The organism is Flavobacterium endophyticum (assembly GCF_003634455.1).
GTDB lineage: Bacteria > Bacteroidota > Bacteroidia > Flavobacteriales > Flavobacteriaceae > Flavobacterium > Flavobacterium endophyticum.
Genome location: NZ_RBLC01000005.1, coordinates 115,343 through 173,013 on the forward strand (window position 1 = coordinate 115,343; position 57,671 = coordinate 173,013).

Genomic DNA, 57,671 nt, shown 5'->3' on the forward strand with positions numbered 1-57,671 from the left:
CCTTGCAGAAAATCACGAGCAAAAGGATGAAAGGCGAAAAGTTCCACCCTTGGCTAGAAAGAAGGCCGATACAGCTGACCATCTTGGCAACCATTGCCATCTTGATAGGCGGTGTCATACAGATCGTGCCGACCCTCATGGTCAAATCAAACATCCCGACCATTGCTGCGGTCAAGCCGTATACGCCTTTAGAATTGGAAGGCCGCGACCTCTACATACGCGAAGGTTGCGTGGGCTGCCACTCGCAGATGATCCGTCCGTTCCGTTCCGAAGTCGAGCGTTATGGCGAGTATTCTAAGTCGGGCGAATACGTCTATGACCATCCGTTCCTGTGGGGCTCTAAGAGAACGGGACCCGACCTGATGCGTATTGGAGGCAAATATTCCGACAACTGGCACTTCAACCACATGTGGGACCCAAGGAGCACTTCGGCCGGATCGATCATGCCGTCGTACAAATGGCTGTTCGACAACAAGCCGATGGACTATTCTGACATCCAGAAAAAGATGGAAGTGATGGTGCAATTGGGCGTTCCGTATACCAAAGAAGAAATTGCCAACGCGCAGGCCGCCATCAACAAGCAGGCACAGGCTATCGAAAAGAACTTGTATACCGATCCCGATTTTAGGAAAAGCTACGAGGAAAGCCGCAAGGCTGCTGCTGCCAAAGGCGATCCGTTTATCCCGATGTACCAGAGAGAAATCGTACCGATGATTGCCTACCTCCAGCGCATGGGAACCGATATCAAAGTCAAAGAAGCAACAACCAAAAACTAACGCCATGCTAAAGTTTATCAAGCACAATATGGAAACCATCTCGGGCATCGAGATCTATCCGATCATTTCGCTGCTCATCTTCTTCTTATTTTTTTTGGTTCTCTATGCCTGGACCTACACCTACAAGAAAGAAAAGATTGCAGAATTGAGCCATATTCCTTTCGAGAGCGAGAACGAAATCGATAACCTCAAAAACGACACGCCATGAAAAAAATACTTCCGGTATACCTGAGGGTGCCGATCATCTTCTTTGCCGTATTCTTGGCAATGGAATATTTTATTGACTCTGGCGACCGGCCTGCTTTCTTGAAATATCCGATGATTTCCGTATTTCTGGCCGTCTTCCTGTTCCTGCTGATTGCCATCGAAATGGTCGTGGCCGCGGTAGACAACGTGACCTACCACCTGCTCACCGAAGAACAGCGCAGGCAGCTCGAAGAGGCCAAAGAAGTAAAGATTACGGACAGCAAGCTGTATAAAAAAATAAAAAAATGGCTGGTAAAAGACAGGCCGATTGAAGAAGAGGGCGAGCTGCTGCTGAGCCATGATTATGACGGCATCAAGGAGCTTGACAACGACCTGCCGCCATGGTGGACCAAATTGTTCTATGCCTGTATCGTCTTTGCGTTTATCTATCTGGCCAAGTACCACATCTTCGGGCACGACGACCAGACCAAGGAATTCGAGACCGAAATGGCCGAAGCCAAGCTGGCCGTAGAAGAATATAAAAAGACCGCCAAAGACCTCATCGATGCCGAAACGGTAACGCTGCTGACGGATGCGGGCGATATTGCCGCAGGAAAGGCAGTATTCCAAACCAACTGCATAGCCTGCCATCGACCGGATGCCGGAGGCGCCATAGGCCCTAACCTGACAGACGACCATTGGATTCTGGGCGGCGGCATCAAGAACGTCTTCCATACGATTACCGAAGGAGGACGCGACGGCAAAGGAATGGTGGCTTGGAAAGGCACGCTAAAACCGTCTGAAATACAGCAGGTGGCAAGCTATGTATTGTCGTTGCAAGGCTCTAATCCCAAAGACCCTAAGCCTGCCGAGGGCGAGGTATGGGTAGACGAAAACGCACCTAAAGAAGCAGGCGCTAAAACGGAAGAAGCTAAAACGGTAGCCCAAAACTAGGGTGCAGAAAAAATAAAGAGTTATGCCAAAAATGCCGGATGAGTCCTTTCGCGATGCGATAGGAACCGTAGATGACAAAGGAAAGAGAATCTGGGTATTCCCAAAAATCCCTTCAGGAAAACTGTACGACAGGCGCAAGATCGTCAGCTATTTTCTATTGCTGTTCTTGTTTGCGGCTCCTTTCGTGAAGGTAAACGGCAACCAGTTCCTGCTGTTCAATGTGACAGAACGCAAGTTCAACATCTTCGGGTTTCCGTTCTGGCCGCAGGATTTCTACCTGTTCGTGATTTCGATGCTGGTGGGCGTCGTATTCGTGGCACTGTTTACGGTAGCTTTCGGAAGAATATTCTGTGGCTGGATCTGCCCGCAGACCATCTTTATGGAAATGGTCTTTCGCAGGATCGAGTTCTGGATTGACGGTGACCGCGGGGCGCAGCTGCGATTGGACAAGCAGCGCTGGGATAGCGAAAAAATCCGCAAGCGGGTTTTGAAATGGACGGTCTTTTTCGTCATTTCTTTCGGCATCGCCAACGTGTTCCTCGCCTACCTTATCGGCAGCGACGAACTGTTCAGGCTGGTAAAAGAGCCCTTGGCCAACCATCTCAGCACTTTTATTGCCTTATTGATTTTTACAGGCGTCTTTTATTTTGTCTATGCCTGGTTCCGCGAGCAGGTCTGCATTATCGCCTGTCCTTACGGGAGGCTGCAGGGCGTGCTGTTGGACAACAAGTCAATTATCGTGGCCTATGACCACGTGCGAGGCGAAAAGGAAAAAGGCAGGGCCAAGATGGATAAAAGAGAAGACCGAACGCTCAGCGGCAAAGGCGACTGTATCGATTGCAGGCAGTGCGTAAACGTCTGCCCTACGGGTATCGACATCCGCAACGGAACGCAGCTGGAATGCATCAACTGCACGGCCTGTATCGACGAATGCGATGCCATAATGGAAAAGGTTAGCCTTCCGAAAGGACTCATCCGCTATGCGTCGGAAGACGAGATTACCAAAAACAAAACGTTTGAGTTTACGGCACGCATGAAAGGCTATACGGCGGTACTGTTCATCTTAACAGGCATCTTTATCGGACTGCTGTTCTTGAGAAACGACGTCGAGGCCACCATATTACGGCTGCCCGGGCAATTGTTCGAGCATAAAGGCGAAAACATCAGCAATGTCTATACGTACAAGGTCGTGAACAAGACCGTAAACGATTTTGACGATATCCATTTTGAGCTGCTGCATCCGAAAGGAACCATCACCACCGTAGGCAAGCCGCGGTTTAGGATTGCCAAGGAAGGCATGGCTCAGGGAACGCTGTTTGTAGAAATCAATCCGGCTTTTCTGGAAGGCGACAAGACGCCTATCGAGATCGGCGTGTATAAAGGAAACCAGCTGATAGAGACCGAACGAACTAATTTTCTAGGCCCAAGAAGCTTTAATTAATACAACCGCTGCCGCCTGTCCTAAAGCAAGCGGACGCATAAAAATAGGAATCATGAAGAAACTAAACTGGGGAACCGGAATCTTTATCGCTTTTGCACTGTTTATGTCGTTCATACTGTTCTTTGTCTTTCTCGTACAGTCAGACCACAAATACGACAACGAGCTGGTCATCGAAGACTACTACAAATACGAAACCGGACTGCAGGCACAGCTCGACAAAGAAGACAATGCCGCAAGATTACAGCACAAGGTAGCCTTGGAAGCGGTAGAAAATGGCATTACCATACGTTTCCCTCAAGGCTTCGATTATAAGAATATTACAGGAAAAGTGTCCCTCTACAGGCCGTCCAGCCAGAAATTAGACTTTGCCATTCCGATCGCACTGTCTTCTTCTAATTTGCTCATACCTAAAAGTGATTTGGCTGGCGGCCGCTGGGACATTATCATCGACTGGAAGTATGAGGGCACCGGCTACCTCAACAAAGAACAGCTTACGCTAGACTAGACTCAAATGATATACTCTGCTTTTTTCTTCGGGCTTATTTCCAGCCTCCACTGCGTGGGAATGTGCGGTCCTATTGCCATGATGCTGCCGCTTGACCGCAGCAGCCAGGCAAAAAAGACGGCCCAGCTCCTGCTCTATCATTTGGGGAGGCTCACGGCCTACAGCAGCCTCGGGTTGGTTTTTGGGCTGCTGGGAAAAGGCTTTTACTTGGCTGGAATGCAGCAGCAGCTGTCGGTAATTGTTGGTGTTTTTATGATACTGATTGCTGTTATTCCAGAAAAGGTTTTTATGCAGTATAACTTTTCACGGCCCGTCTATAGTATCATTTCTAAAGTAAAATCGGGACTGGGAAGGCAGTTCAAGAAAAAAAGCAACAGCGCCTTGTTTTTGATCGGCCTGCTTAACGGGTTCCTGCCCTGCGGACTGGTCTATGCGGCCTTGTTCGGCGCACTGGCCATGCAGCATGCTCCTTTGGGCATTGCCTATATGGCTTTGTATGGCTTGGGAACCATTCCTATGCTGAGTGTGGCGGCGTATGCAGGCCGCTTTTTAAGCACCAGCTTCAGGACAAAACTACAGAAGGTCATTCCGATCGCCACAATCCTTATCGGAACATTGTTTATCCTCCGCGGTATGGGTTTGGATATTATGTATGTGTCTCCGGGAAATATGAGTTTGTTTGTGAAGGGGATGCCGGATTGTGGGTAGAGGTGCTGAGGTGCTAAGGTGTTAAGGTACTAAGGTTTTTAGGAAGGTACTGAGGTTCTAAGGTGCTGAGGTTTGTTTTGTTTTTGCAATAATGAGAGGCTACTATAAATAGTTTTGTTTGTTTCTTATTTTCACAATGCCAATCACCTATAACTATCAAAACTTCAGTACCTCAGCACCTTAGCCTCTTAGCGCCTTTCTCAAATAACCATCGAAAACAACTGCGTTTCCGGTACGCTGCGCTGCAATCGAACATCAAATGCCATACAGGCATTTCTTAGGAAAGGCTTGCCTGCTTCGGTAATGGTAAGTTTGTCTTCTTCAATCAGGAGCAGGCCATCGTCTTGCATTTCGGATAGTTTTTCAAGTACGGCTGGCAGTTCTGGAAAAGATTCTTCCCGTCGGCTCCACGTTGTTTCAAAACGGCACATCAGGTTGAGTATGTGTTGTCGGATAATCAAGTCTTCTTTGGTGAGGATATGCCCGCGGTTGACGGGTACTTGGTTCCATTCCAGCAACTGGTAGTAATCATCTAGGTCTTTTACGTTCTGGGCAAAGCCGTACCAGCTGTCGCTGATAGAGGATACGCCCAATCCGATCATAAGCTGCGTCTTGGAATGGCTGTAGCCCATAAAATTGCGGTGGAGCTTTCCTGCTGCTGAAGCTTTATACAGCGAATCGGTCGCAAGAGCAAAATGGTCCATGCCAATTTCGTGGTAGCCGTTGGAATGCAGTAGCGCCTTGCCGATTTCGTAGAGCTTGCGTTTTTCGTCGTCTTTCGGAATGTCTTCGTCTTTATAGCCGCGCTGTCCGTTGCCTTTGATCCAAGGCGTATGAGCATAGCTGTAAAAGGCCAATCGGTCGGGCTTGAGGGAACGGGTCTTTTCGATGGTATCGACCACATCTTCAATCGTCTGGAACGGCAGTCCGAAGACCAAGTCGTGTCCTACAGAGGTATAGCCTATTTCCTTCGCCCACAGCGTTACCTTGGCAACATTCTGGAATGGCTGGATGCGGTGGATGGCTTTCTGGACGGTTTCGGAATAATCCTGAACGCCAAAGCTTACCCTGCGGAATCCGAGGTCGTAGAGCTTCTGTAGGTGTTCTTTGGTGGTATTGTTGGGATGTCCTTCAAAGCTGAATTCGAAATCCTTCGCCTTTATGCCAGTCTTGAGTATGCCATTGATGAGGTCTTCCAGATGCTTTACGGCAAAAAAGGTAGGCGTGCCGCCGCCGAGGTGTATCTCTTTGATCACAGGCTTCTCCTCCATTTCATGGCAATAGAGCTGCCATTCTTTTAGGACGGCTTCGAGATAGGGCTGTTCGACAGTATGGTTCTTGGTGATGCGCTTAGTACAGCCGCAGAACGTGCAGAGGCTCTCGCAAAACGGCAAGTGGATATAGATGCTGATGCCTTCGGAAGCATTGCTTTCGCGGAAGGATTTCTTGAAGGATTGCATCCACGATTCATAACTGAAATTGCTGCTGTCCCAATACGGTACCGTCGGATAGCTTGTGTACCTAGGACCAGGGACATTGTATTTTTGGACAAGGGAATGGCTTGGCATGATCGGTAATTTTATGCCAAAGCTACTTCCCTTACCATTTTTAAAGAATGATAATTGTCATGTTCGTTAATTTTAACAGCATGGTTCTGAATTGGATATCTTAATTCAGAAAGTTCTTCCGGTATTCGTTCGGGCTTATGCCGACTTCTTTCTTGAAAAGCCTCGAAAAATACGGTGGGTTGTCAAAACCAAGCGCATAGGCCGTTTCAGAAACCGAGTTTTCAGAGCCTTGCAGCAGGTTCTTGGCTTCGGAAATCAGGAAGATATGAATCAGTTCCATGGCTGTCTTGCCGGTTTCTTGTTTCAGCAAATCGCTAAGATAGCGCGGCGAAAGGTTAAATAAGGCGGCGAGCGACTTTACGGTCGGCAGTCCTTTTTCGAGAAGCTTTCCGTTTTCCAGATACGAAGACAGGAAGTCATTAAACTTAGATACGGTCTTGCCAGACAGCTCTGTCCTGTTAATGAACTGTCTCTTGTAGAAGCGCTGCGAGTATTTTAAGATGGAATCGATATGCGCAATGATGATCTCGCGGCTGTATTCGTCTTGGTTGTTATAGTATTCTTGATCTATCTTGCTGTAAAGGTCCCAGATAATCTGCTCTTCGCGGGCCGAAAGATGCAACGCCTCGTTGGCTTCGTAATCAAAATAGCCGTATTTCTTTATTTCGGAATGAAGATGGAAACCGTTCAGGTAATCTTCGTGGATCCAGATGATAAAGCCTTTTTCTTCGAGTTCTACATTGTTGATTTCTATTACCTGTCGCGGCTTCACGAACATCATCGAGCCGTCGTCATGGTCGTATTTCGTCCTGCCATAGAGCACATAACCCGACTTGATCTTCTTGAAAGCGATCATGTAAAAATCGGTAGTAAATTCGCTCTGTCCTATAGAGCATTCCGCTAGTCTTTCGCACACGACCAAGCTCACCAGAGGATTTTCTGGAGGCGTATAGCCAACGGCGCGGTGCAGTTCGCTTATGGTTTTGTAATGTTTCATAAAAAAGGAGAAGAACCACGCTTTTGAAGGCGCAGTTCTTTTTAAAATTAGGTACGTAAATATACTAAAAAAGCAGTTTATTTTCCATGTGCTTTTGCAGACACATCTTTCCATTCTTCCCATTCTGAAAGGCGCTGCGCATACACTTCTTTTACCCAAGGCAAGGCTACCTTACCAAGGAACAAGCGCAATGGCGGATTGGCGGCATCGACCAGTTTTAGGATGGCTTCGGCAGTGGCTTCTGGATTACCGAAGGAATCCGTATCGGCCAATCCCGCATGGAAGGCAGCCCTCACATTGTCATAAGCCGCTATCGTTTCTGATTGGATAGCAGAAGGCCCAGCCCAGTCGGTAGAGAATCCGTTTGGCTCTACCAAAGTTACTTTAATGCCGAACTCCTTCACCTCTGTAGCAAGCGTCTCGCTTATCGCTTCAACTGCAAATTTGGAAGCATTGTAGATGCCTAAAGTCGGTAGGGTAGCAACGCCCAATACGCTAGACAGTTGGATGATATGCCCGTGGCCTTGTGCTCTCAAGATCGGAAGCGCCGCTTGGGTAATCCATAACAATCCGAATACGTTCGTTTCGATCTGGTCTCTGACTTCTTTTTCAGAGTTTTCTTCAATGGTTCCGAACAGCCCGTAACCCGCATTGTTGATAATGACATCCAGCTTTCCGAAATATTCTTTGGCTTGGTTGATTGCGGCAAAACTCTGCTCGCGGTTGGTTACGTCCAATTGTATCGGCAGGATCGCTTCGCCGTATTGTGCTTTTAAATCGTTGAGCGAGTCTATGTTTCTCGCTGTTGCAGCAACTTTGTCGCCGCGTTTTAGAAAGGCTTCTGCCCATATCTTCCCAAATCCGCGGGAAGCACCTGTAATAAATATGACTTTTGACATCAGTAAATGTATTAGATTAATAACAGGACAAAGTTAGGACAGTGATACTGGGAGGATTTATACAAAAAGCGGTAAAGCATATACATTTTGTCCTAGAGCTAACGGTGAGCCGTACAGCAAAGCGATATTGAGCCGTACAGCAAAACAGGGCGTATGGCTATAGCTGAACTTTGCCGTATCAATAATCAGATACATAATTTTAATACTATGAAAATAATTGACAGCATCTACATCAACGGCGAGTTTGTGAAACCGCAAGGGAACCAAGTCTTTGACCTTATTAGTCCGACAACCAATAAACAGATCGGACAGGTCGTTTTAGGAAACGAGCACGATGCCCGAACTGCCATTGCTGCAGCCAAGGAAGCTTTTAAGACTTTTTCTCAAACGGCAAAAGCAGAACGTATCGAATACTTGAAACGAATGCGCGAAGCGGTATCCAGACGAAAAGACGAACTTGTTGACGTGATGGTAGAAGAATATGGCGGGACTTTGCAGTTCTGCAGGATGAGCATGGAATTCACGCTCAGCGGATTTACTGCTGCTATAGCTACTTTAGAAAAATTCGACTTTACAAAGAAGATGGGCTTTTCGGAAGTGCAATTGACACCGCTAGGCGTCGTTGGCATCATCATTCCGTGGAATGCCAGCAATGGCTTTATTGCCGGAAAGCTGGCTACTGCTGTGGCAGCAGGCTGTACCGCTGTCATCAAGCCTAGCGAAATGAGCGCCTTGCAGACGCAGCTTATGGCCGAATGCCTGCACGAAGCTGGATTGCCTGCGGGCGTCTTTAATATCGTAAACGGACTGGGTGAAACCGTAGGTGCCGAAATCAGCACGCATCCTGACGTTGCCAAAATCTCGTTTACCGGATCGAGCACCGTAGGAAAGATTATTGCCCGCGAAGCTTCGGCTACCCTGAAACGCTATACTCTAGAGCTCGGAGGCAAGTCGCCAAACATTCTTCTAGGGGATGCTGATTTTTCTAAGGCGATTCCAACAGCCATCGCAGCGGCCTTTATGAACAGCGGACAGGCTTGTGTTGCCGCAACACGCCTTTTGGTTCCGGAAAGCCGACTCGAAGAGGCCAAAGAATTGATACAAACAATGCTTCCGTTGTTTCCTGTAGGCGATCCGAAAGAAGAAACAACAGCTATAGGGCCGATGGTTAGCCAAAAGCAGTACGAGAGAGTGCAGGGCTATATCAAATTAGGGATTGAAGAAGGTGCTTCTGTCCTTACTGGCGGGCTCGGACATCCGGAAGGTCTTGAAAACGGAAACTTTGTAAAGCCAACGGTTTTTTATAATGTAGATAACAAGATGCGCATTGCTCAGGAAGAAATCTTCGGTCCGGTGCTTTCTATCATTACCTACAAAGACGAAGCGGAAGCTGTCGAGATTGCTAATGACACCATCTACGGATTGCAGGCGTATGTGAGTTCTGCAAATACAGAAAGAGCACGACGCGTTGCCTCGCAAATCAATGCCGGACGTGTATTGGTCAACGGCTTGAACCATGATCCTGAAGCGCCCTTCGGAGGATTCAAGCAATCGGGTATCGGAAGGGAATTCGGCATCTACGGACTCGAAGCGTATCTGGAACCAAAAGCCTTGATCGGATAAACTGCACAACAACAGCTTCGGAAATACGGTTAAAAAACAGCAGTATTTCTGAAGCTATTTTTTTAACTTTACCATCATGACAGCATCAAAAGACGATAAAACTCCGCAGGTATTGTATTCCTGTTACTACCAGCGTACAAGAGAAGGAGAACATTTTATTCCCGAGCACGTTTTCAGCTACCAGATATCGGGAACGATGACAGCATGGGATGCGAAGAATACGTATCATTCCAAAGAAGGTGATTTCCGATTGAGCGTACGCAACCGATTGGCCAAATTCGCAAAACAGCCGCCAGAAAATGGAGAGTTTAAGGTTATTTCCTTGTTTCTGGATCAAGAGACGTTACAGGAAATCAGTCGAGAAATCAACTATACGGCAAAAAAGACGACCCTAGATATAACGGCAATTCCAATTGCTTCGAATCCGCTGTACGTAAGTTTTATGGAATCGCTCCTCGCCTACTTGCAATTGCCGCAGGAAAACAATCAGGAACTCTTAAGGCTGAAAATAAAAGAGGCGGTTTATCTGCTTATCAAGATCAATCCGGAATTAAAAGATATCTTGTTTGATTTCAGCGAGCCTGGAAAGATCGACTTAGAGGCTTTTATGAACAAGAACTTTCACTTTAACGTGCATCTCAAACGGTTTGCTTACCTCACGGGACGTAGCTTGGCCACATTCAAAAGGGATTTCCAGAAAATATTCCAAGATACGCCGAGCCACTGGCTGCAGCAACGACGGTTGCAGGAAGCGTATTACTTGATCAGCAATAAGGCCAAGACGCCGTCGGAAGTTTATATTGATGTCGGTTTTGAAGACTTGTCGCATTTTTCGTTTGCGTTTAAGAAGAAATATGGGGTATCTCCTTCGAAGGTGTAGTGAATCACTATTCTTTTTTTCTTGATAAATTGCCTATTTTTATCAGAAATAAGCATACCATGCTAGAAAAATTAAAAGAAGCTGTAGATTCCGTACTGCGGTTTACAGTTGAAGAATGGGAAGCCTATACGCATAGGATCGAGATAAAACATTTCAAAAAAGGCGACGTATTGTGCGACGTGGGACAGGTGGAGAATTATATCTATTTTCTTAACTCGGGCGCAACACGCAACTTTTTCATCAAGGACGGAAAAGAACTGACCGTCGATTTTAGGCTGGAAGGAACTTTTGTCGCCGCTTATTATTCCTTTCTTTCCCGAAAGCCTTCGCCTATTCGGATTGAGGCCATAACCGATATTGAAGCCTGCTGCATACCGCACAGTTCCTTATACTTATTCTACAAAAAGCACAAGAACGGAGAAAAGCTCGGCCGACTGATGGCTGAAATCCAATATATGAAACGGCTTGAAAGAGAAATCGAGATCCTGTCGATGACCGCCGAAGAGCGTTATGCTTTGCTTTTGAAACAAAATCCTGCGCTCGTAAGCGCCATATCGGTCAAGCACTTGTCGTCGTATCTGGGTATCCATCCTGAAAGCTTGAGCCGTATCCGGAAACAGGTAGCTGCGAAACTGACATAGGTCATTTTTTTTGGTTCTTGCGATGGCTAGATTTGTAATCGCTTGGTATAAAAAACATCAGGCTATAGAGTATGGAAAAAACAATTACAACAATAGCGGCACGATTGACCGCACTTCTGCAACAGCAGCACTTTGTGGAAGCTTATGAAGAATTATTTGACGAGAATGCCGTAAGCATCGACCCGATGTATCAGCCGGACCTGAAAGGGCTTTCTGGTTTGGTCGAAAGAGAAAAGTTATTTTTGTCAAGAGCCGAAATTAAAAAGGTGCGTCTGTCTGAACCTATACTTGCTGGAAATTATTTCAGCGTTTCCCTTTCGATGGATTTCAGCGTTGCGGGGCAAGACAAGACTATTTCAGAATTGTGCGTCTACAAAGTAGAAAACAGTAAAATCATAAGCCAGCAATTCTTTATTTCGGGATTATAAATCCTACAATCTCAACCCTTCAATTATATGGAAAAAATACTAGCCTCAAAGGCAAAAATACGCTTTCAGGACTGCGATCCGTTCAACCACCTGAACAATTCAAAATACCTTGACTATTTTATCAATGCTCGCGAAGACCAAGTCAAGGAAAACTATAACCTTGACATATTTGGGATGATCAAGACCGAAAAGATCGGCTGGGTCGTGGCGACCAACCAGATTGCGTATCTGCAGCCTGCTTTTACGATGGAAACGGTGACTATCAAATCGCAGCTGATCCAATTTTCGGAGAAATCGCTTTTGGTCGAAATGACGATGTGGGATGAATCTGCTGCCAAATTAAAAGCAGTGTCTTGGTCTAAGTTTATCCACGTAGATATCCGTACGCAGTCTTCGATGAAGCATTCTGAAAAGCTGATGGAATTGTTCCAATCGATTGTAGTGCCTTCAGGGCAGCATTATTTTGAAGAACGATGCAAAGAGCTGATGGCAACGCTAAAGTAGCAGTGTTTTCACAAAAATCATCAGCTATATGACTAAAAAACAAAAGATTAAAGATTTGCTAAAGTGATTGGATTGTCGTTTTTGTTGTGCTAAATTAGTAAGGACATAACCTTAAAACACACAACCATGAAAACGAAAATTGCTTTTGCCGCATTATTGCTAGGTTTGGCAGTATCGGCTAATGCCCAAAAGAAAATAGAAACGACAGAACTGCCAAAAGCAGCACAGGAATTCTTGCAAAAACATTTCAGCCATACATCGATTGAAGTCGCCAAGAAAGATGCAGAACACGGCGAAAAGGGCTATGAAGTCAAGTTGAAAGACGGTACAGAAGTAGAATTCTGGAAAGACGGTTCGTATCGTGAAGTCGATGGAGGAAAAAATCCGATTCCGACGGCATTTATTCCAGATTCGATAAAAGACTATGTAGCTAAAAATTATCCAAACGAAAAGATTACGCATATCGATTATGGGCATAAGGATTTGGATGTGGATCTGACGAATGGTATTGACTTGGAATTTACTAAAGAAGGAAAATTTTTGAAAGCGGATTAACTTAGATCCTGATACTTAAAAGCAAAAAAGCCTCTAAATAGATAGAGGCTTTTTTTTATAAAAACTAGATATTATTACCAATCAGCCGTATAAGCTGAGGCCATTGGAGATAGTTTTCTTTTTGCATAGACTCTGACCGAATTAGGATCTTTCATCGATTTTTCAAACAGACTATCGCCTTTTATTTCAATAATACGAGTAATGATGTCGTAATTTGGTTTTAGTCCATAGCTTTTGATCGCAAACAAGTCTACTTTACGCGTACCTTCTTTTTGATACAAAACTCCCCTACTCCCATCGTATTCTGGATTGATATTTCTTTCCTGCTGAGCAGCATTGAAATCTTTTTCCAGTATAAAAAAATTCACGCAACCATTTTCATAAAATCTATAGTAGCCTACTTGCATCTGAGTATTGTAGTTTTTCTGCTTTCCTAAAGGAATGAAATTGTCTTTCTGAGACAGATAACCATAGATTTCTTCATAAACAACATCGGTATCGATTCCTTTTAATACGTCGGAATTAAAAAGAACTCGGTTGCCGAAGACTTGATTGTCTGTCGGCACCCTTGTCTTATTATTATCCAGGTATCTTGTTTTCACATTACAGGAAAACAATCCTAACATTAAAAAAATGGATACTGTTATTTTTACCACGATGTAAAAGGATTTGTCGTCTGATACTGCAGATAAGGCTGAATTGAATTGCTTAATGTTTCAAATCCTGGCTGTTGTGTGCTAAATATCTTGATTCCAAAAATTTTAATCAGTGTATTGTGTGCAAAATGATCTTGAATTGGATGCCTCACATGCCTGTCAGAGTTGATTCCGATTCTGTAATTTCCGTATCGTAAAGACAATCCTCCAAATCTATATCTTGGATAATTTGTATCTTCAATAACATAACTGTTAGGCATTCTTTCATCGAATTTTCCTGGATTTCCTTTTCCTGTTCCAACCTTGGCTTCATCTCCTGTATAATCAGTTCTTCTTCCAGTAAACAGATTGAATCCAGCAGAAAACTCACCAATGGCTACTGATGCTGCGGCAGTCCTGTAACTGTCGTTCCCATCGCCTGCGAAGCCCGAAAATGGCAATCCGTCATTTTCATAAGAGAATTTAAAATCACCGCTCCTTATTCCGAGTACACCGGTCTGCTGCTTGAATTCGGCCATGTCATCATAACCGCCCCAGAAATTGGTACCCAGGCTGAATCCTGTGCTTCCATTATCATAAGCTGCTAGAAAAGATACGCGGGTTTCCATTCCACTTCTTCCCAGTCCTTGATAATTGCTATTCGACATGATGCCGACACCTGCAGAGAAACTAAACTCTCCATTAGTATAGGTTACCGAAAGGTTCATTCCTATTGCCATCGTATTTCCAAAGGCAATACTAGGTGAAATACTAAACCCAAAATTATTGGTAAGCTGCACGCCCATTGGCGGTATCGCGAAGTTGATAGCAGCGCTGACGGCGGAGGTGGCTATATAATTCCACATTCCGGTATTTCCTGCGACGCAACTATCCGTAAAGGTCGACGCCCCCATAGTATTGTAGCCGATCCAGCCCATAGCTGCGGATATCAATCCCGCTTGTACTGATTTCCAGCCCCATTCTCCGGTTGTCAATCCGCTAGATACATAGCCGATAATAAAACTTGCCCCGGCTACGATCAGATCGTCCAACCCAAACCATTCTCCCGAAGGGTCAGTATATTTAAAAGGATTATTGGCGACATAACCATATCGGTTATAACTCTGGGTGCTAAATGGCGACTGTATAAAATTATCGGGCTGTAAGAAACGGTGCAGTTTGGCATCATAAAGCCTGCCGTTCATATTAATTAGTCCAACACTCTGTAGATGTTCATGCCCTGTATAACCTCTGTCTAAAACCACCATTTGGTTGAGGACATTTCCTTGTCCGTCGACTACTTTTATGAGATTACCCCAAGCATCAAAGAGGCGCTTTTCCAGTATAGTTCCTCCCGAAGTAGAAACACCTAGTATAGTTCCTTGATAGTCTCTATGCAGATTAAGGAAGGCTTCCGTCTGTGTGCCACTTGCATCAACCTGACTCCTGAATACTACTGGAGCAGTATATCCGTCGCCGCCAACATAGGTAATAAACTCTACTTCTCCTGTCTGGATATTGTGTTTTATTTCCATACTGCCATCGGCTGAATAGGATTTACGAAGCGGACGCTGGTTTTTATCAACCTGTACGCCTCCATAGTACATCGTCGAGCGACTGTTGTTCATGTTGTATTCAAAACTGATCCTGTCGCTTCCCATTTCAATAATTTCAACAGGACTCTTGAAAGCGTTATAGGTAATATCTAATTTTCTCTGGGTATCTGATGTGATAACCGGGTTGCTTGTTTTTCTGATTTTCACATCATCAAACCAAACGATGCCTTGCCCATTATTATCTAGTCGGATATTGAGCCTTTTGATATTTGCCGGTACCGAAAAAGTCTTTTGAACGAAAACCCATTGTCCTGTTACGTTTGTTACTACTTGATCAACAGCCGTAAAGTACTCGGTTTCTCCATCTTCTTTCATAAAGAGGAAGAGTTCTGCCTGAGGACCATTGCTATACACCCATGCGGAATAGGTATACTGCGTAGCCGTGGCATTATTTATCGGTACCCAAACATCAGAATGTACCACTTTTTCTGTAGTGTCAGGATTGTTTATTTTTAGGGAAACTGTTCCTGCACTATTTGTCGCAAAGGTATCATCATAGGTAATTATCGACGGTTCGTAGATAGTCCATCCTTTTTTGCTTTCCATCGTATCAAAGAAGATACCTTCTCTCAATTTATAGTAGGCCTCTCCTTCTGGCGTTAACTCTACCGACGTATTTTGGTATGCTTTTGCCGTGTTGGTATAATTATACTGCCCTAGATTATTTTGAGTAATTCTTCCTCTGTCGTCATAGACTTGGGTTTCTTGCTGTCCTCTTGCATTTGTATATTCTTTCAAACGGTCAAGACTGTCGTATTGGAAAGTCTCGTTCCAGTTGAAGGTACTGTTGGTACGATTCTCGAGATTGCCTGTCTGCGGATTAAAAGTATACCCTACCGTCATATAATCTGTTGGCGGAGGAACGGGTTCACCGATAATGACCAATTCGCTTTTAGTATGCTTGATACTGCTAATAAATCCGTACTCGTCATAGGTTTTGTTGACGCTTACGGCATTCCTAAGGTTTCCAAATCGAGCGCCAGTAACCTGTCCTCTAGCGTTAGTCGTATTGATCTGCCACAGTACTTTATTTGTGCCATCGTCAATTACTTGGTATGGAAATCCGTTTTTATACGTGTTTCTTATCCACTTGTCAGAACGCTTGTTTGTTGCCGTATTGACAGCGGTATAGAGTTCTTTTTCGGGTCTTCCGAAAGCATCATAGAATGTCGCTCTTTGGAAATAAGCTTTGAAACCGCTTTCATCATAGAAAGACAATCTCTTGAAATCATCGTATTGGTAATTGTACAGCGTATAGTATCCTGCCGTAAAATCATCGAACCTTGTATTGGTCAATAATTTTGTCGTCGGATCATAGGTAAATGTTGTTTTTGAATTGGTCGCATCACCATTTAGTCCAGTGATTGTCTTATAATTAACCACACCATAGTCGCCAATATTAAATAGAGTCTCGCTTTTTGGGGTTGTTTCTTTCGTCATTTCCCCAAAATGATTGTATTCATAGAGGTAGGTTCCTGCCGAAGGATCGACCAGCTTTGTCTTTCTTCCCCAGCCATCTTGCTCCATGCTAATAACTACTCCGCCATAATTTGTCTGCTTTACATTTCCATTGGCATAATACTGGTAATTAATCGTCCCGCCTGGCGAATCTGTCAGCGTAATGACATTTCCGATTGCATTCTTGACAGAAGTTTTCGTTTTTACGCCATCATTTACGGTCGTAGTAAGGCCATTGTAACCCGTGTTAATGGTCTTGCCCGTAAAAGATAGTTTCTGACTTATCCTTCCATAGTTATCATATTTGGTCTGGCTCCATTGTAGCGGACTGGTTCCAAAATACGGTTCGCTTGTTTTTATATTTCGGTCATAGATATCGTATTCATACGAAGTGTATGACCAATTCCCTGTAAGATCTTTGATCCCGGTTCTTATTTTTCGTCCTAGGTCATCAAATAATTCATCGTTGCTACTTCCGTCGTCTCCAGTTACAAGAACCTGAGTGTTTCCTGAAACGGGAGTATAAGCGTAAGTAACATTTTTTCCTAAATAGTCTGTAACCTTGATTTTTTTACCCCACGCATCGTAAGCATTGGTAGTGACCAAACCAAAAGGATTCGTTTCTTTAATCAGCAATCCTGTGAAATCGTCATACGCAAACTGGGTAGACAATCCTTGGCTGGTAATTTTTTTCAGGAATCTTTTTGAATCATCGTACTCAAATTCCTGAATTCTTGGCGAAAGCCCGGGAGCTGAGATTGTTTTTTTAGTTATGTTTCCGTACGTATCATAAATGTTATCTTCAGTAATATACACTGTTCCATTGCCTTTCTTCTTGATTTGAGAGACTAAATTGTTATTATAAACAAACAATTCTTCGGTAGTGGTAACATCTTGATTCGGCTGTCCTGGATAAATCGTTATAGTTTGGGTCTTGCTCTGCGGCCTTCCTATAATATAAGGCGTTGCCGTAGGCTGGTTTTGATATGTCATTACGTTGACAGATCGTTGCTCTATAGCGGTACCATTTTTCAACACAGTAGTGGATTGAGTCGGATTGTTATAAGTATCATACTGAATGGTCGTCTCTGTACTCGTCCCTTCTAATCCATTAAAATTCTGGTTTATCGTATTTTTAAGCTTAAAGACTTTATTCGACTGCACTATAGGCTCAAATGTCACATTATCGTAAGTATTATACGTATTAAGGCTCCTGCTGATGAATGGTCCTGAAGCAGGTACCGTATAGCTAGGATAACTCAATCCCAATACATTAAAACTTTCTACACTTACGCCTCTCTTGCTGACATCATTCTTTGTGATGGTCGAAATGACTTGAGTGGTATCATCATGCCAGTTGGTCTTTAATGTAGCCCGGAATCCTAAAAACCCTAAGCCCTCCATATTGCTGACTGCACCATAATACGAAAACAGCTGTCTTTTATAAACCGATGCGCTCTGCTTTTCGATTTTAGAAACTACTTGGAAAGTAGGCGCTATCTCGATATCCAGATTTGGGTAATTTTCGGTATAGCTGGAAGGCGTATAAGCTGAATTGCAATTATAAGGGCAGCTTTCTCTTTCGAGCGTCTTATACGTTATGGTCTCTTTGACACCGTTTCCTGTAGTTATCGACCTTACGAGCCTATCTTTATTAAAATCTTTCTGCGACTGGAAATAATGGATCTTGTTGCCGTTGATAAAAGCCATTTCCATCTTCCTGTTAGGCTGACTCGAAGTATAAAAAATCGGGAGAGCATATTTGGTAATATCAGCCTGATTTCCTGAAGTAGCATAGTAATAATTTCCTGATGTTTGCGCAAATGTTCCGTTTTTATTGACGACACAAGTAACTGATACAAATCCCCAAGTATTATCTTGGTTTCGGTTACAGCCCACGCGGATAATATCCGTCTTGCCATCATTATTAAAATCGGTTGGTATCCAGTGCGAAATCGTCAGTCCTAAACTTCCATCAGAATAATTGAAGCCATTATAAGTCTGCATCTGCTTTACGAATCCAGTTCCTGTAGAAGTATATTTATACCAATCAAAATATCCGGATCCTTTCGGGATGATAAAATCAGTCTTGCCGTCACCATTATAGTCACCGAGCAAAAGTGTTTTTGTTTCATCAACGATAATATTTGGATCTGTATAAGTCCATAACAAAACCAACTGATTGGAATTATTCAAAGTATATACATGGACTTTTCCGTTGGTAAACTGTAAGATATCGGTCTTTCCATCGCCATTAACATCTGCTGTCTCTGTCTTGGATCGGATCGTGTTATCAAAATCATTACCCAGAGCAATCGGATCGACCAAATCTCCGGCATAATTCATAAAACCTTCTGTCTTTCTCCTATCAAGATCAACGAAATAGGTCTTTTTCGAAAGATTAGTAGCACCAACACTGTTCCATTCCAATGCCATGATGTCAGTTAATCCATCGCCATTGAAGTCTCCGCTAAGGTATTTCTTCAATCCGTTAGTAGGAAACAGTACATTTTTTTGATATTGAAGAAAAACGCCGTAGGAAGTCTGGCTCAAGACTTTAAAATTGACGTCTGAGTTATTCGTATTCAAATAGGGATTAGGATTATTAAGCACATGCTGGACTACGGTGACTCCTTGCATCGGCATTAACTTGTCATTGTGATTGAGCCACGTAGTCGGTAAAAGTTCTTCAAAAAAGCCTATAGGCACTTCCCAACCGAAGTTAAGGGATTGGCCTTGGATATCGTTGAACAACCAAAATTTTCTTTTATAGTCTGGCCCATACGTAGGATACAGTAAAAAATCCAGCTTGCTGTCGCCATCAAAATCTCCCGACACGGTCGCCGCATTTTGCACGGAAATATTGCCAACACTTAAGCTCGCCGTTGTAGGGGAATAGGAAATTGTTTCGGCCGTTGTATCATAGCTAAAAACTGTAGGATTATAGCTTTTTGTACCGTCACCTGTTTTTTCGGTTATGCTTGTCAATCTTTCATAACCTAAGGTAGAAATGCTATGTGCGAGTTCATATCTTCTAAAGCCAGTACCGAATCCATGAACATAGATTGTGCTTAATATTTTGTCATCAATAATATTTACGCCGCCTATGTAGCCTTGTTCTGGTCTTTGTCTGTTTTTATAAGCAAAGCTTATCCAATTGGTGGGAAATTGATTAGGACTGCCTACGCCTACATAATTTATTTCGCTAATTCTCAAATAATTGTTCGTATTGGTATAGACATAATTGATTCTAACGCCTTGAGGATTCTGCCAATAAGAAATAGCCCAAGTAGAGATGGAACGTGAATTGTTATCATTTCCATAAACTGCAATAGAGCCATCGGGATACTCAATCTTGAAAGTAGCCGTACTAACCGGACTGGCAGTCTGATTGTAGGCCGTTATCTTGAGGTTCGAGAAATTTTCCGTTTCATAAACTGTTGTATGCCCTCCATACGTCTGGTTGGCACTAGTGGTCTTTACGACAAGTCTTTGCCCGTCGAGTGCAAATCGATCGTAAACATCAAGATCGACACCGTCGATAATATTGTCATGGTATTTTGTAGAAGGAATTCTTGTAATTGCCGAGATCCCCGAAACATTCCATCCATAACCTGCCAATCCGTTACCAGACTGACTATTATAAGCAAGACTCAATTGCGGAATCACGCCATTGATTCCCGGCGGTACGGCAATAGGAACATTATATATTGCTGCTCCCGTTAATGAAACCGAAAGTTGTCCTTCGGTAATACCGACTTCTGTCGATGCGCCTGTTGCCGAGGTCATAGTTCTTACCAAAGCATCGTCTTCAACTCTCCTATTAGTTTCAGAAGCAGTGCTTGAGCTGGTCCTTTTGATAGGGACTACCCCAGGAATCGGGGTACCCATTTGTTCTTGAGCAAAAGAGAATAGGCAACAAAAAATAAGCGCTAGGGTATAAATTACTTTTCTCATGCTTATTTTTTGATTATTGTTATCGATTTGCGATCGCCATTGTTATAGAATAAATTTACGGAATAAACACCTGTAGGGCAGTTTTGGAATGGTACCGCATAGGTTTGCTCCTTTTCCATATTTTTATAGGATTTGATCAACTGTCCACTCATAGAATACACTTCTATAGAAGAGACTTTGACTTCATCGACCAATTCCCATTTTAGGTACAATTCTTCTCGTACCGGATTCGGATAATACGAAATCACGTCTTCGGGAAAAAACTTTTGGTAGTCTTCTTCTTTTAAATCAGAAATTTCTTTTGGAGGCTGGCTGCTCGTCCTTGAAGCACAAAAGGGACATAATTCCCTGACGATTTGGTTGCCGGCTACATCATATTCAAAATGAATTTTAGGAACCTGGCCATTTGCTGCCAAACACATCAGGAAAAAAATAAGTGGTATTACTTTTCTCATAGTTTAGGGGATTGTGGGTTAATTTTGATTGTAAAAATGCCATGGACGCCATAAAAAAACATACAGAGCAGATTTCGGTACAATACTACTATTGAATTCGGGAATAGCCTTACGGAAATCCGTAATCTCATAAAATAACTTTGCTTTTTTTAAGACATTTCATACAAATATGTATCTTATGTCATTGTTCCTCTTGAAAAGGCAGGGCTTAAGCTTTCAAATGCATTTATAAAACTTAAACATTAAATAAACTTCATAACTTTTAGGTTATGCTTTCTTAAAACAGTGCCGATAAAAGTAAAAGTTCTTTAACGAAATGGTAATCTAAACCTCAAGAGGCTTGGGGGTCAAACCTATAACTTTGAACCTCAAACTTTTAACTTTTATTAATGAAAACAATCTTACGAACAAATTACGCCAACGTACTAGGACTAGTAGTATTTGGGTTATTTTTCAGTACTGCTTGGGGGCAGGCTACATTGCCAGTAAACAGAACATCATGGGGAACTGAACCGACAGGTTGGACCAATTCAGGATGTTCGCAACGAACTACAAGTTCCGCCTGTACGAATAACAGCGCGACAAGTTTTGACACCAACGGCGACAGCAGGCTACTTGTTTTTAATGCCGCACCTGGAACTTTGTCGATGACTTTAAAGAACCAATCCATGAGCGGGCAATCGTATCTATTGGTAGAACAGTCTGCAAACGGAACTGACTATACGGAAATTGGAAAGTATGGAACAGCGACAGGCGCAACAGCAATTACCAATGCACAATGTGTCGATTTTGATATACCATTACTTTCTGCGACACGTTATATCCGATGGACCTATACAAAAGCTAGCGGAAATTGCGACATGGACGATGTTATTGTTACGGCAGCACCGGCAGCAGCTGAGTTCACTGTTAACCCTACTTCTATTTCAGGATTCGGGAACACCAGTGTAGGTGCTTTTTCAACCAGTACTTCTGTGACCATTGCAGGTACAAATCTTTCTGGAAATATCACAGCAACCGCGCCATCAAATAATTTTCAGGTAAGCACGAACAACTCTTCTTGGTCCAATTCAGTAAGCTTTGCACAATCAGGAGGTACCGTAACCAGCCGATCGCTATACATCCGCTTTTCGCCACAGACAGCCGGACTTAAGACAGGGAATGTTGCTATCGCTACTTCAGGAGCTACCACACAAAATATTGCAGTTTCAGGAACGGGAGTCATTACTTCTACTACATGGAATGGTTCTGCTTGGAACAATGGAAATCCGACAGCAACGCTAGATGCTATCATCAGCGGAAATTATGATACAAATGCGGCCGCACCACAAGGACCTATAACAGCCAAAAGTGTATCGGTTACTTCAGGAACCGTAATCATTGGTATAGGCGGATTAGACGTAAAACAGACACTTGCAAAAAGTGGCGGAACTGTTGATGCTTCTGCTGGCGATGTTACTTTTTCAGGAACTATCGCACAGGCAATCCCTGCTAATTTCTTCACAAACAATACAATCTCAAAGCTGACTTTGAACAATACGGCTGGACTTACCTTAAACGGTATTACGAATGTAACAGGAGTCCTTGACGTAACAGCCGGGACTTTAACAACAAACGGAAACCTAGTATTAAAATCAACTGCAACAGGTTCTGCTAGAATTGCTGCTGTTACGGGTTCTATTTCCGGAGAGGCAACTGTTGAGCGCTACATTCCGCAAGGAAAACGTGCTTTCCGTTTCCTAACTCCTGCCGTTACGACTACAAATTTCATAAGCAACAACTGGCAAGCTGGAACACATATTACAGGTTCTACAGCAGGCGAAAATGGATTCGACACAACATTAACAGGAAATCCATCGATGTATGTATACAACAACAGCATCGCTTCGGGTTCAGGATGGAGCGCTATTGCAAATACCGATGCTACTACCCTAACAGCCGGAAACGGATATAGAATCTTGGTCAGAGGAGACAGAAACATTGACTTAAACCAGTCTTCTGCAGCCGATATGAATGCAGCAGTAACCTTGACCGCAAAAGGAACACTAAAAACAGGGCAAGTTGTTTTTGACGCTTCAAGTACTCCTGCGATCAATGCAACAGAAAATGCTTCAACAAACGGATTCAGCCTAATTGGAAATCCATACGTAAGCCCAGTAGATTGGCATTCGGTAACCAAAGCTGGAATCGAAGATGTATATTATGCATGGGATCCAAATATGGGTACAGAAGCGCAAAGAGGCCGTTATGTAGCCTATAGCCAGACTATCGGAAGCAATAACCTAGCGGGTTCAGAAGTAAGCCAATACATTCAGCCAGGGCAGGCATTCTTCGTAAAAAACACGGTCTTGGGTACAGCTGGAACTCTAACTTTTGAGGAAAGCAACAAAGCATCACAGTTTACAGATGTTTTCAGAAACAATACTGCAGAAAAAGCAGTGTTCAATATCTCAGTATACGATGCCAACCAAGCAGCAGCTGGCTATCCAATTGACGGAACTCTTGCTGTTTTTGGAACTGCTTTCGACAATGCAATCGGACTTGGCGATGTAGAAAAACTTTACGGTTCAAGCGAGCATTTAGGCTTAGGAAGAAGCAATAAAATCTTAGCTATCGAAGCATTGGCCCCTGTTACAACAGAAGATGAATTGCATGTAAAAACACTTCAGTTTTCAGCAGGCAAATCGTATGCTTTCAAAATCAATACGGCTAATTTTCCTGAAAATATAGAAGCGTATCTTCTTGATCATTATTTGACTACAGAAACTGCAATCAGCTTATCAGGAACTGGTTTGGTCAATTTCGCAACTACTTCTGATGCTGCTTCGTATGGAACCGACCGTTTCAGCATTGTTTTCCGTGCCGCGGCTTTAGGAAATGAAGAATGGAATACTAATTCTGTAAAGATTTATCCAAATCCGATCCATAACAACCAATTCAACATTGCTTTGCCAAGCAGCACAAGCGGGAAAGTGGATATCAGACTGTACAACCTTGTAGGACAAGAAATCTACAAAACCAGCAGCGAAAGCTCAAGTATCATAACCGTAAACCCATCATTGCAATTAAGCAAAGGAATCTACATCGTAGAAATATCGAATGGCAAAACGTCGGTAAAACAAAAAATTGCAGTAAAATAAATCCTATCAAGATGAAAATAAAAATCAAGACACTATTCTTAATCCTTATGCTGACAGCCGGCTTTCAAAATGCCAGCGCGCAAGAAGATTTCGACGATGATACGCAAGATGTCCCATCAGCACCGATCAATGATTATATCATTCCGATGCTTTTGGCTGGAGTATTCTTAGGCTATAAATTGATGAGAAGCAAGACTAAAGAAGCCTAAACCGCTTTATTTGCTATAGAGAACGGCTGTACGATGTACAGCCGTTTTTTTGTTTATTTAATGTACGTAACACAATCATAATTTTGATTTTACAGTAATAAAATATCTACATAAACTACAAGGAAAATATATTCCTAATCTTTGTATGTATCTGTAAATGAACGAATAAAATTCAGATACGCTCAAAAATTACAGACTTATGGATTCAACTTTACACAAAAAACTTTTCGGTTCATTTTTTCTTTTTGCACTTATTTTACTTTCCCCTACAGCTAATTTTGCCCAAATTATTGGCTGGAATGCTAATAGCACCGGTGGCGGATTCGGTACCAGTCCGTGGACACCTTCAACGTTAAACACTAACCTACAGACCTCTGGACTTATAAGAGGATCAAGCATTGCCACAAGCGGAACTCCGGCAGGAAATTGCTGGGGAGGTTCTGGAGGATGGTCAACTGGTCAATCCGATGCCAACAGCTTCTATTTTACTTTTCAAGCAACAGCAGGATACAAAGTAAGCTTAAGCTCTATTTCGACAGCAACTCGAAGATCAAATTCTGGTCCGACAGGCTGTATTGTTTATTATTCTGTAGGAGGCGCTCCTTTTGCCAGCGTTGCCAGCTGGACTACCTCTTCGACAAGCGGAACCACCGGTACTGCTAACTCTGTATCCTTAGCAGGAATCAGCGCTTTGCAGAATATCGGTCCTGGAGTTGTCGTGAAATTCAGAATCATCCCGCAAGGCTCGACAGGTAACTACTACCTAACTGGCGGTACAAATTCATTAAAAATTGACGGAAGCGTTGTTGCAGCTGTCAATCCATTGATCACTCCTTCTACGACTTCCTTGGCTTCTTTTGGAGATGTTATGGTAGGCAGCAGTTCGGCATCGACTAGTTTTACTTTTGACGCCGTTGGCATGACAGAAGATGTAAGCATCGCTGCTCCAGCAGGATTTGAAATCAGTACAGACAATAGCAACTGGTATCCTGGAACGGACATCACTCCGAATGCAGGAACACTAAACGATGAACAAATCTGGGTACGTTTTAGCCCTACCGCGGTCGGAAATGCTTCTGGAGATATCATTTTGTCCTCTGCAGGAGCGACAAATAAATTCGTTTCGGTTACCGGAAATGGTATTCCTGCAGTAAGTTATATTGTCGTAGACGACGAACCTTATGGACCTTATTGCAACGGAATTGCCAATACTTTTGATTTAGACTTTACGCCAGCGGGAAGCTTCAACAGTACTAATTTTTATGCACAGCTTTCTAATCCTGATGGAACTTTCCCAACGACACCAACCAATATAGTCGGTGTATCGGCGATTAGCCCTATCAGCGTGACCATTCCTGCTGATATTGCGCCTAGCTCTCTTTATAGAGTCCGAGTTTATAATGACGATCCTCTGACTTTCAGTAATAATGATAACGGACATAATATTGTAGTTACCGAAGCGGCAACGCTTACAGGAATTACACAATCAGCCGTAGTTTGCGATGGGGGAACAGCTATAATTAATCTGACAGGCTTGATCCCAAGCTCAACTTCAGCAATCAGCTTTGCTATTAATGGCGGTACTGCTCAAAACAGCACCGGAATTATAGCAGACTCTAGCGGTAATGCTAGTTTCAATATCACCTTGACTTCCAGCACCGATGGCCAGTCTTTGGTTATTGGCACCATCGAAAGAACAGACATTCCTTCCTGCCCTAACACATTGACAGCGGCTAATTCTGTTGTCTTGACAGTACATCCTACGCCAACAGTTACTGCCATAAGCGCTACTTCTGTATGCGGAGAAAGCGGAAGCACTACAATTACCCTGACCGGCTTGATACCGAGCAGTACTTCTGATCTTATTTATGCTATAGCTGGCGGAACAGCCGGAACACTAACAGGTATTACTGCAGATGCTTCGGGAGAAGCCCGTTTTGACTTGCCATTGACAGCTTCAAATAACGGACAGACATTAGAAATTACTTCTATTACTCGCACTGATGTTCTTCCAAATTGCAACAGTACGCTTACAGGCATCAGTACATCGTTGGTGATTAATCCAAGACCGACTGCGGTATTGAGCGGCGACCAATCAATCTGTTTAGGTTCGGTTTCTTCCGACTTGAGCATTGCGTTGACAGGAACAGCACCTTGGTCGATAACCTATACGGATGGAACTACGACTTTTCCAGTAACCAATATTACAGCATCGCCTTATCTTTTTACCGTTACGATTCCAGAAACGAAAACCTATACGATAACTGCCGTAGAAGATGCAAACTGTACGGCTCAAGCTTCTGACCTAAGCGGAAGCGCTACTGTTACTGTCGTTGCCATGAGCAATGGAGGAAACCTAACTGGAAGCGCTACAGTATGTTCAGGTGCAAATAACGGAACGCTTACATTAGAAAATCATGTAGGAAGTATTATCAAATGGCAGTCTTCGACTACTGCTGACTTTAGCGGTACGGTTTCAGATATTGCCAATACTTCTGCAACCCTAGAATATACAAATCTTTTAGAAACGACTTATTATCGCGCCGTAGTATCCAACATGCCTTGCCCAGAAGTAAATTCAGCTATTGCAACAATTACGGTCACACAAACCCCAGCACCTACAACAGCCACACAGACGTTCTGCAGCCTAGCAGAAGCAACCGTGGCTGACTTATTGCCAAATACGGCTGGTATAAAATGGTATGCTGATGCAGAGGCGACAACACCATTATTGCCGACGGAAGCTTTGGCAACAGGAAATTATTATGCGACTATAACGGTAGACGGGTGCGAAAGTACAAGAACCCTGACTTCTGTTATCTTAACTACAGTTACGGCTCCTACCACAACAGCACAGACGTTCTGCAGCTTAGCCGAAGCAACCGTAGCCGACTTATTACCGAATACGGCTGGCATCAAATGGTATGCTGATGCAGATGCGACAACACCACTATTGCCGACAGAAGCTTTAGCAACAGGAAACTATTATGCGACTATAACGGTAGACGGATGCGAAAGCACAAGAACGCTGACTTCTGTTACCCTGACTACCATCACGGCTCCTACCACAACAGCACAGACGTTCTGCAGCCTAGCTGAAGCAACCGTAGCCGACTTATTACCGAATACGGCTGGCATCAAATGGTATGCTGATGCAGATGCGACAACACCGCTATTGCCGACGGAAGCTTTGGCAACAGGAAATTATTATGCGACTATGACAGTAGACGGGTGCGAAAGTACAAGAACCCTGACTTCTGTTACCTTAACTACAGTGACGGCTCCTACTACAACAGCACAGACGTTCTGCAGCCTAGCTGAAGCAACCGTAGCCGACTTATTGCCAAATACGGCTGGTATCAAATGGTATGCTGATGCAGATGCGACAACACCGCTATTGCCGTCGGAAGCTTTGGCAACAGGAAACTATTATGCGACTATAACAGTAAACGGGTGCGAAAGTACAAGAACCGTGACTTCTGTCACTATAAGCACTACCGCCGTTCCAAGTGGCGCAACAAGCCAAGAATTTACAGAAGGCGAAACTCTGGCCGCTTTAGAAGTAACAGGAACTAATTTAGAATGGTTTTCTTCTGCCGAAGCTGCCGAAGCAGGAACATCACCTTTAAGCCTAACCGAATTGCTTGTAGATGGCACGACTTATTATGCGGTGCAGACCCTTAACGAATGCAGCAGCAGCCCGTTAGCAGTTACCGTTTCAGAGGTCTTAGGTACTCCAAGTTTTGATATGGAAAATCTAAAAGCCTATCCTAATCCTACTACTGACGTGCTGAACATTTCTTATTCTAAGACTATCGAATCTGTTACTGTTTTCAACTTGCTAGGACAGAAAGTAATCGACAAGAAAGCAAACGACAGCAACATCAAAATTGACATGTCAAGCCTTGAAGCCGGAGCTTATCTCGTAAAATTATCTTCTGGACAAATATCAAAAACCATTAGAGTCCTCAAGAAATAAGACCTCATAATTCCGTCAAAAGCCTGCTAAAATACCTAGCAGGCTTTTGGTGCGGAATAACAGAAAAGTAACAAAATCCTAACATTGGCCGGCAACAGCACGACGTAAGATAACATTTTGATAAATCTAACAAAGGCTCTAATTAATCTAACGAGCCTACATTGCGCCGGTTTTAAATTGACTACAATGAAATTAAAAAAGTTCAAACGCTTTCTTGCCATAGCTACATTGGCCCTTTTATCTTATCAAGATGCCTTTTCCCAATGTTTTCAAATCGAGAGTATCTTGGTAGATGCTTGCGGCGTGCAGGAAGGACTGAATGAAATGGTACGATTTAAAGTAGGCAACGCCGACATAAATACTAGCAACCTAACCGTGTCTTGGCCAAACAATCCCTGGCAAGGTCTTATTAGAAATGCAACGACAGCTTCAAAAGTAGCAACCCTTAATGCCGATATTCTAGATGCTGGAGGTTGCGGCCAATTAATCGAACCGACTGGAGGCGTATTGCCTGCTAATGCGAACGTCATTTTGGTCACAAGCCATACTTTCGATACCGAACTCAACTCTTTCGGGGCTTTGACCGACAACATTTATATCATCTTTCAGAACAATCCCTCGACAGCCTCTGGGCATTTTGCCAATTCAGGAACCGGGATACGAACCTTGACCATCTCGTTCGGATCTTGTTCTGATACCGTTTCTTACGACCGTGCCCTGCTTATCGATACCAATGGAGCCACTGTTGCAGCAGACGGAGCTATCGTGCAATACAATCCGGCAGGAACGCCTACATACATCAACAATGGGTGTTCTGCTCCTGTCCAGCCCTTTACTGTCAATGCCGGACCCGCTACCCTAACTGCTTGTGCCGGGACTACTATCTCCTTAAATGGAATTGCACAAGGACACCAATCTGTAAGATGGTCTGCACCAAGCGGTACTTTTTCGACACCGAACAATCTGGCCACAACATATACTTCAAGCGCTTCACAAGCCGGAAGCGTTGTCACAATTACCCTGACAGCCATAAACAGTTGCGGATTGGAAATAACCGATACCATCAACTTAACATTGACGAATAGTGTCACGCCGAACTTTCCTACCACGCTTTCTCTTTGCAGAGGAAATACGGCTCCTGTCTTGAATACTACTTCTCCGAATGGAATCACGGGAACATGGAATCCGGCCGTAATCAACAATACAGCCAACGGAAGCTATGTCTTTACGCCAAACACCGGACAGTGCGCAGCTGGTGTAACATTAAACGTGACAGTAACCAACAGCATCACGCCGAACTTCCCTACAACGCTTTCTTTATGTACGGGAAATACAGCACCGACTTTAAATACGACTTCCCCGAATGGAATTACAGGAACATGGAATCCAGCCGTTATCAGCAATACAGCCAACGGAAGCTATGTCTTTACGCCAAATCCTGGGCAATGTGCTACCAACGTAACATTAAATGTCACGGTATCTAACAGCATCACGCCCAACTTTCCGACAACGCTTTCTTTATGTTCAGGAAGTACGGCTCCATTATTAAACACGACGTCTCCCAACGGAATTACAGGAACATGGAATCCGGCCGTAATCAGCAATACCGCTAACGGAAGCTATGTCTTTACGCCAAATGCAGGACAGTGCGCTACAAGCATAACATTAAACGTGACGGTAAGCAACAGCATCACGCCCAACTTTCCGACTACCCTATCTTTATGTAACGGAAGCACGGCACCTTTATTAAACACGACTTCCCCGAACGGAATCACAGGAACCTGGAGTCCAGCCGTGATAAGTAATACGACAAACGGAAGCTATGTCTTTACGCCAAACACCGGACAGTGTGCTACAAGCGTAACGCTAAACGTGACGGTAAGCAACAGCATTACTCCGAACTTTCCGACTACGCTTTCACTATGCTCAGGAGGAACTGTTCCGACATTAAATACGACTTCTCCAAACGGAATTACAGGAACATGGAGTCCGGCCGTAATCAGCAATACGGCTAACGGAAATTATGTCTTTACGCCAAATGCAGGACAATGTGCCACAAGCGTGACGCTGAACGTGACGGTAAGCAACAGCATTACGCCAAACTTTCCGACGACACTTTCTTTATGTACGGGAAATACAGCACCGACTTTAAATACGACTTCTCCGAACGGAATTACAGGAACTTGGAATCCGGCCGTAATTAACAATACGACCAGCGGAAGCTATGTATTTACGCCGAATGCAGGGCAGTGCGCCGCAAGCGTAACATTAATCGTAACCGTAGCCAGCAGCATTACGCCAAATTTCCCAACAAGCTTGACGGTTTGTACGGGAAGTACCGCTCCGATATTGAATACTACTTCTCCAAACGGAATCACAGGAACCTGGAATCCAGCCGTAGTAAGCAATACCACAAGCAGAAGCTATGTCTTTACGCCAAATGCAGGACAATGCGCAACAAGCTTGACACTCAATGTAACAGTTACCAATAGTATTACTCCAAATTTTGCAACGACACTTTCTTTGTGCTCAGGCAGTACTGCGCCAATATTAAATACAACTTCTCCAAACGGAATCACAGGAACATGGAATCCAGCCGTAATAAACACTACTGCAGGCGGAAGCTACGTATTTACGCCGAATGCTGGACAATGCGCAACAAGCATGACATTGAATGTAACAATTACAAATAGCATCACTCCTGATTTTGTAACCACATTGGCTTTGTGCAATGGAGATGCGGCACCGACCCTGAATACAACTTCTCCAAATGGAGTTACAGGTACTTGGAATCCAGCCACAATCAGCAATACAACGAGCGGAAGCTATGTCTTTACACCGAACGCAGGGCAATGTGCTCCGAGCATCACTTTAAACGTGACGGTTGGCAATGTAAATTTTGAAATCAATAACGAATGCCAAAATGGAGATTATGTCATCACGGTAGTTCCTGTCGCAGGTTCTTTTGATAGCAACGAAGCAGATTACCATTGGACGAATAGCCAAGGCGGTATAGTAGGAACCGATTCCTATTTAAATATTACCGATCTGTTGAATACTAATCCAGTTGAAGAAGAATTTCCGATAACCTACTACGTACGTGTCACTACACCGCAAGGCTGCACCTTAACGAAAGAAAGAATCGTGTATGGCACTTTCTGTTCGATTCCAAAAGGCATATCCCCTAATAATGATTCTAGAAATGACGAATTCGACCTTAGCGGATTGGGAGTAAAAGAACTTACCATTTTTAACCGATACGGCGTAAAAGTATACGGCTATAAGAATTATACCAACCAATGGAAAGGACAATCTGACCAAGGAAACGAATTGCCAGATGCTACGTATTACTATGTAATCAGCAAGAGCGACGGACAAACCTTAACCGGATGGGTTTACATCAATAGATAAAAACATAAGCAACTGTTTATTAAACATTTAATAAAGAAAACCTAATCCCTTCAAAGTAGAATAAACATTACTTTTCGTAGGTTTTGAAATAATGCTAATCTCCCACAACTATGTCAAAAAACCTTAGTACTTCTGTCAAAAAAAATACATTTTTGTTCCTTACTCTATTTTTTTTGATGGCCGGATCGAAAGCCTCGGCTCAAATCTATTACCATAATTTTGGCACGACTGCTATCACGGCACATCCTTATACGGTAGCTCCAACGACTTTAAATACGCGTTTATCGGGTTCTTCGTGGAGCAACAGCTTAAATACATGGACAAGTACAACTGGAGCTACAGGAGAAGCAATCCGCCTTACTACCGCTACTGCCGCAACAATTACGCTTACGTTTAATGTGGCCGCCAACTTTCAGGCAGAAATCACTTCTTTTGATTTTTGGAGGGTGAGAAGTAATTTTGGTCCGCAAAACTGGTCGATGACCATCAATGGAATTAATGCCGGAAGCGGTACCATCGGGACTACAGGCGCTGCACTCGGAACTACCAATGTTGCCAATACAATTTCGGGACTCACAGGGACCGTGACCGTAGTTATTTCGCTTAGCGGCGCTACAGGAAACGGTACATTCCGTTTGGATGATTTTACCTTAAACGGAAGCGTGACTTCCAACTGTGCGGCTCCTACGATAACCTCTTTTTCGCCTACATCAGGTCCGCAGAATACCATAGTTACCATAAACGGAAACGGATTTTTAGCAGGTACAGGAACTTCCGCAGTAAAATTTAACGGCATCGACGCAACTAGTTTTACTGTTGTTTCCAATACGGTCATCAAGGCCTATGTTCCTGCAGGAAACGCCACAGGCAACATCAGCATTACGACCAACGGATGCGAAGGATTTTCATCGACCGGTTTTACTAAGCTGGAAACGAGCAGTGTCGGGAATTATTCAAGCGATATCTATATTTCCGAACTGCATGATGCACAAGCTGGAGATGGCGGTGTCATAGAAATATATAATGGAACCGCATCCACAGTCAATCTAACTGGGTATACCATACGAAGGTATGGCGATATTGGCGGTGCGACTTTTTATACAATTGTACTTAGTGGTTCTATTCCTCCAGGAGGGATTTTCTTAATCGGAATTGGAACAGGCGTAATTCCGTGTAGCATTACTTCCAACCAGACTTATCCAACAGGATTTAATGCAAATGATGAATTCGAATTGATTAAAAACGGTGTGGTTATCGACAACGTACATGCTCCAAATAATGTGGGCTATTCCGTTATTAGAAACCCAAATGCTGTCGCTCCTAAAGTTGTTTTTAATGGTAGCGATTGGAATACTCAAACTTCTGAAAGCTGCGCCAATATCGGAATCCACAATGTAAGCAACCCTACGCCTCCAACATTGACAAATCCAACAAGCAGGGTTATTTGCGAGAACAATTCGGTTACTTATACCGCTACTCTTGCCAACAGTACAGGCTTTACTTTTCAATGGAAAAGGCTTGATGCATCAGGAAACTGGGTCAATATTACCAATGGAGCGCCTTATTCGGGAGCTACTACGAATACGCTTACCATCAATCCGACACCTTTAACTTTTGATGACAATCAATATTATTGTCAAGTTACCTCTACGCAACATACCTTGATCAGTCATGCGGCACAATTAGAAGTAAATCCATCCACAGTTCCTGACTTTGCTACAGCACTTTCTTTCTGTAATGGAGGAACCGTTCCTGCCTTAAGTACTACCTCTCCTAATGGCATTACAGGAACCTGGAGTCCTGCTACGATAAGCAATACTGCAAGCGGAAGCTACGTCTTTACGCCAACTGCAGGATTATGTTCCCCAAGCGTCACATTAAACGTAACAATAAGCAACAGCATCGTGCCCGATTTCGCGACAACGCTGACCTTCTGTAATGGAGAAACAGTGCCTGCACTCCAAGCCACTTCTCCAAACGGAATCACTGGAACATGGAGTCCAGCCACGATCAGTAACACGGCTAGCGGAAGCTACGTATTCACGCCAAATGCAGGACAGTGCGCCACACCTATGACGCTGAATGTAACGATAAACAACAATATCCTACCTGATTTTCCAACTACACTAGCGTTATGCAACGGAGGTACGGTTCCTACATTAAACACGACTTCCCCTAATGGAATCACAGGAACATGGGCACCAGCAGCTATAAATAACACCGCTAGCGGAAGCTATGTCTTTACGCCAAACGCTGGACAATGTGCTACAAATATGACGCTGAATGTAACGGTTAATAGCCCTATTACGCCCGATTTCCCTACAATATTGGCTTTCTGCAACGGAGCAACCGTGCCGACACTCCAAGCTACTTCTCCAAACGGAATCACGGGAACTTGGAGTCCTGCCGCGATCAGCAACACGGCTAGCGGAAGCTACGTATTTACTCCGAATACCGGACAATGCGCCACGCCAATGACATTGAACGTCACGATTACCAATAACATCACGCCAGACTTCCCTACAGCATTATCCTTCTGCAACGGAGCAACAGTACCGACACTCCAAGCCACTTCTCCAAACGGAATTACCGGAATTTGGAGCCCTGCCACGATCAGCAACACGGCTAGCGGAAGCTACATCTTTACGCCGAATACGGGACAGTGTGCTACAGCCATGACGCTGAACGTGACCATAAACAACAATATCACGCCAGATTTCCCTATAACACTGGCTTTCTGCAACGGAGCAACCGTACCGACACTACAGGCTACCTCTCCAAACGGAATCACGGGAACTTGGAGTCCTGCCACGATCAGCAACACGGCTAGCGGAAGCTATGTTTTTACTCCTAATACGGGACAGTGTGCTACAGCCATGACACTGAACGTAACCATAAACAACAATATCACGCCAGATTTCCCTACAGCATTGGCTTTCTGTAACGGAGCAACAGTACCGACGCTTCAGGCTACTTCTCCAAACGGAATTACAGGAACTTGGAGTCCAGCCACGATAAGCAACACAGCCAGCGGAAGCTACGTATTTACGCCGAATGCGGGACAGTGTGCTACAGCCATGACGCTGAACGTGACCATAAGCAATAACATCACGCCGGACTTCCCTACAACACTGGCTTTTTGTAACGGAGCAACAGTACCAGCACTCCAAGCGACTTCTCCAAACGGAATTACGGGAACTTGGAGTCCAGCCATGATAAGCAACACCGCAAGCGGAAGCTACGTATTTACGCCGAATACGGGACAATGTGCTACAGCCATGACGCTGAACGTCACGATTAACAATAATATCACGCCGGACTTCCCTACAACGCTGGCTTTTTGTAACGGAGCAACAGTACCAGCACTCCAAGCGACTTCTCCAAACGGAATTACGGGAACTTGGAGTCCTGCCACGATCAGCAACACGGCTAGCGGAAGCTACCTATTTACGCCGAATACGGGACAATGTGCTACAGCCATGACGCTGAACGTCACGATTAACAATAATATAACGCCGGACTTCCCTACTGTATTAGCTTTCTGTAACGGAGCAACGGTACCGACACTTCAAGCTACTTCTCCAAATGGAATTACGGGAACTTGGAGCCCTGCCACGATCAGCAACGCAGCCAGCGGAAGCTACGTATTTACGCCAAATGCAGGACAGTGTGCTACAGCCATGACGCTGAACGTGACGATAAACAATAATATCACGCCGGATTTCTCTACGGTATTGGCTTTCTGTAATGGGGAAACAGTTCCAGCGCTTCAAGCCACTTCTCCAAACGGAATTACGGGAACTTGGAGCCCTGCCACGATCAGCAACACAGCTAACGGGAGCTACGTATTTACGCCGAATGCAGGACAATGTGCTACAGCTATGACGCTAAATGTGACCATAAATAACAACATAGTACCCGATTTTGCTACAGCAATGACTTTTTGCAGCGGAGACGGAATTCCGATATTAAATACGACTTCTCCGAACGGAATCACGGGTTCGTGGAATCCTGCCACAATCAGCAATACGGCTAGCGGAAGTTATGTCTTTACGCCAAGTGCCGGACAATGTGCTACAGCTATTACGCTGAATGTAACTATAAACAACCAAACTGTACCTGACTTTGCAACAACAATGACGCTTTGCAACGGAAGTACGGCACCTGCTTTGATTGCAACTTCTCCAAACGGAATTACAGGAACTTGGAGTCCTGCCACGATCAGCAACACTGCAAGCGGAAGCTATGTGTTTACGCCAAATGCGGGACAGTGCGCTACAGGTGCGACCTTAAACGTAACTGTAACGAACAGCATCACGCCGAATTTTGCAACGGCCTTGAACTTATGTTCTGGAGCAACGGCACCTGCATTGAGCACAACTTCTCCAAACGGAATCACGGGAACTTGGAGTCCTGCTACAATCAGCAACACCGTAAGCGGAAGTTATGTCTTTACGCCAAATGCAGGACAGTGTGCTGTAAATGTTACTTTGAATGTCACCATTAACGGAAACACGGTGCCTGACTTCCCTACTTCTCTTGCTTTCTGTAATGGCGAAACGGTGCCAGCACTTTTGGCAACTTCGCCAAACGGAATTACGGGAACTTGGAGTCCTGCTACGATAAGCAATACGGCAAGCGGCAATTATGTCTTTACGCCAAATGCGGGACAGTGTGCTACAAGCATTACTTTAAGGGTAACTATTAATAGTAGAGTTGTTCCTAATTTTGCGACGGTAATGACTTTTTGCAACGGAGGTACAGTACCTGCCTTAAATACGACTTCGCCTAACGGAATCACAGGAACTTGGACTCCTGTCACGATAAGCAATACAGCTAACGGAACGTATGTCTTTACGCCAAATACAGGCCAGTGTGCTACAAACGCAACATTGAATGTGACTATCAATCCTACTATCGTTCCTGATTTTGCAACGTCATTGGCTTTTTGCAGTGGTGAAACGGTACCGGCACTTCAGGCGACTTCCCCTAACGGAATAAGCGGTACTTGGAGTCCTGCCGCAATCAGCAATACGGCTAGCGGAAGTTATGTCTTTACACCAAACGCTGGACAGTGTGCCACACCTACAACCCTGAATGTTACGATTAACAATAGCGCAGTATTACCAGCTATAAATGGTCCTATTTCGGTATGTATTACGAATACGATACAGCTGACACATACGACTCCGGGCGGCACTTGGTCAAGCAACAATACGAATGCGGCTACGGTAGATGCTGCCGGAAATGTTACGGGAGTGAATGCCGGAACAGCGGTAATAACCTATTCTGTAGGCAACGGCAATTGTACTTCTATCGTCAGAAAAACGATTATCGTGTATCTGCCACCGAGTCCAGTACTTAAGGATGATTTTATTTGTTTGGATAACCAAACGGGGGCTGTCCTTTCAACGGTAACGTTGTACAGCCACATTCCTAATGCTAATCATACGTTTGTGTGGACACGAAATAATGTGGTATTGCCAACGACAACCAATACGCATATTGCTACCGAGCCTGGAAACTATCAGGTGGTTGTTACTAATTTAAATACGGGCTGTACGGCTTCGGCTTCGGCTACCGTGGGTACTTCTTCTCTTGCGATAGCTACTGCTACCGTAGGCAGGGATTTTGACAAAAACCAAATCATTACGGTAAATGTTACAGGAGGCTCTGGCCAGTATGAATTCCAGTTGAATGGAGGCACTCCGCAGCAAAGCAATCAGTTTACGAATATCTATGAGGGGGAATATGAAATTACGGTAAAAGATACGCAGGGATGTGGTGAAATCACATTAACGGTCTATGCTTTGAATTATCCGTATTATTTTACGCCTAATGCAGATGGTTATAATGATACTTGGAATGTTGATGGTCTCGCCAACCAGCCAGAGGCTATGATTTATATTTTTGACCGCTACGGAAAGCTCATCAAGCAGATTTTCCCTTCATCGGCGGGATGGGACGGAACGTATAACGGCCATGCGCTACCTGCTACGGATTATTGGTTTAAGCTATTGTACAAAAGCAGAGATGGCGTGGCTAAGGAGTTCAAGGCGCATTTTGCCTTAAAGCGATAGTGTTTGCTTATTATTTCAACAAAATACCACAATCATGAATTTCATCAAACCTAAAAGGTACGAGGATGTAGTTTACAATTTAGACCACGTGTATAAAATCGAGAAGCTTATTGACGAGTATGAGTTTCATTTTAATAACGGAAGGGTTGTGAGCGTGAAGTCGTCGTTAGTGAGCAATAAAATCAAAAAATTATTCAATACGAAATATAAAAAGAAAAATCTTACAGAATCTAAAAAAACTTCTGAAAGTTCGAAGTAAGTTTCCTCAACTTGTACAAAATCGTCTAAATACTGCTATTTTGTAACGATTTTTAGCTCGGTAATTTGAAAAAGAGCAAATTTTAAAGTAAGTTTGTATAGCCCTAATCTATTACTTAAAATTACAAAAAATCCCTTCTACCACGAGGGTGAACGTTATGGAATACAATAAAACAAATACCCTGAGCGATGAAGTCTCGGTGGTAAAGAAAATCATGCGTAAATTTAAGGTTTATGCAGAGCGCTATTATAAATACCCCTTTCCTGAAGAACCTTTTTTTAAAGAAATTGCGGAAAAGTGCATCAGCGATGCTTTTGGCGCGAACCATAACGAATCATTTACGAAAGCAAAGATCAAAGAGCTTTGGGGATTCGTGAAAAAACAGGCTTTAAATTATATCCTTAATGTGGAAGCGGAATTGGAAAAAGAGTTTCCTAATCAGGGACAGATTAGTTTTTATGCTTTTAAGCTGAACTGCAATCCTGATGTCATCAGGGATAGGGTCACGGCTTTTAAGTCGCAGTTTACGGACATGGAGGATTTTATTTCTCGATAGTTGTATGTATTATTTCTTATTATAAAAAAAGCTCCTAAAGGGAGCTTTTTTGTTTTTATTGCGGTGTATTATTGTTTTATAAATTTTGCCGAAGTGTTTTCTTTCTCTCCTTTCAGCCTTAGAATGTAGGTTCCTTTTGCGAGCTGGGATACGTCGATTTCTCCAGTGGTGGTGTTTTTCTTTTCGTAGACTTTTTTTCCTTGTTCGTCTAGAATGATAATGTGGCTCCAGAACTTGGCTTCTTTTAGGTGGAGCGTATCTTTTACGGGATTGGGAAAAGGGGCGTCTTCTTTTGCGGCTGTCTTGCTGGACAGGGCGGTACTGAGTTCTTGAATGGAAAAATCGGCAAAGAGGACTTCTTCATCTCTTAATTGTTCGGGACTGAGAAGGCTTCGGTAGATGCCCCATTTGGGACGGATGCCGTTGGCATTGTCTCTCCACATCCTGATGTTGTTGTTGGAATAGTTGAGCAATACGGAGTTATCGCTTATTTTTTTTAGCGTGATGGCGTATTTGCCGTTTTCGGCATAGGTAATGGTTTCTGTGGCTTCTACCCACACTCCTTTGAACAGCGAGAGATTGGCAGACGCCATCTGTACGGAGGTAATGCTGTCGGAATGCATGACTTGGAGCTTTGGGGAGCTTCCGCCGCGGGTAATGAGTGAAACGACAGGAATGTCTTCGTGTGGACCGCCATAGGCTTTTATCTGGTGAATGTGCGTGAATTTATTGGAGGCTTGAAAGGCGGCATCGAGCTTGAATTTCCATTTGTAAACGACTGTCTCGCCCAAAGTACCGATAAGGTTGTCTGGCGATTGGTTGTAGGTCTTGATTTCGTTGCGCTGCCTGTCGAACTTAATGCAGCGGTCGTTGTCGTGCGAGACATGGATGTGGAACTTAAAGACGTATTTGTTGAGCTGGGCGTCCCAAACTTCTTCTATGTGCCGGCCAAAGCTGGAATGGGCACAGTCTGGTGCTTCTACTACATCATAGCCGGGTGCCAATACGCTATTGATGAGCTCATAGGTGTTGCCGGGACCGTCTGCAGACAGCGTGACTTGTGCCAAGGAAACCTGACTTAGCAGCAGCAGTGTGTATTTTATTAGTTTCATACTGGATGCAAATTACGTATTCGGTTTTTTGTTTTTTGTTTTTTAGGGAAAATATGTTTTATTACTTATTTCATCTCTAAAGGTGTAAAATCAGTTTCTAAAACTGTAAAAGCTTCTTCTGAAAGTATAAAATGAATTTCTAAAGCTATAAAAAGAACTTCTTAAACTGTAAAAATAGTTTCTAAAGGCATGAAATGAATTTCTAAAGACGTGAAACTAGTTTCTAAAGGCGTGAAAAGAGTTTATAAAGGTGTGAAAAGAATTTCTAAAGGCGCGAAAATAGTTTCTAAAGACCTGAAAAGAGCTTCTAAAGGCATGAAAATAGTTTCTAAACCTATGAAAAGAACTTCTAAAGGCTGTTAGCCTCTTTTTTATTTTTTATGGTTCTTAAAGGTTTCTACGGATAGCTGTGCGGCTTTTTGGATGGCATCGTAATCGAAGCTGCCGTCGTTGTTTTTTACGAAGAGCTGCGAGCCGAGTCCGACGCAATGGGCTCCGGCATCCAACCATTGCTTGAGGTTTTCTGCTGTGGGCTGTACGCCTCCTGTGGGCATGATGCTTGACCATGGGCAGGGTGCTTTTACGGCTTTTATGAATTCGGGACCTCCTACTTGCTGTGCTGGAAAAATCTTTACGATATCGGCGCCGAGGGTTTCGGAATAGCTGATTTCGGTGAGCGACCCGCATCCGGGCATCCATGGTATTTTTCTGCGGTTGCAGGTGGCTGCCATTTCTGCATTGACGATTGGCGATACTACGAAATTGGCACCGAGCTGGATGTATAGCGAGGTGGTGCCGGCGTCGACTACGGAGCCGATGCCGAGGATCATTTCGGGCAGGCTAGCTTGGGCATAGGCGAGCAATTCTTCGAAGACTTTGTGGGCTGCGTCGCCTCGGTTGGTGAATTCGAAAATGCGGACGCCGCCGTCGTATACGGCTTTTAGGATTTTTTTGCAGGTGGCGGCGTCTTGGTGGTAAAAGACGGGCACGATGCCGTTTTGGCTGATGGTGTTGAGCACTTGCAGTTTTGAAAATCTTGCCATGGTTTATCGTATTAGTCTTCCTGAGGTGTTGCCTCGGGCAATTTGGTTAATCTCATTGAAGTCGGCCAAGTTGGCATCGCCTTCGATGGTGTGTTTTATGGCGCAGGCGGCATTGGCAAAGGCAAGGGTTTCTTTTTCGGAATAGTTGTTCAGTTCTCCAAAAATGACTCCTGCTGCAAAGGCATCGCCTGTCCCGATGCGGTCTACGATGTGGGTAATTTCGATGGGCTCGCAGGAGAACAGGTTTTTTCCGTTCCACATACGGGCTTCGATTTGGTGCCAAGAGGCGTTTTTTCCGGTTCGGGTCTTGTCGTAAATGGTCTTTATTTTTGGGAATTCTGCTTTGAGGGCAATGCTTCCTTTTTTGAAATCTTCGTCGGAAAGGGAGAAATCGGTTCCTAAGAGCTCGTTGAATTGTTCGGCTCCTCCGATAAAAACGTCGGAAAGGGCTACGAGTCCTTTGAGGGCGTCTTCTGCTTTTCTTCCGTATTTCCAGAGTCCGGTTCTATAGGCTGGGTCGCAGGAAACGGTAACCTTCATTTCTTTGGCAATCATCAGGGCTTCTTTTAGGGCCAGGAAATTGTTTTCGGAGTGTGCTGGCGTGATTCCTGTCCAGTGAAACCAGTCGGCATTTTTGAAAATAGCGGCCCATGGAATGGAATTGGGTTCTAGGGCGCGAAAGGCGGAATGGTTTCGGTTGTAGGAGATGACTCCTGAGCGCACGACTGCTCCGGGTTCTACAAAATAGAGCCCGAGGGGTTCTTCTCCTTTTTGTACATAGGAGGTGTCGACACCGTTGCTTTTTAGGTTGGAAAGGGCGGCGTTTCCGAGGAAATCGTCGGAGACACGGCTAACGTGCATCGTCTGGCAGCCTAGTATGGAGAGGGAGACCGAAACGTTGGTTTCGGTTCCTCCATAGTAGATTTCCAGCTGATTGGTTTGTGCCATTTTCTTGAATCCTGGCGGCGTTAGCCTTGCGAGTATTTCACCAAATGTGACTACTTTTTTCATTGTCGTGTATTAGCTGAATGCGAGGCCTCCGTTAATATCAATATTGTTTCCTGTCAGGAATGAGGATTCGTCTGATGCGAGGTAGGCTACTAAATCGGCTACTTCTGAGGCTTTTCCTTCTCTTCTCAACGGGGTTCCGTTGGCTACGTTAACGCGTACTTCTGGTTTTGTAAAGGTGTCGTGGAAGGCCGTGGCAATCATTCCTGGGCAGAGTGCATTAACGCGGATGCCTTGTGGTCCGAATTCTTTTGCGAGTCCTCTGGTATAGGTCATCACGGCTCCTTTTGCTGAGGCGTAAAGGGAAGCTCCTGGCCCTCCTCCATCGCGTCCGGCTTGAGAGGCGAAGTTAATGATGGATGCTCCTGCTTTCATCAAAGGCTTGAAGGCTTTTGTAACTAGGAAAACTGATTTGAAATTTACGTTGATCATGGTGTCAAAGAAATCGACATCCATTTCTTCAATGGTCTTGCGGGCAATAAGTCCTCCGGCTACGTTCACCAATACGTGAACTTCTTCTCCGAATGCTTTTTTTGTCTCGCTTACGAGCAGATCGATATCGGCTTGCTGGGTCATATCGCCTTGAACGATGATGGCCTTGCCTCCTACTTCTTCAATCAGCTTTAAGGTGGTATCGCCGTCTTCTTGGCTCATATAATAGTTGACCACTACATTGGCTCCTTCTTTTGCCAACTTAATAGCTACTTCTCTTCCAATGTCTCTTGCTCCTCCTGTTACTACGGCTGTTTTTCCTTTTAATTTCATTGTAATTCTATTTAATATTTGGTTTTAATTCTATGTGTTTACTGGTCTTATTTTTTTTATCAGTGCGAATATCGAGAGTACGCCCAGCGGCACGAAGGCGGCTATGATGATAAAGGCTGGCGTATAGGATGTTTTGGTGATGACGGGGATGAGGAAGTTCATGGTGATGACCGAGATGACTCCGATAGAGCCTCCTAATCCTGCGAGCGTGCCTACTGATTTTTTGTCCATAAGGTCGCTCGGCAGCGTCTGGATGTTGCCGATGGCGAACTGGAAACCGAACAGGACAAAGGAGACGATGATGACGAACTTGGTCGGGGTGTCTCCGAAGAAGATGGTGGCCATGAGCCCTAGGAACATGATGATTCCTGCAATGACGATGGCTTGTTTTCTTCCTTTGTCTACGGATTTGGTCTTGGCGATAATCATTCCGGAGTACCAGCCTCCGGCAAGGCTTCCGAGTGCGGCTCCTACATAGGGAACCCAGGCGAAGAGCCCGATTTGCTTGACGTCAAAGCCGTAGGTTTTTTGCAGGTACAGGGGCATCCAGCCTACGAAAAGCCACCAGATGGGTTCCATGAAGAAACGGCAGATGATGACGCCCCAGCTTTCTTTGTGGGAAAGGATCTGGGTAATAGACATTCCTTTTTTGGCTTCTTCTTCTGGCGTGGCTTCGGCTTTTCCGTCGAGTATATGTCTTTTTTCTTCTTCGGTAATCCAGGGGTGGTCTTTTGGGAGTTTTTTAAAGACGATAAGCCACGGAATAATCCAAAGAAGTCCCATTGCTCCTATGATGATGAAGGTGGTCTTCCATCCGTAGGCTACGAACATGGCGGATATGAAAAGGGGGGCAATTATGGAACCGATGGAGGCTCCGGCGTTGAAGATTCCTTGCGCGATGGCTCTTTCTTGTAGAGGGAACCATTCGGAATTGCTTTTTACGGCTCCGGGCCAGTTTCCTGCTTCGGAGATTCCGAGCGTGATCCTGACGAAGGCTAGCGACAGGAGCCCTTTTACGGCAAAATGAAATAGTGAGGATAGCGACCAGACGAATATGGCAATGACAAAGCCGAGCCGGGTTCCTATTTTGTCAAATAGTTTTCCGGAAACGGACTGTCCGATGGCATAGGAAATCATAAAGAGGTTGAGTATCAATGCGTAATCGGCATCACTCATTCCTAAGTCTTTTCCCATGGCCGGCCACATCAGCGATAAGGCGGAGCGGTCGATGTAATTGATGATGGTTGCAAAACCGATCAGGGTAATGATCCACCATCGTAATCCTTTAATTTTCATAATTTACTTTAAGGGGCTCGTGCAAGCCGGTTATTATTTGACTATCTTGATAGTCTTTGTGTTCTTGTCTGATTGTACATTTACGATATAGGTACCTGTTGCTAGGGCCGACATGTCTATGGCCGCTTCTGTGGCATTGATTTCTTGGTTTAGCAGTTTTTGTCCGAACAGGTTAAAGATGCTTACGGAGTTGATGTTTTCTGCTGCTGTAATGGTAAGCTTGTCTTTTACTGGGTTTGGATAGGCTGCTATTTTATTGATATTGAATTCTTCTGTCCCAAGGGCTGCTTCATAGGTCATTTCTATGTCGTCGATGGCTCCCCAGCCTATGGTTGCAGGGTCGTTCAGGTTGGTTGATCTGAATGTTACTACTAGGTATTGGGTTGTTCCTGCTACAATTGCTGATTCTGGCACTGGTGCTGTTATCTGCGTGTAGGTTGGATAGGCGGCAGCGGTCGATGGAAATTTGTCTGAAAATCGTATTGCTGCTGTTCCGTTTGTCGGCGCTTCGGTCATTAGTGACAGGTATACGTAGTCGTTTGGTCCGGTTGCTGGGTCAATTACGACTACTTCTTGTTTGTATTTGAATTTTACTTGAACGTTTGTTGCTCCTGCGGGAATGGTCACGGGACGGTAGATGTGTACGGTCCTGCTTCCTGCCGTGGTTCCTACGGTTGTCGCGCTGCTTCCTATGAAGGCTCCTCTTGTTCCTGAGAATCCTGCTTGCCCAGTGCCTATCTGCCATTTTCTTGAGCCGTAGGTGTGGTTTAGGAGCGTCCAGCCGTTTCCTTCGAAGGTGTCTGCTGTTTCAAAGCCTCCGTCTCCTGTCGGGCTTACGAGGGTCATTGTTGTCTGCGCATTTCCTTGGAATGCGAATGCTACTAAAAATGCAGCGAATAGGGTAATTTTTTTCATAAATAATAAGTTTAAGAATTAAGTGTCTTGTCGATTAAGTATTGATTTATGACCTACTCCAACGTCTTGCAGCAGGCGGGGGTTATTTTAAAAAGTCTTCTCTGATTGGGCTAAACACGTCGATGAGCATTCCGGCTTCGAGGCAGATGGCTCCGTGCAGGATGTTGGGTTCGATATAGAAGGCGTCTCCGGCTTGGAGGATTTTCTTTTCGTTATTGATGGTTACTTCAAATTTTCCGGATACGACGTACGAGGTCTGCGAGTGGTAGTGTTGGTGGATCGGTCCTATTCCTCCGGTCTCGAAGGCGACCTTGACCATCATGATGCTGACGTCATAGCCTGTGATTTGTCTTTTTACGCCTTCGGAAACGGTTTCCCAAGGGTTTTCGTTTTCTACGTAGAATGCTTCTGTCTTGATATTCATGGTTCTTAGTTTGTGATTAGTGTATAGCTGCCTTTCCACTCTGTGTTTTTTCCGTTGATGGTCATCTTGTGTTTCGTGGCCGGCGTTGTTTCTTTGTTTGCGAATAGTAGCGTGTAGGATTTTTTATTCTTGAACGTGACGAGGACTGCGGTGTAGTTGTCGTCTTGTTTTAGGATTTGGATGGCTTCTACTTTGGAATGGGGGTCTTGTACGGATTCTAGTTTTGGGTCAAAGCTTCCGTGCGGCTCGATGATGCTTACGAAGGTGTAATTTTTCTTGTCGCTGGCTCTTACCATATAGCCGGATTCGTTTCTTAGGTTGAAATTTGGGTCGTTGGCTCCGAGGCGGGTCATCACGATCTTATTGGTGTCGTCTGTGAGCGTTGAGATGGTATAGAACCTGCTGTCGTTAAGCCATGTGAATTTTGAGAGGCTTGGGTTTGCTTTTGCTTCGGCTAGTTTCCATAGGTGCTGGTAGCCGTTTGCTTTTCCTAATGGGGAAAGGGCGGTTACTGCTGGTTCGTATTTGAAATCGGTTTCCATAATCTGCCCGCTGTACATAAAGTTCAGGTCGTATTGGTGGCTTTCTTTTGATTTTAGGGAAAGGATGTCTAGCATGAACGGGGTCTCTGCTTCGATAAGGGCGACCGTGCGCTGCATTTCGACTCCGGCATAGGCATTGCTTTCTACCGCGCTGGCAATTTGGATGGCGGGATTGGAGATATCCGAAAAGATGGTGTGAGGAGCCTGCTTTTCGGCTTCTTTCCAATCGCCATCGTAATGTGATCTTTCATCAACGATTACGGTATTGTGTGCGACAGAGGCTTGGGCCCATGTCTTGTTTTCTTCTAGGTAGCGTCCGCCGCTTTTTGATTCGACATTGAGGAAACGTGCGGCACCGTAGTCTTGCAGGATTTCTTTGTCGTTGTTGTAGAGCAGGATGCCCAGGCGGTCAAAGTGTCCGTGTCCCATGCCTTGTGAGGCGAATTTGAATACGGCGGTGAGCTGTTCGTCTTTTTTCTTTGTGTGCATGCGGAACAGCGCGAGTCCTCCGGATTTGCCTTCGGGTCCGTCGGCAATGATCATCGGATTCTTGACGAATTCTTGTTTTTTCATGTTCTGGATGGCTTCGGCTGATTTGAGTCCGGCTCCAGAGATGGAGATTTCGCCTTGCTGCTGGATTACTGGCAGGATGGCGGTCTCGTTATAGTTTTCGTAGACGATGTTGGTGGCAAAGACGAGTTCTTCTGTCATGAAGTTTTTTTCTTTGAGGGCATCGTTTATCGGAAAGAAGTAGCCGTTGGCGTCTGTGAGCTGCAGTACGGTATTGGTTGCTTTTCTTAGGATCTGGTTTCTGTAGTCGAAAATCTTGAGCTCTGGCTGGTTTCTGTTGATGGCTTCTGCAAAGACCATGAAGGGCTGCAGGGCATATCTTTGGTAATAGGGTCCTTCGGAATAGTAGCCGTCTGGCGAAAAGAGCAGGTCGATTTGTTTGATAAAGCCTGTTTTTTTGTCTTTGGCGGAACCGTATAGGGCTCTTTCGACCATGTCTTTGTCGTTTAGGACATAGCCTGTCATTCCGACTGCGGCTACGGCCCAAGTACCGTGGTTGTGGATTTTGTTGAAGGTGTCTTTGCCGCTTTCGCTTTCGCTCAGGAATGCTGCCATGCTTTTGAAGACGTCTCTTTCGATGGTTTCTCTGTTTTGGGCGCTGATGTTTTCTTTTACGAGGTCATAGGCTTGGATTCCGTGTACGAGCCATACGCAGTCGTTGAGTCCTTGCCAGAAGAGCTTGCCGGAGTTTTGCTCGGCTTTTCTTTTGGGATGCAACGGCAGGCCTGGGTATATTTTGGCGTATTCGAGCAGCATGTCTTCTACGAATTTTGCGTATTTTTTGTCGCCAGTGACTTGGAAGGCGAGTCCGGCATAGTACATTTCTCTGTAGTTTTTCTTGTGCTTTTCGTGTGAATAGCCGCCTCCGTTATCGACAGGGATTGGTACTTCGATTGGTTTTTCTAGGGCTTTGTCGGCACCTTTTTTTACTTTGGAAAAGGATTTTTCTAGGGCTTTGTAATCGCCTAAATGCTGGCTGATATTCTTTGCTTCGGCTTTTGAAAGAAGCAAAAGGGGCGCGTAGTCTTGGGCAAAAGCATTGCCCGACAGTACTGTAAAGAGTACTGTCAGACTGATTGCTTTTATGGTTTTGTATTTCATTCTTGTGTTGTATTAATTAAATGTGCTGGTCAAATCGACTGCTCCTACTCCTGTCAGGACTTCGTCGGTAATGATAAACCAGTCTGCGTTTACTTCTAATGGCACGTTGGCTTGGTTGTCTGTGAGGTAGTTCATTCTTAGGTAGTTTCCGCTTACAAAGTCGGAAGCTGTAACGGTCGGGAACAGGTCTCTCAGGCGGACAGCGACTAGCTTCCACTCGCCTCCTGTGTTGTAATGGACTAGTTTTTTGCTGATGGCGGAGGTGGCGTATAGTCTTAGCGTCGGCGTTGTATTGTTGGTATTGAGCCAGAAATGCAGCACGGGATTGTTGTTGAAGGCTCCGGCATCGAAAGCGGTTTTCCAGGTGGCATTGGTGGCGAATGAGAATCTCATGTAGGCGATACTGCTTCCGTTATCTGTTGGGGAAAGCATTTTTAGGTGGTGGTAGTTGGTGCTGCTTGGAAATGGCGGCTGCGCTACGGTTCCGTTTAATTGGTTTGCGGTAATCTGTGCGGCTTGTCCGGCGGTGATTACTTCCATGCCTTGTGCTTCGAAATTGAAATAGGTTTCTACGTTTCGGTTGATATAGGCAATCGGGTCGCTGGTTACTTCCATCCCGTCGCCGTATACTAGCTTGATGGCGTAGAAGCCTGTCGGCAGTTCGGCTGGGGCGTTAAAAGTGATGCTTGTCGGCGTTACTTCAAAGGTGGTGATCGGCGTGGTTCCGAAAATAATGCCTGTTACTAGGTTCATGTCTGTTCCGCCAATCTGCACGGGATTGTTTTTGATGATGGCTTTTGGGAAACCGGTTACGGCAGGCGTCGGCACGTCGATGGTATAGTTTTCGACTAGGGGTACGGCTACTTCTCCGGAAACGGTATTGTAGCTATAGGTCAGTGCTAACGGGCTTGGTCCTGTGTTTGGGGTCTTGACGATAATGGTCCTGTCGTCTTGGAATTCGATTGTTCCGTTAACGGTACCGAAGGTAACTTTTGTGACTACTTGGAGGTTGTTTCCGCTGATGGTAATGTTTTCGTTTACGACAGACATTGTTGGAAGTTCTGAGGTAATTGTTGGAACGGGATAAGTAATCGTCAGGCTTTCTGCTGAGGAGGCTACTTTATCGGAATCGGTCGTCAGGCGGATGATTCCGTCTACGGCTGAAGCGGGCACTTTGATGATCAGTATTCTTGAGTTTTCACGGGAATAGATCTGGGCTTCGACATCGCCGATGTAGGCTTTTGTGACGAAGTTCAGGTTGGTTCCGGTAATGGTCACCAGGCTTTGGATGGGTGCCGAGGCTGGGGAAAATGATTCGACTGTTGGCTGTGCAGCAAGGATTTCTTCGAATGTCTTGTCTACTTCGGTGTCTGCATCGCAGGATAGGATCACGACTGCAAGCATCATGCAGGCGAATCTGTATATTTTTTCTTGTAGTATGCTTTTCATGTGTTTCTTTTTAAGTTAGTTGACTACTAGAATTCCTATGTCTTTTTTGTCTGTTCCGGCTGCTTTTAGGGGCGATTTGTCTTTTGGCAGGAATTGCTTCATGTCTTGATAGCCTGGATTTTTGCTGATTATGTTTTCTGATACTGCATTTCCGGAGAGCTTGATTTCTCCTGAATTGTAGATTAGGGAGTTCTTGATGGTGTTGTTTTTTCCGTTAAGGCGCAGCGGGTTGGTTATTTTTGAATTGTCGTAGAACACGCTGTTTTGGATTTTTACGTTTACGATTCCTTTGTTTTGGACTACTAGGTCTTTTTCTGTGGTACCGATTCTTGAGAATACGCAATGGTCGATGACTAGGTTGCCTCCAATCGTGGATTCGTCGTTGCCGCCTCTGTAGTAGTGCAATGTCCATTGGGAGAAGTCGGAGAAGACTGTGTTTTCAAGGATTACGTTTTCGGCGTTGTATTTTCCGGTATCGTCTTTTTCTGAGGAAAGGTTGATGCCTCGGAAATTGTTTCTGAGTATCGAGTTGCTGATTTTGATTGTATCGGCAAAGGTTCCTTTTGAGGCTTTGAAAACGGAACCGCCTTCGGCATTGGTGAAATCTGATATCACAGATTTATTGATGAAAACGCTGTACGAACCCGGCGTGTCGTCTTTTGGCGAAACGATGGCGTATTTTACGGCTTGAGTTTCTTTAGCGGTAAGGGTTGCTTTTTCGATGGATAATCTGGCGCCTGATTCTACCCTGAACAGGTAATTGGACATTTTTTCGGCATTGGGGTTAAAGCTGATGGTGGTCTTGGCAGCGTCTTCGCCCTGGATGGTGATATTGTCTGTGATGATGATCGAACGGTCTAAGAGGTAGGTTCCGGTGGCCAAGATGAATTTGGTTTTTCCTTTGGCTTTTTTTACTGCTTTTTCGAGCGTGCCTGTTCCTGGCTCTACGTTGATGGTTTCTTCTTGTATGGCTACTTTAGGTGCTTTCGGATTCCAAGAGGTTCCGGTCTTGTTGGCGATTACTTTTTGGAAAATGGAGCAATCGATATTGTTTTTTTCGCTTGGTACGAAAATGGCTCCTTCTTTTTTCCACGATAGTTTTTTTGGCGTGAAGCCTTCTAGCTTTTTGGTGTTTTTGGTGTCGAGCGTATTGTTTTTAAAGGTGATGCCTTTCATATCGTCAAAGAAAGCAACGGTTTCTGCGTCGGTGTCGTTGTAGATGATGTTGTCTGAAATCACGGAGGTTATGGGTGCTAGGGAACGTTCTTCGTCTTTACCTGCTCCTAGCTGGAACGGACTGCAGTTGTAAAAGATGTTGTTGGTAACAGTGGCATTTTTTACTTGGTTGTAGCGGTTGAGCGGACTGTTCGGCACGCCGTTCATGATGACTAGCGAGCCTCTGAAATCTTGTCCTGTCAATCCGTAGAAATAGTTGTTTTTTACGGTATGTCCTTCATTGATGACACGAACACCGCCTGTATAGGGCTGGTTGTTGCCTAAAAAGACATTGTTTTCTACGAGGCAGTTGTTTCCGTGACGGAAGACCATCGAGCCTTGGGATTCTAAAAACAGGTTGTTTCTAAAGGTATTGTTGCAGGATTTGTTGGAAATGATTTCTACTTCGCCATTGCATTTTTCAAACTTGTTCCATTCAACGATTGTGTTGGATTGGAACATGGAGTTGTGGCTGGTTCCGATTCGGATGGTTTCTCCTCCGTTGGCTCCTAATGGCGGGCGTTCTCCAAAATAGTTGTGGTCGATCCTGTGGTGGTTCTGGTGGTTTTCTTCGCCTTTGAGCCAGACTACGAGCGTACAGCCGTCGTTGTTTTTTCCGGCTACGTAGTTGTTGTCAAAGCGGTTGTTTTTGCCCCATAATTCGACCCAGTGGTTGGATTCGGCTTTGGTTTCTGGATTGTAATCGGTAATGGCGCAATTGGTCACTCTTGAATTGGTCGCGACTTTGTCTTTGCTCATAAAGGAGATTACGAATTTGCTATAGCCGTCTTTGAACCAGAGTCCTTTTGCTACTAGATAGTCTCCGGAAACTTTTAGGGAGGAATTGCCGGAAAGGATTACTTTTCCTGCTGTTTCGGCTTCTAAAAAGATGGAGTCTTTTGAGGCTCCTTTTGCGTTGAAATCGATAGCGGTATCTTTCCAGGTTCCGTTCGACATGATGATACGGTCGCCTGGCTTTACTTTGGAAATGGCTTCGTTCAGCTCGGCAATGGTGCCTACTTTTATTTCGACAGCGTTTGCGCTTGCTGCTGCTAGCAGAAAGGTACAAAGTGCTGTTATGGAATATTTTATGTTCTTCATTGTCTTAACGAATTAGTAGCCTGTATTTTGTGCAATCGTCGGATTCAGGTCGATTTCGTATTGTGGAATCGGCAATAGGATCTGATAGTGCTGCAGCGGGCCTGTATTCAGGGATGGGTGTGCGGGATCGTTGTATTGGAATTCTGTAGCAAAATGTTGCGACATCACGATTTCTGCTCTTCCGGTTCTTACTAAGTCAAACCAGCGGTGGTTTTCGAAAGCGAATTCGAATCTTCTTTCGTTTTCTAGGGCTAATTTGAAATTGAAATAGGTGGAAACATTGGCTAGCGAAAGGGCAGCGCTGCTTCCTAATGATCGTGTTCTTACTTCGTTTAGGTATCCAAGGGCTTCGGTATTTGGGCCGCTTTGTTCGTTGATGGCTTCGGCCATCAGCAATAGGGCATCGGCATAGCGCAGGATGACCCAGTCGCTTCCGCCATCGTCAACTCTTGTAAAGGTGGAATTGTATTTGGTCACGTGCCTATCGCTTCTTACTGAGTTGTTGAAGCCAATCCAGGTATCGGCCATAGATACTGCTTTTCTGGGATCACCTACTGCATAGGAGGTTGACATGTTTTCTGTAGGGACGTTTAATCCGTCTCCGTTTCCGAATACTACGTAGTTGTCGCTTTGCAGGGGTGCGAAAAAGTTAGGGTGCGGCGATCCTAATCCGACACTTCCGGATTGGTAACGTACGGCAAAAAGGATTTCGCTGTTGTATTCGTTAGCGATATCGAACACGGATGCATAGGTAGGCTGCAGGTTGAAATTGCCTGCAATTACTTCGGCTAATACGATTCTGGCTTCGGTAAGGTTGGCATCGCCTCCGGCTGTAATCAATGCTTTTCCTAAAAGTGTTTTAGCGGCATCTGCTGCTACTCTGCCTAGATTGGCTCCTCCTTGGGAAACTGGGAGTTTTTCGGAAGCAAGGCGAAGGTCGTTTAGAATGAATTGGTAGACTTCGCTTTGCGGACTTCTGTCCATTTTTTTGGCTTCGCTGCCTGAAACTGGTTTTTCGATAATAAAGACACCTCCCCAAAGACGGACAAGATTAAAATAGGCGTGTGCTCTTAGGAATCTGGCTTCGCCTTCGTATTGGTCGCGTGTTACAGGGTTTGTTACTACGTCGAGATTCTGCATCACTATATTGGCCAGGTTGATGGTCCTGTAGCAGGCTTTCCAGTATTCTTGTACGTAAATGTTCTGCGAGCCTTGCACGAAACGGTCTACTTCTCGAATGGCCAAGTCTTTGGTTTCGGTAGAGTTCGGATTCATGTAGGTATTGTCGGAACGGATTTCTGTCAGCAGCCATTCTCTGTTCTGCATGCCGTATAGGCTGTTGTAGATGGAGATTACTGCCAGATTCACTTCTTGCGGCGTGCTGTAAAACTCGTCTACTCCTATTTCTGAAATGGGCTGGAGGTCAAGTGTTTCGTCACAGCTTGCGAAGATAAAAGCCGTGCCGAGGAGCGCGATTTTTAAATTTTTGAGTGAAAATTTATATAGTTTCATAGCTGTTATTTTTTAGAAATTAATGTCGATACCAAAAGAGATTGTTCTTTGTACAGGGAAAGCGCCTCGCTGATAGCCTGAAATCAAAGGCGAGCTGTAGATGCCGCTGGTCGTGATTCCTTCTGGGTTTAATCCCCAGAAATCGGATGCTCTTATGTACAGCAGGTTTTCTCCTGAGAGGTAGAATCTTGCTTTTTTCAATCCTAGTTTGCTGATGAAGGCATCGGGAGCCGAAAAGCCTATGGTCACGGTTCTTAGCGACATATAGGAAGCGTCTTGGATCAGGTAATCTGTATTTTGCCAAGCTCTACCGTTGTTTTCGCGTGGTTTTGTGGCTGGAACGCCTTCGCTAAACCATCTGCCTTCTACGAAATCTTTATAGAGGTAGCGCATTTCGTTATAGTATCCGTCGCCGAAGAACACTTCGCCTCCGACAGAGCCTTGTACTAGGAAATTCAGGTCGAAATTTTTATAGGTAAAGGCATTGTAAAAGCCCCAAGTGAAATCTGGGAAAGGGCTTCCAAGCGTAGTCCTATCGCTGGCGTTGATGATTCCGTCGCCGTTAATATCGGCTACTCTGATTCCTCCAACAGCGTCATCGGCCGAGTGTGGGTTGTTTGCTAATTCTTCGGCATTTTGCCAAACGCCAATCATTTTGTATCCGTAAAATTGTACGGCTTCTTGCCCTACTTTGGCAATGTATTCTTCGTTTCTTTCGCCTTGGCTGATGAATTGTGCTTCGCCGCCTAGGGAAATGAGTTTGTTTTGGTTGGCCGCAATATTAAAGGCTGGCTTCCAGCTAAAGTCTTTGCCGCGTATGTTTCCGGAAACTTCGAGCTCGATTCCTTTGTTTTGGATTTTTCCGATATTGTTGAAATATTGGGAATGTCCGGTAATGTAAGAGACATTTTGCTGCAATAGTAGTTTGTCTGTGATAGAGTAATAGTAGTCTAATGACAGGTTTAATCGGTTATCGAAAAAGCTGATATCGGTTCCTGAATCGTATTCTAAGGTCTGCTCCCAGCCGATTCCAGGGTTTCCTAATACGTCGCCCGTTTCTCCTAATCCAGAGGTAACGCTTCCTCCGCCTTCGCCTAAGGAATAGTTGGACGGATATAGCAGGTTGGTGAACGAGTAGTTTGCGATGTTGTTGTTTCCGGTCACACCAACGCTGGTACGCAGCTTAAATTTGTTGATGAACTGGATGTTTTCTTTCCAGAAGTTTTCTTCGCTTACGTTCCACCCGATTGAGGCAGAAGGGAAAATTCCGTATTTGTTTTCTGGTCCGAATAATGAGGAACCGTCGGCACGCGCAGCAAGCGAGATCAGGTATTTGTCTTTGTAGGCGTAATTTACTCTGGCTAGGAACGACAGCAATCCGATTTGTTCTTTTCTGGTAAAGGTTTCGTTGGCATCGATAATGTTTGCTCCGTTTAGGGTCTCGATATAGTCGGAAGGGAATTGGGTTCCGTAAATTCCGGTTCCTTTGATGTTTGTTTTTTGGTAGGTCATCCCTCCTAGCGCGTCAACGCTGTGATTGTCGCCTTTCCATTTGTAGTTCAGCGTATTTTCTGTAAGGATGTCTGTTTTTAGGGTACTGTCGTCTTCGCCTATAGCTTGTCCGGTTTGGTCTGCCAATGAGTTTCGGAAGCGTTCGTAGTTGGAATATTCTGTATTAACACCGCCAGAAGTCTTAAACGTCAAGCGTTTTGTGATTTTATATTCTAAGGCAAAATTGGCCAGCATTCTGTAATCGTGGATGAATCTTGTTTCGTTTTCCATCCTTGAAATCGGGCTATTGTTGTTGGTTCCCCAAAGTGACGTGGTGAAATTTTGAGGCTGTCCGTTTTCGTCTATATAATCGAAATTTACGTTGTTGAAATGTCTTCCTTGTGCGTAATCGCCAACTGGATAGCCAGTAAGAGCGGAGGTATAATTGTTGTGACGCACGGGCATAAAGCCAAGCGAACGTGTCAAGTCTGAATATGAAATTGTTGATCTTCTTCTTTTGCTGTAGGATGGTCGTAGGTTGAAATCTAAAGAAAGCTTGTCGCTTAGTTTTGTTCTTACACGGCTTTGGAAATTGATACGTTTTAGGAAGTTGTCTTTCATCAAGCCTTCGTCTTCTATATATTGTCCGGAAACATAATAGTTTGCAGTCTTTCCGCCGCCGGAAACGTTCAATTGGTAATTCTTGATTGTGGCAAAATTTCGGGTTCCTTCGTCTTGCCAATCGGTTCCGCCGTTGGAATTGTTTGCGACTTGGCGCATTCCTTTTTCGCGGGCTGTATAGGCAATGGTGCTTGGCACTCTGTTTTCGATTCCGGCTAGGTAGTTTTCGTGAAGCTGGCGCTCGTTACGCAGCATGTCGGTATAGCTATAGGTATCGTACATGTCGATTTTGTCGTATACTGATTTTACGCCGAAAAAGGACTTGAATTCGTATAGTGTCTTGGATTCTGAGCCTGATTTGGTGGTAACGATGATAACACCGTTGGCTCCACGGGAACCGTAGATGGCCGTAGAGCTGGCATCTTTCAAGACTTCGATGGATTCGATGGTACTTGGATTGATGAACTCTAGTCCGTTTTGTACTGGAAATCCGTCAACAACTACTAATGGGTCGCTGCTGGCGCTGATAGAGCCCATACCGCGAATCCTGATTTGCGGTGCTTCACCGACTTCTGAGGTGATGTTCTGAATCTGAAGACCTGCGATTCGTCCTTGCAGTGCCTTATCGACCCTGGAAACTGTATTTTCGTCAAGATTTGTGTTTTCTAATTTTGATACGGAACCGGTGATTGAAGATTTTTTCTGGGTACCGTAACCGACTACGACTACTTCGTCTAGGCTTTTGCTTTCATCTTCTAGCGAAATAGTAATGTCTTTCTGGCCGTTCACGAGCACCACTCTTGTAGTCATTCCGATAAAGGAAATTTGCAGCGAGCTGTTTTCTTTTACTTCGATTGAAAACTCGCCTTCGTTGTCGGCAATTACGGTGTTTTTTGTACCTAAAATGGTGATAGAAGCACCAGGTAGCGTGGTATTATCCTTGGCCGCAACGACTTGTCCAGTCAACATATAGGTTTCCTGTGCCGTAATCAGGCCTGTCAGCATCAAAGCCGAGAATAAGAAAAATGTTTTTAATTTCATAAAAATTTATAGCTTACAATTCTGTAACATTAAGATATAGCGCATCCTGACCGGCTATTTGCCGATAATGCTTTTTAGTTCGTAAAATCTGAAAATCAGATGCTGAATCTTGACTTAAATGTGCAGTAATAATCCACTTCCCCAAGCGATGCAACTTTACACAATGTCATAACCGTCTTTTTTTCCTTACCGGAAATTTAAAAGATACTTTCGTTTAAATTCATCAAAGTATCTGTCTTGTTGCAGTATTCATACAACGTCTTGAAATGAAACTGCAGTTCGCGTTTGGCCTTTTCAGGATTTTTTTCTTTTATGGCTTCATATATTTGCTGGTGTTCGATAATATTGTCTCCCGTCATGGATTTGGTACAGACATGGTATTTTTCAAAGTTGGCAATGATTTCTGGCGTGATGATCAGCATCAGGGTATTTAGTACTGGGTTGCCGCTGGCTTCGGAAATTTTAAGGTGAAACATCAGGTCTTCTTCTACGGCATCTTCATTGCTTTCTACTTTTGCTTTGTAGGCTAACAATGCTTCTTCTATATTTTCGAGATGTTGTTCTGTCCTTCTTTCTGCTGCAAGGGCTACTACCTGCATTTCGAGCATGATCCTGCTTTCTACAAGCGATTTGAAATCGGGCTTTTTGAGCTGCAGGATATCGGTTATCATACCGCTTAGGGCAGGAACGCCAAGGTTTGCTACAAAGGTTCCGCTTTGCGGAAGTGTCTTGAGCAATCCGTAAAACTCTAGCTTTTGGATAACTTCTCTAACGTTTCCTCTGCTAACGCCAAATTCTTCGGATAGCTTTCTCTCAGAAGGCAGCCTGTCGCCGGGCTTTAGCTTCTGTGAGGTAATCAAATCCTTTAATTTTTTAATGATTTCTTCTTCTTCGGAAGATTTAAATCCATTTAAACCAAACTCTTGCATTTTAGAATAATAAATTGGTTGACCAAATATACGCATTTTTTTAAATTACCAAATAAGCAGGTATTTTTTATGTATAATAAAATTTTAAGTTTATTTTAATAATAATAATTCAATGAAAAAGTTAAAACAAATCGTTTAAATTTGAATTCTATCAGCTTTTAACACTGCAAACTAAAACGTTTTCGACAAAACACTAGCGTATTTTACCTCATAAATTTCGATACGCTGACGAATTATTAACGAGACGTTCACACTCCAAATCATTAAAATGATTATTTTTGTAGTCATAAAGGTACTATTTATACTGCATTCAGAAGAGTAAAACCATTTTTCACTTCCCACAAGCGATGCAACTTTACGCAATGGATGTAAAATATACCAAAAACAAGGAGTCTGTCGTCTGATAGTGCTCCTTTTTTATTTGACTTGTCTTTCTTCAACTATCCTTCATTTTAAATTTAAGAAGAACTATCTACAATTATTTACTTATTTAATTATAGAGATGGCAATTATTATTCGTTAAATTTAAACAAATCGCAAATTATTTTTTGGTCAACCAATTTTAATTCTATACTTTAGCCACACTTATTTATTCCTTTCGTATATGAAACGCATACTTTCCCTCCTATTTATAGCTATCAGTACCACTCTTTCTGCTAAAGCTACACTGCCGAAATTCTTTTCTGACCATATGGTGCTGCAGCGGGATGCTCCTATAACGATTTATGGCTGGGCAGATCCTGGTAAAACTGTAAAGGTCAGTTTCAAGAACCAAAATCTTGAAAGCAAAACTAATGCTAATGGTGAGTGGAGTCTTACTTTTTCGTCGCAAGCGGCAGGCGGGCCTTTTGAAATGGTAATTTCTGAAGATAATAAAATAACTTTTAAGGATGTATATATAGGTGATGTGTGGTTCTGTTCCGGACAGTCTAACATGGGCTGGAAACTGGAAGATGCCCTAAACGGGAAAGAAGAGCTTTCTAATGCATCGCACGAAAAGATAAAACTGCTGCAAGTGTCGAGAACGATGGCCGGAATACCGCAAAAAGATATTGAAAAGGGACAATGGGAAACGAGCTCTCCAGAAAGTGCTGAAGGTTTTTCTGCCGTGGCTTA

The 57,671-nt window shown here is 44.2% G+C and carries 40 protein-coding genes (2 of these 40 running past the window's edge); 21 read left to right on the forward strand and 19 right to left on the reverse strand.

Features of this window, described 5'->3' with window-relative positions; translation table 11 throughout:
• The 6 genes in view from ccoN to CLV94_RS15145 are tightly spaced (at most 52 nt apart) and all read left to right on the forward strand, a layout consistent with a single transcriptional unit that may run on beyond the window.
• A protein-coding gene (ccoN, locus tag CLV94_RS15120) for a cytochrome-c oxidase, cbb3-type subunit I (RefSeq protein ID WP_121377348.1) crosses the window boundary here: on the forward strand, positions 1-776 show its 3' end. 1,417 nt of this gene lie to the left of the window's left edge; only the last 776 of its 2,193 coding nucleotides appear in the window; the start codon falls outside the window, past its left edge; its stop codon occupies positions 774-776.
• A 4-nt stretch (positions 777-780) separates the two neighbouring features.
• Positions 781-984 carry a CcoQ/FixQ family Cbb3-type cytochrome c oxidase assembly chaperone gene (locus CLV94_RS15125; RefSeq protein ID WP_121377349.1) on the forward strand — a complete coding sequence of 68 codons (204 nt, stop codon included), beginning with the start codon at positions 781-783 and terminating at the stop codon, positions 982-984.
• Positions 981-1,916 carry a cbb3-type cytochrome c oxidase N-terminal domain-containing protein gene (locus tag CLV94_RS15130; RefSeq protein ID WP_121377350.1) on the forward strand — a complete coding sequence of 312 codons (936 nt, stop codon included), beginning with the start codon at positions 981-983 and terminating at the stop codon, positions 1,914-1,916. Before CLV94_RS15125 ends, CLV94_RS15130 begins: the two co-directional genes overlap by 4 nt.
• Before the next feature lie 22 nt (positions 1,917-1,938).
• On the forward strand, positions 1,939-3,357 hold the full coding sequence (gene ccoG, locus CLV94_RS15135) for a cytochrome c oxidase accessory protein CcoG (RefSeq protein ID WP_121377351.1): 1,419 nt from the start codon (positions 1,939-1,941) through the stop codon (positions 3,355-3,357).
• 52 nt (positions 3,358-3,409) lie between these two features.
• Positions 3,410-3,862: a FixH family protein gene (locus tag CLV94_RS15140; protein WP_121377352.1), complete on the forward strand. Its 453-nt coding sequence runs from the start codon at positions 3,410-3,412 to the stop codon at positions 3,860-3,862.
• A 6-nt stretch (positions 3,863-3,868) separates the two neighbouring features.
• Complete coding sequence (locus CLV94_RS15145) at positions 3,869-4,570, forward strand: sulfite exporter TauE/SafE family protein (protein WP_121377353.1); 702 nt, start codon at positions 3,869-3,871, stop codon at positions 4,568-4,570.
• Between the two features lie 200 nt (positions 4,571-4,770).
• On the opposite strand, the gene hemN is transcribed toward CLV94_RS15145, so the two are convergent.
• The 3 genes from hemN to CLV94_RS15160 form a co-directional block, all read right to left on the reverse strand.
• The gene (gene hemN / locus CLV94_RS15150; RefSeq protein WP_121377354.1) at positions 4,771-6,138 is read right to left on the reverse strand and encodes an oxygen-independent coproporphyrinogen III oxidase; all 1,368 of its coding nucleotides are present in this window, start codon (positions 6,136-6,138) and stop codon (positions 4,771-4,773) included.
• Between the two features lie 100 nt (positions 6,139-6,238).
• Complete coding sequence (locus tag CLV94_RS15155) at positions 6,239-7,135, reverse strand: helix-turn-helix domain-containing protein (RefSeq protein WP_121377355.1); 897 nt, start codon at positions 7,133-7,135, stop codon at positions 6,239-6,241.
• A 77-nt stretch (positions 7,136-7,212) separates the two neighbouring features.
• Positions 7,213-8,034, reverse strand: coding sequence for an SDR family NAD(P)-dependent oxidoreductase (locus CLV94_RS15160; protein WP_121377356.1), 822 nt, complete (start codon positions 8,032-8,034; stop codon positions 7,213-7,215).
• Positions 8,035-8,241: 207 nt separating this feature from the next.
• Here CLV94_RS15160 and CLV94_RS15165 point away from each other — a divergent pair, with 207 nt between their 5' ends.
• The 6 genes from CLV94_RS15165 (at position 8,242) to CLV94_RS15190 (ending at position 12,665) form a co-directional block, all read left to right on the forward strand.
• A complete protein-coding gene (locus CLV94_RS15165) occupies positions 8,242-9,657 on the forward strand; it encodes an aldehyde dehydrogenase family protein (protein ID WP_121377357.1) in 1,416 nt (471 codons plus the stop codon).
• 76 nt (positions 9,658-9,733) lie between these two features.
• Positions 9,734-10,537 carry a helix-turn-helix domain-containing protein gene (locus CLV94_RS15170; protein ID WP_121377358.1) on the forward strand — a complete coding sequence of 268 codons (804 nt, stop codon included), beginning with the start codon at positions 9,734-9,736 and terminating at the stop codon, positions 10,535-10,537.
• A gap of 59 nt (positions 10,538-10,596) precedes the next feature.
• On the forward strand, positions 10,597-11,178 hold the full coding sequence (locus CLV94_RS15175; RefSeq protein ID WP_147406643.1) for a Crp/Fnr family transcriptional regulator: 582 nt from the start codon (positions 10,597-10,599) through the stop codon (positions 11,176-11,178).
• Positions 11,179-11,249: 71 nt separating this feature from the next.
• A complete protein-coding gene (locus CLV94_RS15180; protein ID WP_121377360.1) occupies positions 11,250-11,606 on the forward strand; it encodes a SnoaL-like domain-containing protein in 357 nt (118 codons plus the stop codon).
• 27 nt (positions 11,607-11,633) lie between these two features.
• Positions 11,634-12,110 carry an acyl-CoA thioesterase gene (locus CLV94_RS15185; RefSeq protein ID WP_121377361.1) on the forward strand — a complete coding sequence of 159 codons (477 nt, stop codon included), beginning with the start codon at positions 11,634-11,636 and terminating at the stop codon, positions 12,108-12,110.
• A gap of 126 nt (positions 12,111-12,236) precedes the next feature.
• On the forward strand, positions 12,237-12,665 hold the full coding sequence (locus CLV94_RS15190) for a PepSY-like domain-containing protein (protein WP_121377362.1): 429 nt from the start codon (positions 12,237-12,239) through the stop codon (positions 12,663-12,665).
• A gap of 74 nt (positions 12,666-12,739) precedes the next feature.
• Here the strand turns inward: CLV94_RS15190 and CLV94_RS15195 are convergent, their stop codons facing one another.
• The 3 genes from CLV94_RS15195 to CLV94_RS15205 are packed head-to-tail and all read right to left on the reverse strand — an operon-like array spanning position 12,740 to position 20,786.
• On the reverse strand, positions 12,740-13,267 hold the full coding sequence (locus CLV94_RS15195; RefSeq protein WP_147406644.1) for a hypothetical protein: 528 nt from the start codon (positions 13,265-13,267) through the stop codon (positions 12,740-12,742).
• Positions 13,268-13,314: 47 nt separating this feature from the next.
• Positions 13,315-20,331, reverse strand: coding sequence for a polymorphic toxin type 23 domain-containing protein (locus CLV94_RS15200; RefSeq protein ID WP_121377364.1), 7,017 nt, complete (start codon positions 20,329-20,331; stop codon positions 13,315-13,317).
• A gap of 2 nt (positions 20,332-20,333) precedes the next feature.
• The gene (locus tag CLV94_RS15205) at positions 20,334-20,786 is read right to left on the reverse strand and encodes a T9SS type A sorting domain-containing protein (RefSeq protein ID WP_121377365.1); all 453 of its coding nucleotides are present in this window, start codon (positions 20,784-20,786) and stop codon (positions 20,334-20,336) included.
• Positions 20,787-21,175: 389 nt separating this feature from the next.
• Here CLV94_RS15205 and CLV94_RS15210 point away from each other — a divergent pair, with 389 nt between their 5' ends.
• The 7 genes from CLV94_RS15210 to CLV94_RS15240 all read left to right on the forward strand — a co-directional run bounded on the left by CLV94_RS15210 (position 21,176) and on the right by CLV94_RS15240 (position 38,420).
• Complete coding sequence (locus CLV94_RS15210) at positions 21,176-23,926, forward strand: T9SS type A sorting domain-containing protein (protein WP_121377366.1); 2,751 nt, start codon at positions 21,176-21,178, stop codon at positions 23,924-23,926.
• Positions 23,927-23,937: 11 nt separating this feature from the next.
• The gene (locus tag CLV94_RS15215; protein WP_121377367.1) at positions 23,938-24,135 is read left to right on the forward strand and encodes a hypothetical protein; all 198 of its coding nucleotides are present in this window, start codon (positions 23,938-23,940) and stop codon (positions 24,133-24,135) included.
• A gap of 199 nt (positions 24,136-24,334) precedes the next feature.
• Entirely contained in the window at positions 24,335-28,114 is a 3,780-nt protein-coding gene (locus CLV94_RS15220; RefSeq protein WP_121377368.1) for a T9SS type A sorting domain-containing protein, read from the forward strand.
• 186 nt (positions 28,115-28,300) lie between these two features.
• Positions 28,301-31,525: a T9SS type B sorting domain-containing protein gene (locus CLV94_RS15225; protein WP_121377369.1), complete on the forward strand. Its 3,225-nt coding sequence runs from the start codon at positions 28,301-28,303 to the stop codon at positions 31,523-31,525.
• Between the two features lie 110 nt (positions 31,526-31,635).
• Positions 31,636-37,605: a T9SS type B sorting domain-containing protein gene (locus tag CLV94_RS15230; protein ID WP_121377370.1), complete on the forward strand. Its 5,970-nt coding sequence runs from the start codon at positions 31,636-31,638 to the stop codon at positions 37,603-37,605.
• A gap of 34 nt (positions 37,606-37,639) precedes the next feature.
• Positions 37,640-37,864 carry a hypothetical protein gene (locus tag CLV94_RS15235; RefSeq protein WP_121377371.1) on the forward strand — a complete coding sequence of 75 codons (225 nt, stop codon included), beginning with the start codon at positions 37,640-37,642 and terminating at the stop codon, positions 37,862-37,864.
• Positions 37,865-38,021: 157 nt separating this feature from the next.
• On the forward strand, positions 38,022-38,420 hold the full coding sequence (locus CLV94_RS15240) for a hypothetical protein (protein WP_121377372.1): 399 nt from the start codon (positions 38,022-38,024) through the stop codon (positions 38,418-38,420).
• Between the two features lie 68 nt (positions 38,421-38,488).
• Here CLV94_RS15240 and CLV94_RS15245 read toward each other — a convergent pair whose 3' ends face one another.
• A complete protein-coding gene (locus tag CLV94_RS15245) occupies positions 38,489-39,532 on the reverse strand; it encodes a T9SS type A sorting domain-containing protein (RefSeq protein ID WP_121377373.1) in 1,044 nt (347 codons plus the stop codon).
• 210 nt (positions 39,533-39,742) lie between these two features.
• Here CLV94_RS15245 and CLV94_RS17075 point away from each other — a divergent pair, with 210 nt between their 5' ends.
• Positions 39,743-39,895 (forward strand): hypothetical protein, encoded by a 153-nt coding sequence (locus CLV94_RS17075; protein ID WP_170148815.1) that lies wholly within the window; start codon positions 39,743-39,745, stop codon positions 39,893-39,895.
• An 8-nt stretch (positions 39,896-39,903) separates the two neighbouring features.
• Here CLV94_RS17075 and CLV94_RS15250 read toward each other — a convergent pair whose 3' ends face one another.
• From CLV94_RS15250 to CLV94_RS15305, 12 genes are all read right to left on the reverse strand, one after another.
• Positions 39,904-40,575 (reverse strand): bifunctional 4-hydroxy-2-oxoglutarate aldolase/2-dehydro-3-deoxy-phosphogluconate aldolase, encoded by a 672-nt coding sequence (locus CLV94_RS15250; protein ID WP_121377374.1) that lies wholly within the window; start codon positions 40,573-40,575, stop codon positions 39,904-39,906.
• A 3-nt stretch (positions 40,576-40,578) separates the two neighbouring features.
• Positions 40,579-41,586 carry a sugar kinase gene (locus CLV94_RS15255; protein ID WP_121377375.1) on the reverse strand — a complete coding sequence of 336 codons (1,008 nt, stop codon included), beginning with the start codon at positions 41,584-41,586 and terminating at the stop codon, positions 40,579-40,581.
• Between the two features lie 9 nt (positions 41,587-41,595).
• The gene (locus CLV94_RS15260; protein ID WP_121377376.1) at positions 41,596-42,348 is read right to left on the reverse strand and encodes an SDR family NAD(P)-dependent oxidoreductase; all 753 of its coding nucleotides are present in this window, start codon (positions 42,346-42,348) and stop codon (positions 41,596-41,598) included.
• A gap of 30 nt (positions 42,349-42,378) precedes the next feature.
• Complete coding sequence (locus tag CLV94_RS15265) at positions 42,379-43,644, reverse strand: MFS transporter (RefSeq protein WP_121377377.1); 1,266 nt, start codon at positions 43,642-43,644, stop codon at positions 42,379-42,381.
• Between the two features lie 33 nt (positions 43,645-43,677).
• A complete protein-coding gene (locus CLV94_RS15270; protein ID WP_121377378.1) occupies positions 43,678-44,559 on the reverse strand; it encodes a T9SS type A sorting domain-containing protein in 882 nt (293 codons plus the stop codon).
• Between the two features lie 82 nt (positions 44,560-44,641).
• Complete coding sequence (locus CLV94_RS15275; RefSeq protein WP_121377379.1) at positions 44,642-44,983, reverse strand: cupin domain-containing protein; 342 nt, start codon at positions 44,981-44,983, stop codon at positions 44,642-44,644.
• Positions 44,984-44,988: 5 nt separating this feature from the next.
• Positions 44,989-47,196 (reverse strand): alginate lyase family protein, encoded by a 2,208-nt coding sequence (locus CLV94_RS15280; protein WP_121377380.1) that lies wholly within the window; start codon positions 47,194-47,196, stop codon positions 44,989-44,991.
• Between the two features lie 12 nt (positions 47,197-47,208).
• Complete coding sequence (locus tag CLV94_RS15285; RefSeq protein ID WP_121377381.1) at positions 47,209-48,645, reverse strand: IPT/TIG domain-containing protein; 1,437 nt, start codon at positions 48,643-48,645, stop codon at positions 47,209-47,211.
• A gap of 15 nt (positions 48,646-48,660) precedes the next feature.
• A complete protein-coding gene (locus CLV94_RS15290) occupies positions 48,661-50,961 on the reverse strand; it encodes a polysaccharide lyase 6 family protein (protein WP_121377382.1) in 2,301 nt (766 codons plus the stop codon).
• Between the two features lie 12 nt (positions 50,962-50,973).
• Positions 50,974-52,473, reverse strand: a complete 1,500-nt coding sequence (locus tag CLV94_RS15295; RefSeq protein ID WP_121377383.1) for a RagB/SusD family nutrient uptake outer membrane protein — start codon at positions 52,471-52,473, stop codon at positions 50,974-50,976.
• Positions 52,474-52,485: 12 nt separating this feature from the next.
• Complete coding sequence (locus CLV94_RS15300; protein WP_121377384.1) at positions 52,486-55,626, reverse strand: SusC/RagA family TonB-linked outer membrane protein; 3,141 nt, start codon at positions 55,624-55,626, stop codon at positions 52,486-52,488.
• Between the two features lie 197 nt (positions 55,627-55,823).
• A complete protein-coding gene (locus CLV94_RS15305; RefSeq protein WP_121377385.1) occupies positions 55,824-56,555 on the reverse strand; it encodes a FadR/GntR family transcriptional regulator in 732 nt (243 codons plus the stop codon).
• A gap of 604 nt (positions 56,556-57,159) precedes the next feature.
• On the opposite strand from CLV94_RS15305, the gene CLV94_RS15310 reads away from it, so the two are divergent.
• Positions 57,160-57,671 carry the 5' end (the start) of a sialate O-acetylesterase gene (locus tag CLV94_RS15310; RefSeq protein WP_121377386.1) on the forward strand. Its footprint extends 1,393 nt past the window's final position, so only the first 512 of its 1,905 coding nucleotides appear in the window; its start codon is at positions 57,160-57,162; its stop codon lies off the right edge, out of view.

Bases quoted from the DNA above. Each gene is read 5' to 3' on its own strand.
- CLV94_RS15185 (WP_121377361.1), top strand. From the start codon at position 11,634: ATGGAAAAAATACTAGCCTCAAAGGCAAAAATACGCTTTCAGGACTGC.
- ccoG (WP_121377351.1), top strand. From the start codon at position 1,939: ATGCCAAAAATGCCGGATGAGTCCTTTCGCGATGCGATAGGAACCGTA.
- CLV94_RS15170 (WP_121377358.1), top strand. From the start codon at position 9,734: ATGACAGCATCAAAAGACGATAAAACTCCGCAGGTATTGTATTCCTGT.
- CLV94_RS15300 (WP_121377384.1), bottom strand. From the start codon at position 55,626: ATGAAATTAAAAACATTTTTCTTATTCTCGGCTTTGATGCTGACAGGC.
- CLV94_RS15305 (WP_121377385.1), bottom strand. From the start codon at position 56,555: ATGCAAGAGTTTGGTTTAAATGGATTTAAATCTTCCGAAGAAGAAGAA.
- CLV94_RS15245 (WP_121377373.1), bottom strand. From the start codon at position 39,532: ATGAAACTAATAAAATACACACTGCTGCTGCTAAGTCAGGTTTCCTTG.
- CLV94_RS15290 (WP_121377382.1), bottom strand. From the start codon at position 50,961: ATGAAGAACATAAAATATTCCATAACAGCACTTTGTACCTTTCTGCTA.
- CLV94_RS15125 (WP_121377349.1), top strand. From the start codon at position 781: ATGCTAAAGTTTATCAAGCACAATATGGAAACCATCTCGGGCATCGAG.
- CLV94_RS15190 (WP_121377362.1), top strand. From the start codon at position 12,237: ATGAAAACGAAAATTGCTTTTGCCGCATTATTGCTAGGTTTGGCAGTA.
- CLV94_RS15140 (WP_121377352.1), top strand. From the start codon at position 3,410: ATGAAGAAACTAAACTGGGGAACCGGAATCTTTATCGCTTTTGCACTG.
- CLV94_RS15230 (WP_121377370.1), top strand. From the start codon at position 31,636: ATGTCAAAAAACCTTAGTACTTCTGTCAAAAAAAATACATTTTTGTTC.
- CLV94_RS15220 (WP_121377368.1), top strand. From the start codon at position 24,335: ATGGATTCAACTTTACACAAAAAACTTTTCGGTTCATTTTTTCTTTTT.
- CLV94_RS15155 (WP_121377355.1), bottom strand. From the start codon at position 7,135: ATGAAACATTACAAAACCATAAGCGAACTGCACCGCGCCGTTGGCTAT.
- CLV94_RS15240 (WP_121377372.1), top strand. From the start codon at position 38,022: ATGGAATACAATAAAACAAATACCCTGAGCGATGAAGTCTCGGTGGTA.
- CLV94_RS15175 (WP_147406643.1), top strand. From the start codon at position 10,597: ATGCTAGAAAAATTAAAAGAAGCTGTAGATTCCGTACTGCGGTTTACA.
- CLV94_RS15165 (WP_121377357.1), top strand. From the start codon at position 8,242: ATGAAAATAATTGACAGCATCTACATCAACGGCGAGTTTGTGAAACCG.
- CLV94_RS15210 (WP_121377366.1), top strand. From the start codon at position 21,176: ATGAAAACAATCTTACGAACAAATTACGCCAACGTACTAGGACTAGTA.
- CLV94_RS15200 (WP_121377364.1), bottom strand. From the start codon at position 20,331: ATGAGAAAAGTAATTTATACCCTAGCGCTTATTTTTTGTTGCCTATTC.
- CLV94_RS15225 (WP_121377369.1), top strand. From the start codon at position 28,301: ATGAAATTAAAAAAGTTCAAACGCTTTCTTGCCATAGCTACATTGGCC.
- CLV94_RS15265 (WP_121377377.1), bottom strand. From the start codon at position 43,644: ATGAAAATTAAAGGATTACGATGGTGGATCATTACCCTGATCGGTTTT.
- CLV94_RS15285 (WP_121377381.1), bottom strand. From the start codon at position 48,645: ATGAAAAGCATACTACAAGAAAAAATATACAGATTCGCCTGCATGATG.
- CLV94_RS15250 (WP_121377374.1), bottom strand. From the start codon at position 40,575: ATGGCAAGATTTTCAAAACTGCAAGTGCTCAACACCATCAGCCAAAAC.
- CLV94_RS15130 (WP_121377350.1), top strand. From the start codon at position 981: ATGAAAAAAATACTTCCGGTATACCTGAGGGTGCCGATCATCTTCTTT.
- CLV94_RS15205 (WP_121377365.1), bottom strand. From the start codon at position 20,786: ATGAGAAAAGTAATACCACTTATTTTTTTCCTGATGTGTTTGGCAGCA.
- hemN (WP_121377354.1), bottom strand. From the start codon at position 6,138: ATGCCAAGCCATTCCCTTGTCCAAAAATACAATGTCCCTGGTCCTAGG.
- CLV94_RS15280 (WP_121377380.1), bottom strand. From the start codon at position 47,196: ATGAAATACAAAACCATAAAAGCAATCAGTCTGACAGTACTCTTTACA.
- CLV94_RS15160 (WP_121377356.1), bottom strand. From the start codon at position 8,034: ATGTCAAAAGTCATATTTATTACAGGTGCTTCCCGCGGATTTGGGAAG.
- CLV94_RS15215 (WP_121377367.1), top strand. From the start codon at position 23,938: ATGAAAATAAAAATCAAGACACTATTCTTAATCCTTATGCTGACAGCC.
- CLV94_RS15235 (WP_121377371.1), top strand. From the start codon at position 37,640: ATGAATTTCATCAAACCTAAAAGGTACGAGGATGTAGTTTACAATTTA.
- CLV94_RS15260 (WP_121377376.1), bottom strand. From the start codon at position 42,348: ATGAAATTAAAAGGAAAAACAGCCGTAGTAACAGGAGGAGCAAGAGAC.
- CLV94_RS15295 (WP_121377383.1), bottom strand. From the start codon at position 52,473: ATGAAACTATATAAATTTTCACTCAAAAATTTAAAAATCGCGCTCCTC.
- CLV94_RS15270 (WP_121377378.1), bottom strand. From the start codon at position 44,559: ATGAAAAAAATTACCCTATTCGCTGCATTTTTAGTAGCATTCGCATTC.
- CLV94_RS15145 (WP_121377353.1), top strand. From the start codon at position 3,869: ATGATATACTCTGCTTTTTTCTTCGGGCTTATTTCCAGCCTCCACTGC.
- CLV94_RS15275 (WP_121377379.1), bottom strand. From the start codon at position 44,983: ATGAATATCAAGACAGAAGCATTCTACGTAGAAAACGAAAACCCTTGG.
- CLV94_RS15180 (WP_121377360.1), top strand. From the start codon at position 11,250: ATGGAAAAAACAATTACAACAATAGCGGCACGATTGACCGCACTTCTG.
- CLV94_RS15255 (WP_121377375.1), bottom strand. From the start codon at position 41,586: ATGAAAAAAGTAGTCACATTTGGTGAAATACTCGCAAGGCTAACGCCG.